Source organism: Agrobacterium sp. NPDC090283, assembly GCF_044769685.1.
Classification (GTDB): domain Bacteria; phylum Pseudomonadota; class Alphaproteobacteria; order Rhizobiales; family Rhizobiaceae; genus Agrobacterium.
The window spans coordinates 1-53,048 of sequence record NZ_JBIVYG010000001.1; the positions used below are offsets into that span (position 1 = coordinate 1).

Here is a 53,048-nt window from a genome sequence, read left to right on the forward strand (position 1 = left end):
ACGCCGGTTCCCCATGGATTGCCGTTATCGCAGTAGATGGCCATCGGCATGCCATAGCGGCGCAGGATTGTCTCCAGCCTGCCGCGCACGGTCTCCAGCTGCTCGTTGGGGCAGGCTTCGATCGCGATGGCGAAGCGGGAATGGTCATCGATGATGGTCAAAGGATAGCACCAGTTGCCGCAGGCCATCTGGGTGCGCCCCTTGAAATCCATCTGCCAGAGCAGATTGGGTGCCTCGCGCTCGAAGCGACCGTTTGCCATGCGGACCTTCGCCTGCGGACCTATCCTGTCATGACGGGTGAGAATGGCATGCACGGTCGAGGCCGAGGGAGGCTCCATGCCCAGGTCCTGCAGCCGCCTTGCAATCTTGCGGGCACCCCAGGCGGGATGTGCGTCGCGGACATCCAGCACCCGACGCTCCACATCACAGGATGTTCGCTGAGGGCTCGAATGCGGACGGCGGGAGCGATCCAGCAAGGCGTCGCCCGCCTGCGCCCGCCGCAGCCAGACATAACCCGTCTGCCGACTGATGCCGAAACGCTTGCACAAAGCCGAAATAATGGCCCCATCCAGCAACGCAAGCATCACAAATTCTCGTCGCTGATCCACGACAGACAACTCCCGCCAAGCCATCCCGACCTCCTCTGCCACAAAGGCAAAGCTGTCACGGATGTCTCCGAACATCTGTCAACTATGTATCAGGGCTGTACACTTGACCCGAGGATCCACACCTTAACGATGGATCCTCGGGTCAAGCCCGAGGGTGACGGAGGAGGTGGTGACAACGCACCGTGTTTCTCTCTACTTCCCCGCAATGGCTTCAGTCTCGTTCAACAGCGGCTGGCCCCCTTCAAAAACATCGGCCTCATCCTTTCCGCACATCCGGCAGCGCGGCGGCAAGCGCCCGCAGCGGCGCCGTCATATGTTTGTCGCGCCGCATCGCCAGCGCGATCCGGCGCTCCAGCGGCGGCTCGAGCGAGCGCCATTCAAGCCCGGATGCCGCTCCTTCATGCTCCATCGCCATGCGCGGCACGATGGCAAGGCCAAGCCCCGCACCCGCGAGCTTCTTGATCGCCTCGACGCTGCCCAGTTCCATGGCGGGTTGCACGGTGCGGCCGCTCATCGAAAACCATTGATCCACCAGCCGGCGCGTATTGCCGCCTTCGTAAAGCAGCAGCGGCCGCGCCGAAAGCATCTCGGCGTTGAGCACCGTTGTGTCGGGGACGGAGCCCTGCGGGAAAACCGCCACCAGCTCATCGAGATGGATATCGCTGATATCGAGGCTGCGGCCGCTGGCGGGCAGGGCCACCACCGCCGCATCGATGGTATTGGCCTCCAGAAGCCGGAGGATATCGTGGGTATTGCCGGTCTGCACGACGATCTCGATGCCGGGCATGGCCTGCCGGATTTTGCCCAGCACCGGCGGCAGCAGATAGATGCAGGCGGTGGCGCCCGTGCCGATGCGCAGGCGTCCCGTCACGCCGTTTCGATGCGGTGCGACGGTATCGATCGCATGCGCCACTTCCTCGGCAATCCGCCTTGCATGGATGAGAAAGTCGCGCCCCGCCGCCGTCGGCTGTGCACGCCTGCCAACCCTTTCGATCAGCCGCACACCGAGCTGTTTTTCAAGCAGCCTTATATGCAGGCTGATGGCCGGCTGCGTCAGCCCCGCCTTGTCGGCGGCGGCGGAAAAGCTGCCGAGATCGGCCACATCCATGAAGCTGCGCACCTGCCGGAGATCGAGGTCCATCATCAAAGAAAACCTTATCGTTTGTATAAGGCAGATAATCTTTATTTTGGCTGCGCCGCAATGCACAATGATGGCGTGAATGATCCGCAGGATAAGAGAATGACCCTTTCCCCCGTTTCCAGCCTTTTGATCCGCCCCTGTAAAGAGGCGGATATTCCAGCCATTACTGAAATCTACCGGGACGCCGTTCTCTACGGCCGCGCGAGCTTCGAGATCGATCCGCCGAGCGCGGAGGCAATGGCCGAGCGCCGCCGCCTGCTGGTGGAGGGCAATTACCCCTATCTCGTCGCCGAATGCGATGGAAAGATAGCCGGATACGCATATGCGGGCGCTTATCGCCCGCGTCCGGCCTATGGCGCGGCGGTGGAGAATTCCGTTTATATCGATCCGGCCATGAAAGGCAGGGGCATCGGCCGCAAGCTGCTCGATGCGCTGATCGGGGAGGCGACCGCACGCGGCTTCCGGCAGATGATCGCCGTCATCGGCGATTCGGCCAACGCCGCCTCGATCGGCGTGCACCGCGCCGCCGGTTTCGAACATGTCGGCACCTTCAAATCCATCGGCTGGAAACATGGCCAATGGCTGGATACGGTGCTGATGCAGCGTGCGCTGGGCGAAGGCGACACCACGCCGCGCTTTTGAACGGTCAGGGCTTGGTGGAGCCGGGGATTTCCACCTTCAGCGTATCGCCGGCCAGCTCGCTGCCCAGTTCCACGGCCTTGGTCTTCTTGTCGTAGACGCAGATATGGCTGACGGTCGCGTCCGCGCCTTTACTCTTCCCGGTGACAATGGCGAGGCCGTAATTCTCGCTGCCGACGGGATCGACGACGGCCTTGGCGTCCTCGATCATGTCGCTCGCGCCGGCAAGGCAGGCCGTCTGCACGTCAGCCACGAATTCCTTCCAGGCATCATCCGACGATGCGGCGGCGGGGAGGGTAAGCGACGAGAAGGCCGCAAAGAGGAGGATGGAGCGGGTCAGCGAGCGGGGGATCGGGCGGGTCATGGAATTTCCTTCCTGCAATCTCGGCAAAAGCGAACCGATAGGGTGGAAAACGGTACGCCAAAGGTGTGAAACAAATGTGGTGGCCACCGCAAGGAGAGGAATTTTCTCCTTTGTCGGAACATTTTGATATTTCGCAGGTTGCCCAAATTGAGGTTCGCTCCTATGGTCCGCTCACACGGTTTCTAGGAGCGGTAACCCGCTGCAAAAAGGAGTAAAAACCATGGCCTTCGAACTTCCCGAACTCCCCTACGACTACGACGCGCTTGCACCCTACATGTCGCGCGAGACGCTCGAGTTCCATCACGACAAGCACCACAAGGCATATGTCGACAACGGCAACAAGCTGGCGGCCGAAGCAGGTCTTTCCGACCTGTCGCTCGAAGAAGTCGTGAAGAAGTCCTTTGGCACCAATGCCGGTCTCTTCAACAATGCGGCCCAGCATTACAACCACGTCCATTTCTGGAAGTGGATGAAGAAGGGCGGCGGCGGCAACAAGCTGCCGGGCAAGCTCGAGCAGGCGATTGCGTCCGATCTCGGCGGTTACGACAAGTTCAAGGCCGATTTCATCGCTGCCGGCACCACGCAGTTCGGCTCCGGCTGGGCATGGCTCTCCGTCAAGAACGGCAAGCTTGAAATCTCCAAGACCCCGAACGGCGAAAACCCGCTGGTTCACGGCGCCGATCCCATCCTCGGCGTCGACGTCTGGGAACACTCCTACTATATCGACTACCGCAACCTGCGTCCGAAGTACCTGGAAGCCTTCGTCGACAACCTCATCAACTGGGACTACGTCCTGGAGCGTTACGAAGCCGCCGCCAAGTAAGGCTTGCGGAAAGCGTGGTTGCTGATTGAGGCAGCCTCCTCCCGCGCGACGTCATCCTCGGCCCTGTGCCGAGGATCTGCTCCGTCTCTCAAAACGCGACGTGGCAGATGTTCGGGACAGGCCCGCGCATGACGACACAGTGGAAATATCCGCACATTTCAGACGCCCGGCTTCAAGCCGGGTGTTTTGCATTTGTGATATGGCGATAGGGCCTGTCGGGTTTTATTGTCACAAGCCTGTCATCCGCCGGGTTTATCGCGGCGCATCATGACTGAAAAAACCTTCCCTCTCTTCTCCTTCGGCATCGTCGCCGATCCCCAATATGCCGATGCCGATCCCCGTCCGGATATGGGCCGTTATTACGCCGAGAGCCCGAAAAAGCTCGCAGACGCGGTCGCCGCCTTCAACCGCGAAGATCTGGCTTTCGTGGTGACGCTGGGCGACATCATCGACCGCGGTTTTGACAATTTCGATGCGATCCTTGCCGTTTATGACGGGCTTCGCCATCGTTCGGTGCTGCTGCCGGGCAATCACGACTTCGCCGTCGCCGCCGAGCATTTGCCTGATATCCATGCCCGCCTCGGCATGTCCGCCCCCTGGCATGATTTCGCCGTCGGCGATGTCCGCTTCGTGGTGCTTGACGGCAACGAGGTCAGCCTTTTCGCCCCGCCGCCCGGCGATCCGCGCCGCGCAATCGCGCAGGACCGGTTGAAGGGTCTCAAGGATGCGGATGCGATCAATGCGCAGGATTGGAACGCCTCACTCAGCGACGAGCAATTCGAATGGTTGCGGACCGTTCTGGAAAAGGCGGATGCGGCGGGCGAAAAAGTGATCGTGCTGTGCCATTATCCCGTCTATCCGGAAAATGCCCACAACATGTGGGACGCGCCGCGCATCCTCGATCTCCTCCGCTCCCATCCGTCGGTTACCGCATGGTTCAACGGCCATAATCACGAGGGCAATTACGGCCTGCTGGGCACCACCCACTTCGTCAATTTCAAGGGCATGGTGGATACGCCCGACCAGAACACCTTCGCCATCGCCGATGTCTTTGCGGACCGGATCGTCATTCGCGGTTTCGGACGCGAGGAGAATAGGGTGCTGGAGTATTTGCGGTAGAAGTGCTGCTGTGCTTCGAGGCCAACACTCTCCACCCTCATTCCTGTGCTTGTCACAGGAATCCAGCCAGCCCAAGTCCTTGGGCTGAAAGGACTTCTTCCCGCCGCGCAGACGCGCGTCGACTGGATTCCTGTGACATCCTCGGGCTTGTTCCGGGGAACAGGAATGAGGGCGGTGGGGGTGACGCCGTCTGAGAGCTGTCAGCCAGCCGCCTCTCAGTCTCGCTCCCGTCCCACCTCTCCACCCAACTGGTTGCTCTGCCAGCCGCTCGTCCACAATTGCCGCAGCTTCTCACCTTCCAGCTTGAAGAAGCTGCCGGTCGTTTCGCAGTCCAGCACCCGGTCCGAACGGAAATTGCGGATCGCCTGCCGCAGCTCGCACCAGGCGACGATATTCACCGTCTCCGAATAATAGATCACCGCAATCGGCCGAACCCGTCGCTGCGTTTCCGCGCCGCTTTCGTCGCGATAGCGCATGTCCAGCCGTTCCTCATCGCGCACCGCCCGCCGGACCGTCGCAAGATCGATGCCGGCGGGGGCAGGCGCGATGCTGCCCCAGGCATGCAGGGCATTGGCGGAAAGTGTCTTCGACAGCGGTTCGGGCAGGGAGGCGGCGATCTTGTCGCTGACCTTTCTTGCGGCCTGCCGCAATCCGGTATCGCCGGTGCGGGCGACCATGGCGAGCGCCAGCACGATCGCCTCCGTCTCCTCGATGGAGAACATCAGCGGCGGCAGGTTGAAGCCGGGGCGCAGGATATAACCGACGCCGCGTTCCCCTTCGATCGGCACGCGCATGGTCTGAAGCGCTGCTATGTCGCGATAGACCGAGCGCGTGGTTACCTCCAGCGCCTCGGCAATGGTCTGCGCGGTGACCGGCCGGCGCGCCACCCGCAGGATCTGGATGATCTCGAACAGTCTCGATGCCTTGCGCATTGCCGTTTTCCCGGTGGATTTGCACATGCAACTGACACAACGCTGTCAGTTGCCCTTTCCTATAAATGAAAAAACACATTGAGAAACATGCGCTTTCCCCGATGTGTCGTGAACCGTTTTGGGAGATACTGACATGAGCTACGCCGAAAATCTCTGGCTTTTCTTTCTCGTCCTGTTCGGCATCATCATCCTGCCGGGCATGGATATGCTGTTCGTGCTGGCAAGCGCGCTGACGGGTGGCAGGAGAACCGGCCTTTCGGCCGCAAGCGGCATGAGCGCCGGCGGCATCGTGCATTCGCTTTATGGCGCGTTGGGCGTCGGCATGCTCGCGGCATGGATGCCGTCGCTGTTCCTGCCGCTTCTTGTCTTTGGCGCCGCCTATATGATCTGGATCGGCATCGGCCTGATGCGCAGCGCGATCGTCGTGAACGGCGACGAGGCCGAGGCAAGCGCTTCGGTCAGAAAAGCCTTCTGGCGGGCGGTGCTGACCTGTCTTTCCAATCCGAAGGCCTATCTCTTCATGATGGCGATCTATCCGCAATTCCTCAAACCGGCCTATGGGCCGATCTGGATGCAGGGGCTGGTGATGGGCGCGATGGTGGCGGTGACGCAGTTCACCGTCTATGGCGCGCTGGCGCTGACGGCGGATAGGAGCCGGGCATGGCTGGTTTCCTCGCCCGCCGCCACGATCTTCATCGGCCGCGCCGCCGGTTTCATGCTGATTGCCGCAGCGTTGCTGACGCTGTGGGAGGCCTTGTCTTAGGCTTCTGTTTTCACGATGGAATTCACCGCAATGTGACTTCTTTTCGCCATCGGGAAAGGGCATCCTCGCGCCGTTCCATCTAGCGCCCGGTGTCCCAGCCGGAATCAAGGAGAGTGCGCATGAAACTGAAAACCATCACGGCGGCCATGCTGTTCGGCTGTCTTTGCGCCGGAGCGGTCTACGCTGCCGGCGAAGTCGAAAAACGTGAAGGCTTGATGAAGCAGATCGGCGGCTCCATGGGTGCGCTCGCCGCCATCTCCAAGGGCGAAAAGCCCTTTGACGCCGATACCGTCAAGGCCGCCGTAACGACCATCAGCACCAATGCCAAGGCTTTCCCCGACCAGTTCCCCGCCGGCACCGAGACCGGCAGCGCGGCTGCTCCCGCCATCTGGGAAAATTTCGCGGACTTCAAGGCCAAGGCCGCCAAGCTCGGCACGGATGCGGACATGGTTCTCGCCAATCTCCCCACCGATCAGGCCGGCGTCGCCACCGCCATGAAGACGCTCGGCGCCGATTGCGGCACCTGCCACCAGACCTATCGTCTGAAGAAGTGATCGAATGATTCTGGAAACGCCGCTTCCCGGCGGCGTTTTCCCGGCGCGAAAGACGCCTGACCGGGTCAGGTGAGAATGGGGAGAGGGGTATGTCTTCCATCTGGACGAAACTCGTGGGCGGGGCCGTGGTCGCGGCCATTGCGGGCTACGGCATATTCGCCTGGGTCACTGCGCCTGAGCGGCAGGCGCCCAGCCACTGGGTGAGCCTTGGCGAGCCGGATCTCGCCAATGGCGAAACGCTGTTCTGGGCGGGCGGCTGCGCAAGCTGTCATGCCGCGCCCGATGCCAAGGGCGAGGGGCTGTTGACGCTTTCGGGCGGGCAGGCGCTGAAAAGCCCCTTCGGGACTTTTCATGTGCCCAATATTTCCTCCGATCCGCAGCATGGCATCGGCGGCTGGACGCTGGCGGAATTTGGCGATGCCATGACGCGCGGGGTGGGCAAGAACGGCGAACATCTCTACCCGTCCTTTCCCTATGCCTCCTATGCCCGCATGACGCAGAAGGACATCAACGATCTCTTCGGTTATCTGAAAGCCCTGCCGGCCAGCCAGAACGATGCGCCGGATCACGAGTTGCCGTTTCCTTTCAACCTGCGCATGGCGCTGGGCGGCTGGAAGTTCCTTTACTTCGATCCCTCGGCGCGGCCGCGCGTCGAGCTTGCCAATGCCAATGCCGAATTGCTGCGTGGCCAATATCTGGTGGAAGGACCCGGCCATTGCGGCGAATGCCACACGCCCCGTGATGCGCTCGGTGGCTTTGTGAAGGATCAGTGGCTGGCTGGCGGTCCCAATCCGGAGGGCGAGGGCCGCATTCCGGACATCACCCCCGGCTCGCAAAGCATCGGAAGCTGGGCCGAAGCCGATATTGCCAGCTATCTGGAAACCGGCTTCACCCCGGAATTCGACAGCGTCGGCGGCTCCATGGTCAAGGTGCAGCAGAACATGGCGCATCTGACGGCCGAAGACCGCGATGCGATTGCCGCCTATCTGAAGGCGATACCGGCGCGGTAGGGCCTGATACCTCTCCTCCGTCATCCTCGGGCTTGACCCGAGGATCCACCACCACGCCAGCCCATGGATCCTCGGGTCAAGCCCGAGGATGACGAACGAGAGGTGGGTAAGCGCCATTGACTCCCGACCCCGCCCATCGGATAACAATCCTGTGATGGTTCCTTCCGGACGTTCCGGAAGGTGAAAAGGGAACACGATAGGGAGCAATCCTCATTCGTGGCTGCCCCCGCAACTGTGAGCGGAGAGCCTGAAACGAAGTGCCACTGGCAGCCCTCTTGCCGGAAACCGCGGTTTCCAGGGCGAGGCTGATGCCGGGAAGGTGTTTCAGGTTTTGACCCGCAAGCCAGGAGACCTGCCATCACGGAAATGTCCATGCCGGCGGGGTGTCCGGAAGAGCGGAATGTCAGGGTGGCAAGATCAATGCTCCCTGTGTCAGTCTCGTATCCCCGTGGTGAAGTGTATCGCATGCGGTCCTGCGGCTTGTGCCGTTCGGTCGCGTCCAAGGGCGCGGGGTCGCGCCGGAGAGGGGTCACCATGTCCATCAACCAGAATACGGCCAATGCCGCCGTATCCGCAAAAACGGGCAGCTTCGCGCAATCGCTGACGGCGATCGTGCTGGGCCTGTTTGTCGTCGGTTTTGTCGGCTTTTCCCATGTGGAAGCCGTGCACAATGCCGCGCACGACACGCGCCATGCCAACGCCTTCCCCTGCCATTGAGGGGAAACGGCATGTCATCTTTTCGCAATATCGTCTTTACCGCCGTTCTCGTCGGTATTCTCGGCGGCTTCGCCGTGTCTGCCATGCAGGCGGTCAGTACCACGCCGCTCATCCTGCAGGCGGAAACCTATGAGAGCGCCGGCGAAGCGCCCCATAGCCATGATGCGCCGGCGCCCGGTGCCGCGGTTCCCGCCCATGAGCATAATGACGAAGCCTGGGCTCCGGCCGATGGTTTCGAGCGCACCGCCTATACCGTCGCCGCCAATGTGCTGACCGCTATCGGTTACGCGCTGGTGCTGACCGGTCTCATCTCGCTGCGCGGCACCAATACCGGCTGGCGTGAAGGCCTTCTCTGGGGCGTCGCCGGCTTTGCGGCCGTCATGCTCGCCCCGATGATCGGCCTGCCGCCGGAACTGCCGGGAAGCCCGGCCGCCGCGCTTGAGGCAAGGCAGATCTGGTGGCTCGCAACCGTTGCCGCAACCGCGGGCGGCATTGCGCTCATCGCCTTCCGCCGCGAACCCTGGGCGGTTCTGCTGGCGCTGGTGTTGATCGTCGCGCCCCATGTGGTGGGTGCGCCCCTGCCGCCGGAAGGCGAACATGCGCTGGCGCCGCTGCCGCTCGAGCGTCAGTTCATCGTCGCCGCCACCATCACCAGCTTCGTCTTCTGGGCCCTGATCGGCACGTTGAGCGCGTTTTTCCTGAAGCGCTTCCAGCAGGCTTGAAACCATGCAGGACGCAGCGCAATGGAGTGAGGAACTCGATGCGCTACGTTTTGCCGTTCCCGGTCACGGCGCTTTCTGCGCCGTGCACCGCCTTGCCTTCAAGGCGCTCCTTGGGGCAACACCGGGTCGCGAGGCGGCTCTCGCCTGTTTTCATGATCACGAGGCTGCCTTTATCGCTGCGGCGCTCAGCAAGATAAAACGTTCAAATTTGCCCGCCGGCCGCAGCCTGCATCTCAACAGCCGCGATATTCGCCGTGCGATCGCGGGTGAGGGCGATGCGTCGGCGGCGCGGGTGTGCCGGGTGCTTGATCGGCGGTAGTCATCGCTGTTCTCACCTCCGTCATCCCGGCCTTGAGCCGGGATCCAGTCAGCCCAAGTCCTTGGGCTGAAAAGACTCTTTTCGCCGCGCAGACGCGCGTCGGCTGGATTCCGGCTCAAGGCCGGAATGACGGAGAGAGCATATTAAAGACGGCAAAGGCCGGTCCGCCTCACCGGTGCTCCGCCGCAAAAACCTGAAGTTCCGCCTCGGCTTCCGGACCAAAGAGGCCGAGGTTTTTCAGAATTTCCACCGCGAAACTGACCGGCGCGCTGCCGGCCGCCGTGATGATGCCGCCATCGCTGACCGCTTTCGGCTGATCGCGATAAAGCGCCTCACCACGATAGGCCGGATAGGCCTTGTGCGATGCCAGCGCATTGCCGGTATGGGCGACATCGTTCAGCACCCCCGTGCCGCCGAGCGCGCTCGCCGCCGCGCAGATGCCGGCAACCAGCCGGTCCCTGTCGCGAAACCGCTTGACCAGCCCGCCAAGATCGACAGCCGTTCCCTTTTCCCAGCTGAGACCGCCGGGAATGACGAGCGCATCGATGTCAACGGGATCGAGCGCGTCATAGGATGTGTCCGGTGTCACCTTCAGCCCGCCCATCGAGGTCACCGGCCTGCCATCAGGCGTGGCGTGCACGATCTCGACGCCGAGATAGCTGCGCGCTGCCGCAGCAAGCAGCGCCGGCTCCCAGTCCGCAAAATCCTGCGCCAGCGCAATGGCGATCCGTGTCATGGCCGTCTCCGTCGGTTTTAATCAGGCGATGGACTGCATGTAGCGCATGCCGGTGACCGGCCGGGGCGCGAAATCCATGTTTTCGTAGAAACGATGCGCCGCCACATTGCCTGTTGTGGCGCTGACGGAAAGATAGTCGCAGCCCAGCCGCTTGGCGATATCGCGGGCGCGGGACACCAGATGCTGGCCCGTGCCATGGCCGCGATGGCCATCGCGCACGAAAAGATGATGCAATTCCATGCCGCGCCGGCCTTCCTGCGCCCTGTAGAGCGGCAGAAGCAGGGCGTAACCGATCAGCGCGCCATCGGCTTCAGCCACCAGCCCATGCACCCAGGGAAGCGGCCCGAACAGGTCGCGTTCCAGCTTGGCCGGCGTGATCGCGGCCGCATCGCCATGGTAGGAGGCAAGCAGCGTGATCATCTCGTTGAGTTCGGGCAGATCGGTCTTGCGCGCGCCGCGAATGATGACGACGGGCGGTCTTTCCAGTGTAAGGGAGCTATCTTCGGTCATTTTTTCGGTCCTTTGGTCTTATCGGTGCCGTCAGGACGTTTGAAAACAACAAAGCCGCCTGACGGCGGCTTGTTGACAATATGATCTGTCGAGCCGCCCTTAAAGGTAGGCCCAAAAGTACGAGCAGGAGATGGGTGCGCGTTCGTTGATCATGGGACATGCAATGCGCCCGAATCCGTAATCTGTCAAGCGGGTCAATTCGCAAATCGCGCGATTGCCGACAGGATGGCATCTTTCATTCCCGCATCGCCCGTTGAATGACCGGCGCCATCAATGGCAATCAATTCGCTATCCGGCCATGCCGCAGCCAGTTCGTAAGCGGTGACGGGCGGGCCCTGCAAATCGCGCATGCCCTGAATGAGTATGCCGGGAACGCCGGCCAGACTGCCGGCATTGCGCAGAAGCGCTCCATCGTCCAGCCAGGCTGCATGGTGGAAATAATGGGTGCAGAGACGGGCGCGGGCGAGAATGTAATCGTCTTCGCGCCATTTTTCCGGAAAGACCGAAAGGCCCCCGGCACTGATCGAGCCTGCCTCCCATAAATGCCACTCAAAGGAGGCCGCAGCGCGTACGGCCGGGTCGGGATCGTTGAGAAGCCCGCGATAGGCGCCGACGGGGTCTTCCCTGGACATGTGATCCGGAATCGCAGCGATGAAGCGCTGCCATTGCTGCGGCAGAAACATTGCCAGCCCCTTGTACAGCCAGTCGATTTCCCGCTGCCGGGTGGTGGTGACACCCGCCAGCACCATGCCGCGCACGCGCTTGGTGTGACGCTGCGCGTAAGCGAGAGCGAGTGTGGCCCCCCATGAACTGCCGTAGACCAGCCACTCGTCCGCCCCGAGCGTGGAGCGAATGACCTCCATGTCATCGATCAGATGATGCGTGGTGTTGTGCGCAAGGCTATGGGCGGCGTTCGGCGTGCTTTTGCCGCAGCCACGCTGGTCGAACTGGATGATGCGGAAAATGGCAGGATCGAAGTAACGCCGCGCCGTCGACGATAGCCCTGAGCCGGGGCCGCCATGCAGCAGGACGGCAGGCCGTCCGGCCGGATTGCCCGCAATCGTCACGTGCAGCCTGTGGCCTTCGGAAACATCAAGGAAAATGGTGTCGAACGGCGTGATTTCGGGAAAGAGTTCGGCCATCCGGCATCCCTTTTTTCAGGCAGGTACGAGGCGCATACAGGGGTCGGATGACAGTTGAATGTCAGCGTCGTTCCCTGTTGACGCTCAATGCTCACCTTCGCACATGCCGTGGTTGGAGAGTGCGCGGATGACGTAACAGTCCTCGATGGAATGGCCGTGGCAATGGGAGACGATGCGCTCCAGCTCGTGCTCCAGCTTCTTCAGGCTGGCGATCTTTTCGCGCACATGGGCAAGATGCTCGGCGGCGATGCGGTCCGCGCCTTCGCAGGGCATCTGCCGGTGCTGGCTGAGCGCGATCAGCTCGCGGATGGCGTCGATATTCAGCCCGAGATCGCGGGCATGGCGGATGAAGGCCAGCCTTTCGAGGTCGGACTTTTCGTAACGGCGCTGGTTGCCGTCCGAGCGGTCGGCCTCGCGGATGAGACCCATCTGCTCGTAATAACGGATCGTCGGCACCTTGACGCCGGTGCGCTTGGACAGTTCACCGATGGACAGCATGACTTTCTCCATATCTCGGGCAACGGCGGCAGAACGGGGTGGTTCCGCCGTTCAGGCTCCGATGCTCTAGTCTCTAGAGATATGGCTTTTCAGCCCGCCATTCAATGGGTTTCAGGCGGCTTCATCCACACCAAGCGCCTGGGCGAGCGCCTTGAGGACATCATTCTCGATGCTGGATGCGGTTTCCGGCTGTGCCGATGCGGCCATGTCGCCCATTCCCAGAGCAGGTGTTGTCGTGGAAGCGCCGCTGTCGAGGTTCCAGAGCGCTGTGGCGAGGCCGGCGGAAAGGCTGGCGGCGGCCGGCGCGACGGCCGTGGCAACGCTTTCGACGCTCGAAATGGTGCGATGCGCGGCGCGCGTCAGCTCCAGTAGGGCTTCGGTGGTGGAGTGGGTTTCCTTGCCCTTTGCCGGCTCAAGGTTCCGGATCGGAGTGGGATAATAGCTGCTGATGCTTGCTGCGATAGTCGTCATGACTGAGTCCCCTAAGTTTCATGGGGTATTTTTAAGGGCCGAAACATTCGCGAGGATTGCGTCGCACGGGGCTTGAACGGAAAATTCACGCAATATACTATACCCCCCTATAGTATATGAGGTCCCCATGTCCCATACGATCCGCAACAAGGAGAAGCTTCTGGCCCGCATCCGCCGCCTGAAAGGGCAGATGGAGGCCGTGGAGCGCGCGCTTGATGATGCCAAGCCCTGCGGCGAGGTGTTGCAATTGCTTGCCTCGGTGCGCGGCGCGCTTTCCGGCCTGACCGGGGAGGTGATGCAGGAGCATCTGCACGAGCATGTGGTGCATGCCGAAAACGAAGACGAGCGGGCGCGGGCGGCGGAAGAGCTGGCCCAGGTGCTGAAGACCTACATCCGGTAAAATCGAACAGGATTAGCGACATGACGACGACATCCGAACACCGTGCAGCAGCCGGTCACGACCATGTTTTCCTTGGCAGGAACCATGAGCGCAATGAAAGACGCGTCTGGATGGTCATTGCGCTGACCGCGGCCATGATGGTGGCCGAGATCGTTGCCGGCCACTGGTATGGCTCCATGGCGCTGACGGCGGATGGCTGGCACATGTCCACCCATGCCGGCGCGATGCTGATTTCAGCGCTCGCCTATCTCTATGCACGCCGCGAGGCGCGCAACCCGCGCTTCACCTTCGGCACCGGCAAATTCGGCGATCTGGCGGGTTTTGCCAGCGCCATCGTACTGGCGGTGGTGGCACTGCTGATTGCGGTGGAAAGCGCGATGCGCCTCATCAATCCCGTTGAAATCGACTTCAACCAGGCGATCCTCGTCGCCATCATCGGCCTTGCCGTCAATCTTCTCAGCGCCGTGCTTTTGAAGGATGATCATCACCACGATCATGGCCACGGCCATGGTCACGCCCACGGCTCGCATGCCCATCACGATCATGGTTCCCACGCCGGTCACCACGCGGAGCATGGGGCAAAGGGCGGCCGGGACAATAATCTGCGCGCGGCCTATCTGCACGTGCTGGCGGATGCGCTGACTTCGGTTCTCGCCATCGTCGCGCTGCTGCTTGGCAAATGGAACGGCTGGTCGTTCCTCGATCCGTTGATGGGCATCGTTGGCGGTCTGGTCATCGCCCGCTGGTCATGGGGCCTGATCCGCTCCACGGCGACGACCCTGCTGGATGCGCTGCCGCAGGCGGAGGATTTGCCGCAGGAAATCCGTGAAAGCGTGGAAACGGAAGAGGACCGCATCACCGACCTGCATGTCTGGCAGGTAGGGCCGGGACATCACGCCGCCATTGTGGCGATCCATTCGCAGGCGCCGAAAGCGCCGGCTTTTTATAAGCAGAAACTTGCCGCCATACATGAACTCTCGCATGTGACGGTGGAAGTCAGCCCGGCAAGGGGCTGATCGGAATCGTTTATTCGGTATATTCCGAATAGGCGCTGCGCACCCATTCCACCTCGGCTTCCGCCTTGTCCTCGGGGGAAGCCGCGGCCGCATCCTGATAAGCGGGCGCGCTGCCATTGCCGACGGCCCACAGCACATTGGCCAGCGACTGCGAAAGAATGGTGCTGGAAACGGTGGGATTGCCGGGGCCGCGTTTCACGGCCTGCTCTTCCGGCGCAGCCTGTGCGCTGCCGGCTTTTTCGATGTCGCGGATGCGACCCTGATAATTATATCCGCCAATATTGCTTTCGATCTGCATGTCGGTGATTCCGCGTTCAAAAGTTAACGAATGGTTAACGGCGGCGACTTGCCTGAAACTTGCGCTTGCTGCGCTGCAGCGACCGCCAAGGGTTGACAGCCGGCGAAGTAGTGCTTCGTTTTTGCATGGGGAACGGGGGCGTGCGAGGATGCAGCAGCCGTTTATATACGAGACGAGGCAGGATCGCATGGGTGCCGAAAGGCCTGCCTCACATTCCACGTCATCCTCGCCCTTGAGGCGAGGATCCATCACCTGCGGTGATTTGGAGAAAGAGTGGATCCTCGCCTCAAGGGCGAGGATGACGGCGGAGAGTTTTAGAACTTCATAGACCGGATCAAGCGGATCACGCCGTTTCCTTCTCCACCGGAGCAACGGGCTCCCGCACCTTCTCCGGTTTATCCGTCGCCTTCACCTCCACCTCTTGCGAGGTGTCCGCCTCCTGCGGCGCGGGCGTCACCATGGCGGCCACCAGCGTGTCGAGGCCGATGCTGCCGACCGGCTTGCCGTCCTCGTCCACCACATGGGCCTGCGTCTCATTGGCTTCCGACATGTCGCGGGCAATGGTTTCCAGCGTCGCGTTCTCAGGCACCGGCATGCCCTCGGGGCGGCTTTCGAGCGGCTCCATGACGGTGGTCGCCTGCAGCACGCGGCCGCGATTGACGTCGCGCACAAAGTCGGTGACGTAACCATCGGCCGGCGAGAGGATGATGCTCTGACCGTCGCCCTGCTGCACCACTTCGCCGTCCTTCAGGATAGCGATATGGTCGCCGAGCCTGAGCGCCTCGTCCAGATCGTGGGTGATGAACACCACGGTCTTTTTCAGCTCCTGCTGCAGATCGAGCAGCATGGTCTGCATGTCGACGCGGATCAGCGGATCGAGCGCCGAATAGGCCTCGTCCATCAGGAGAATATCGGCGTCATTGGCAAGCGCCCGGGCAAGGCCCACACGCTGCTGCATGCCGCCGGAAAGCTGGTTCGGATAATAATCCTCGTAACCGGCAAGGCCGACACGCTCCAGCCAGTAACGGCCCTTTTCTTCGCTTTCCTTGCGCGGCACGCCCTGGATATCGAGGCCGTAGACGCTGTTTTCCAGCACGGTGCGGTGCGGCAGCAGCCCGAATTTCTGGAACACCATCGCCGTCTTGTGGCGGCGGAACTTCCTGAGCGCCGAGGTGCTCATGCCGCAGATATCCTCGCCGTCATACAAAACCTCGCCGGCGGTCGGGTCGATCAGCCGGTTGATGTGGCGGATGAGCGTCGACTTGCCGGAGCCGGAAAGCCCCATGACGACGGTGATCTTGCCGCCCGGCATGGTGATGTTGATGTTGTTGAGGCCAAGCACGTGGTTGTGTTTGTCGTTCAGCTCCACCTTGTCCATGCCGGATCGCACCGCTTCGAGATATTTCTCGGGATGCTTGCCGAAGATCTTGTAAAGGTTGCGGATTTCGATGCTTTTAGCCATGGGAGACCTCGCGGTATTTCTGCAGGCGCTTGCCAAAAGCCTGGCTCGCCCGGTCGAACATGATGGCGATGGCGACCAGAGCGAAACCGTTCAGGAAGCCCACCGTGAAGAACTGGTTGTTGATGGCCTGCAGCACGTTCTTGCCGAGCCCGCCGACACCGACCATGGAGGCGACGACGACCATGGCGAGCGCCATCATGATGGTCTGGTTGATGCCGGTCATGATGGTGGGCAGCGCCAGCGGCAGTTGCACGTTGAACAGCTTCTGGCCATTGGAGGAGCCGAAGGCATCGGCCGCCTCCAGCACTTCGCGATCAACGAGGCGAATGCCGAGACTGGTCAGGCGAATGACGGGCGGAATGGCATAGATCACCACTGCGATCAGGCCCGGAACCTTGCCGATGCCGAAAATCACCACCACGGGGATGAGATAAACGAAGCTGGGCAGGGTCTGCATCACGTCGAGCACGGGATTGATGAGGCGTTGCAGGCGTTCGGAACGACCCATCAGGATGCCGAGCGGCAGGCCGATGACGATGGCGATCAGGGTGGCGATGGCGACGATGGAGAGCGTCGTCATGGCGTCGCGCCAGAGGCCGACGGCGCCGATCATCAGCAGCGACGCCGCCGTGCCCGCCGTGATCCTGATGCTGCGCCCGGCCAGATGCACGATGGCGAGAATGACCAGCATCGTGATGATCCAGGGTGTCTGGATGAACAGCCGTTCCGAGGCGTTGAGGAAGAGCTGCAGCGGATGCACAATGACGTCAATCGCATCGCCGTAATTGCGCACGATGTCGCGAAAACCATCATCGATGGTCTTGCGTGCCACACGCATCGTGGAGTTGTCGATGGCCGGGAACTTGCAGAGCATGTCCGGTAGGTAAGTGCAGAGGGCCATTATTGTTGTTTTCCCTTTGGGTTTTGGGGCGGTGAAGGTCGGTGCGCGGGGCACCCCCCTCTGTCCTGCCGGACATCTCCCCCTCAAGGGGGGAGATCGACAAGCGGCGAGGTATCGCCCATCAAACAGGTTGCGGATTTGTGAGAAGGATGCGCCCTGCCGATCTCCCCCCCTTGAGGGGGAGATGCCCGGCAGGGCAGAGGGGGGTAAGCGGCTTGCGCCGACTCCCCATCAACCAATCACATCGAAGCCTTGATCTTCTCCGCCACCTCGGCCGGAACCCACTTCGTCCAGATGTCCTCGTGGTTCTCGAGGAAATATTCCGCGCCATCCTCGTTGGTGCCCTGGTTCTCATCCATCCAGGCGAGGATTTTGGCGACCATCTTGTTGTCCCAGTTGCGGGCCTTGATGTAGTCCATCGTCACCCCGGCCTTGCCTTCGAAATCCTTGGTGATGACGGTAAAGACATCGGCCACCGGATAGGCGTTGACCTTGGGATCGGCGCAATCGACCTTGGCGGTGCACTCGTCGAAATGGGCGCGGTCGAGTTCGACGCCGTCATCCAGCTTCACCATCTCGTATTTGCCGAGAATGGCGGTGGGCGACCAATAATAACCGAGCCAGCCCTGCTTCTTTTCGAATGCATTGGCGATCGAGCCATCGAGGCCGGCGGCGGAGCCGGTATCGACCAGCGTGAAGCCCTTTTTGTCGCCTTCGCGTGCCTTGTAGAGATTGGTGGTGGTCACCTGGCAGTTCCAGCCGGAGGGGCAATTGTGCACGGCGCCCTTGCTGGCGTCCTCCGGGGCGGGGAAGAGCTCGGGATGTTTCAGCGCATCCTCGACGGTCTTGATATCGGGGTGTTCATCGGCGATGAATTTCGGGATCCACCAGCCTTCGATACCGCCTTCGGAAAGAATTTTCGATGCTTCGATCATGCGGCCGTCCTTGACGGCGGCGTCGAGCGGCTCGCGCACCGCATTCACCCACAATTCGGGCGCCATGTCCGGCTGGCCCTTTTCGTTCATGGAGGCGAAGGTCGGCATGGTATCGCCGCTGACGACATTGACCGTGCAGTCATAGCCGTTTTCCATGATGAACTTGTCGACGTAAGCCGCGACACCGGCGGATGCCCAGTTCATTTCGGCAATCGTGATGCTGCCGCAGCTATCGGCGGCATTGGCGGAAGATGCTGCACCGGCAGCGATGGTAAAGCCCGTTACGAGAATGGTCGAGGCGAGGAGTTTCTTCATGTGTAAGACCCCCAAGTCTGATGCAGTGTTTTCAATTGGCAAAGCGGGAGCACTGCAAAGCCCGGATTGCCAAGGGCGAACTGACATGGCGCGTGGAAAAGCCGAAAAAAGACGGCAGGAAGAATATCCGCAGAACACGCTGCGGCACTGCCGCAGGAAGAGCGGCGAAAAGGCGCATGAATATGTCAACGACCGGCATAATACGGCCAAAAAGTGATATTGCAACGCAAAATGGCGCATCGCAGCCATGCGTTCGATTTTCGGAACATTTTTTCATGTGACGTAATACATGAAATGTATTTGAGATTTACTCTAGTCTATTGTGATTTTTAGTAATGCGAAATAAAAATCCACACATCAGCAAAGTGAAGTTAAAAGAAAATCAAGCGATGCGTTTTTGTGGAAAAAATATTCAGAAAGAGGTTTTTTGAAGGTATTTTCATACTGTTTTGGTTCGGGCGGCGGCTCTGTCGCCGCCCGTTTCGCAATCAGGGTCTCACACGGCATCCCTGCCGGCCACCTTCAGCGCGAAGGCATATTCGAAGGCGATCTCTTCCAGCCGCTGGAAACGGCCGGACTTGCCGCCATGGCCCGCCGCCATGTTGGTTTTCAGCAGGATGGGTGCTTCTCCCGTCGTCTTTTCGCGCAGCTTCGCCACCCATTTGGTCGGTTCCCAATAGGTCACGCGCGGGTCGGTCAGGCCGGATAGCGCCAGAATCGGCGGGTAAGGCTTCGCACCGACATTGTCATAGGGGCTATAGGCGGCGATCCACTGATACTCCTCCGCCGATTCCAGCGGATTGCCCCATTCCGGCCATTCGGGCGGGGTGAGCGGCAAAGTGTCATCGAGCATGGTGGTCAGCACGTCCACGAAGGGAACGGCGGCGATGATGCCGGCGAATTTCTCCGGTGCCATATTGGCAACGGCCCCCATCAACATGCCGCCGGCCGAGCCGCCTTCGGCGATGATGCCCTGATAGGAGGTGAAGCCTTCCTGAACCAGATGATCGGCAGCGGCGATGAAATCCTTGAAGGTGTTCTGCTTGTGCTCCATCTTGCCGGTTTCGTACCATTCGAAACCCTTGTCCTTACCGCCGCGAATATGGGCGACGGCATAGACGAAACCACGGTCGGCGAGCGACAGCGTGGTGGTGGAGAAGGAGGCGGGAATGGTGATGCCGTAAGCGCCATAACCATAAAGCAGGCAGGGGGCGGAACCGTCAAGCGCCACATCCTTGCGGTAAAGCAGCGAGACCGGCACCAGTTCGCCATCATGGGCGGGCGCCATGATGCGGCGCGTGATGTAATCATCAGGATTGTGGCCCGAGGGTACTTCCTGCGTCTTCAGAAGCGTCCGCTCGCGCGTCACCATGTCGTAATCGAACAATTGGCTCGGCGTCGTCATCGAGGAATAGGAGAAGCGGATGACATCGGTGTCATATTCTGCCGCGCCATGCAGCCCGAGCGAATAGGCCTCTTCGGCAAAGGCGATGGAATGTTCCTCGCCGCTGCGGCGGTCGCGTATGACGATGCGCGGCAGGCCGTCACGGCGTTCCAGCCAGATCAGGTGGCGGGCATAGGCATCGACGGAGAGGATGAGACGGCCCGGCTCATGCGGCACGACTTCTTTCCAGTTTTCCTTGCCCGGTGCGGTAACCGGCGCTTCGACAATGCGGAAATCCTTGGCGTCGCCATCATTGGTGAGGATGAAGAAGACGTCGCCGCCTTCGCACATCGAATATTCGATGCCCTCTTCGCGCTCCGCCACCACCTTCGGCTCGGCCGTCAGGTCGCTGGTGGAGAGAATACGATATTCGCTGGTCTCGTGGTCGTGAATGTCGATGAAGATGAAATCGTCGAGCACCGACGCACCGACGCCCATGAAGAAACCGGGGTCCTTTTCCTCATAAACCAGCCGGTCGGCCGATTGCGGCTCGCCGATAATGTGGTGGAAGACTTTCGAGGGGCGGTGGTTCTCGTCCTGCAGCGTGTAGAAAAAGCTCTTGCCGTCCGGCGCCCAGGCCCCGCCGCCGCCGGTATTTTCGACGATATCGGCAAGGTCCTCGCCGGTCTCAAGGTCGCGGATGCGCAGGGTGAAATATTCCGAGCCCTTGTCATCGTAACCCCAGATGCCGTGACTGTGATCGGAAGACTGGTCGAGACCGGACAGGCGGAAATAATCCTTGCCCTCGGCTTCCTTGTCGCCGTTCAGCAGCACCTGTTTTTCGCCGCCATCGCGCGGCGTGCGGAAATAATGCGGCTGCTCCCCGCCGGTCACGAACAATGTGCCATAGGCATAGGGGCCGTCCCTGACCGGAACGGAGGAATCATCCTGCTTGATGCGGCCCTTCATTTCCTCGAACAGCTTTTCCTGAAGCGCCTTGGTGTCGCCCATCGCGGCTTCCATATAGGCGTTTTCCGCCTCCAGATGGGCGCGGATGGCGGGGTCGAGAATGGAGGTGTCCTTGAACATGGCCTGCCAGTTATCGGCCCGGAACCATGCGTAATCGTCGGTGCGGGTAATGCCGTGATGCGTGTCCTGAACGGGCCGTTTTTCGGCGGTCGGGGCAGCGGGGAGATTCTTGAAAATCGGCAAGGGAAACTCGCTTTCCTGTAAAAATTCTTGGGCGGCACCAAGATGTAGAGTGCGGCTTGCAGCCGATCAAGTTTCAAATCTCCACAGGCGGAATGCAGCTCGGGCACAATTTCGTCAGCTTTCGATCACATTTTGGCAATATCCGGCAAATCAGCGATGATGGATGCAGGCCGTTCGGCCCGCCGCCCACCACAAGAACAAACGAAAAAACTGACAGGATCCCATGCGAAAGCTTCTTCCCGCTGCCCTTTCTGCCTTTTTCCTTGGCTTGCAGACCGTCACACCCGCTTTCGCGATCGATGCCAGCGTCATGCGGCAGTTGAACGCGCTTGCCCCCGAGGAGCGGCTGGAACAGCGCTGCGACATCGAGGCGATGGAAAGGATAGCGACCGAGCAGAAGGGCATGCGGCCGGACAAGGTCATCGCCTATACTTTTGGCGATCCCGAGGTGGGCAAGAACTCCATCAAGGCGCCGGGCGCGGTCTTCAGAAGTTCGGGCGAATGGTACAAGCTCAAATACAAGTGCCAGCTGAAGAGCGACAGTCTCAGCATCCAGTCCTTTGATTACCGCGTCGGCGACAGGATTCCCGAAGAGCAGTGGAAGAAGTTGTATCTTTATGACTGAGCACGGAATTTTTCGATTTCAGGCCGGCGTTTAGCCGCCGCTTTGTTGCCGCGTCGTCAACGGCTCTGTAACCCTGACTTCCGATCGAAGTGAGGGACATAAACATGGCGACACGATTCAAGGGACTTTCTGCTTTTCCGATCACGCCGGCCGATGAGACCGGGCGGGTGGATGTTGAGGCTTTTTCCGCCCTGATCGAGCGGCTGGATGCGGCGGCGGTCGATTCCATCGGCATTCTCGGCAGCACCGGCATCTACATGTATCTCACGCGCGAAGAGCGGCGTCGCGCCGTCGAGGCAGCCGCCGCGATCCTCAAGGGCAGGCGCATCCTGATGGCTGGCGTCGGCGCGTTGCGCACCGATGAGGCCGTGGCGCTGGCGAAGGATGCGGAAGCGGCCGGCGCCGATGCGCTGTTGCTCGCGCCCGTCTCTTACACGCCGCTGACCCAGGAAGAGGCCTATCACCATTTCGCCGCCGTGGCGGGCGCAACGGCGCTGCCGCTTGCCATCTACAACAACCCGACGACCACCCGCTTTGCCTTCAGCGACGAGCTTCTGGTGCGGCTCGCCTATATCCCCAATATCCGCGCCATCAAGATGCCGCTGCCGGCCGATTCCGATTATGCGGGTGAGCTTGCACGGCTGCGCCCCAAGCTGTCGGATGATTTCGCCATCGGTTACAGTGGCGACTGGGGCTGCGCCGACGCCACGCTTGCCGGCGGCGACACCTGGTACAGCGTGGTTGCCGGCCTGCTGCCGGTTCCAGCCCTGCGGCTGATGCGGGCGGCTCAGGCCGGCATTGGGGAGGAGGTAAAAAGGCTCGATGCGGCCTTCCAGCCGCTCTGGACGCTGTTTAAGGAATTCGGCAGCATCCGGGTCGTTTATGCCGCCGCCAATATCCTGTCGCTCACCGTCAGCGAACCGCCCCGGCCGATTCTGCCGCTCACCAGTGCGGAACGCCAGCGGGTAGAAGAGGCGCTGGAGGCGCTCTCCGCGCTGGAAACCGCGCCTTAATTCGGGCGCTTTGCAGGCGGATTGCCACGTCCTTACACTTCGGAAAACCAAAAATGCTGCGTCGCCTGTTCATTGCCGCCCTGTTTTTCTCCGCCTCATCCGCCGCCTTTGCGGGAACGGGCCTTGTCGAGCCGTCGCTGAAAATGACGCCGCAGCATGACGGCAAGGTGCGGGTGGCGATGACGCTCGATGCCTGCATGGGCAAGACCGACCACCGCATTCTCGATACGCTGGTGCGTGAACGCATCCCCGCGACAATCTTCGTCACCGCCCGCTGGCTGAAGCACAATGGCGAGGCACTCGCCGTGCTGATGGCCCATCCGGATCTGTTCGAAATCGAAAACCACGGCGAAAACCATGTGCCGGCGGTGGACAAGCCGGTTTCCATCTATGGCATCGCCGCTGCCGGATCCGAAGCGGCGGTCGAGCAGGAGGTGGAAGGCGGCCGTCAGGCGATCGTCGCCGCCACCGGCCTCCAGCCGCAATGGTTCCGTGGTGCGACAGCTAAATACACCAAGTCATCCATGGCTACCATCAACCGGCTCGGCATGCGGGTGGCGGGTTATTCCGTCAATGGCGATGGCGGCTCGCTGCTGGGTGCGGCCGCGACGGCAAAACACATCGCGGCGGCGAAGGATGGCGATGTCATCATCTCCCACATCAACCAGCCCACCCATGAGGCGGGCGAGGGCGTGGTGAAGGGCCTTATGGCGCTGAAGGCGCGCGGCGTAATTTTCGCGCGGCTGGACGACCCTTCCTTCGCGCCGCCGGGGAATTAAAGGGGAAGGTTGCCGCCCGTTTCTTCTCCCCGCCGGGGAGAAGATGCCCCGAAGGGGCAGATGAGGGGGCAAGCTCCCCGCATCTCTCCACCGTCGCCCCTTCATCCGGCGCTGCGCGCCACCTTCTCCCCGGCGGGGAGAAGAAATATGCCGCACCGGCTTGGCCAAACGGCGCGGACGAAACGAGCCGACAAATCCCCCACATCCATGCCCGTTTTTCGGCGGCATGCCGCTCGAAATTGCGCTAGCATCCCCCCATGATGCTGTTCAAACGCCCCGACACCGAAACGCTCTATTCCGCCCTTGTGAACAAGGACCCCGCCTATGAAGGCGTGGCCTATGTCTGTGTGACCTCCACCAAGATTTTTTGCCGCTTCACCTGCACGGCGCGCAAACCGAAGATCGAGAACTGCCGGTTCCGCGAGACCATCGCCGAATGCCTGGAGGCGGGTTTCCGCCCCTGCAAGCGCTGCAAGCCGATGTTGTCCTACGGCACCGCGGATGAAACCGTCACCTCGCTGCTGACGGCGCTGGAAAACGACCCCGCCCGCCGCTGGCGCGAGGAGGATGTCGTGGCGCTCGGCCATGATCCATCCACCGTGCGCCGCACGTTCAAGCGCCGTTTCGGCATGAGCTTTCTGGAAATCGCCAGATTGCGGCGGGTAGGCGGCGCTGCGGAAAGCATCGCTTCCGGCGAAGCGGTGATCGGCGCGCAGATCGATGCCGGCTACGAATCCGGCAGCGGCTTCCGCGCCGCCATCAACCAGTTCTTCGGCGCCTCGCCTGCCGCGATGAAAGGCAAGGGGTTTTTGAAGGGTGACTGGATCGATACGCCGATCGGCCCGATGCTCGCCGTCGCCGACGATCATGCCCTGCACCTCCTCGAATTCGCCGACCGGCCGGCGCTTGCCGCCGAACTGAAACGGCTGAAGACGTGCACCGGCGCGGATATGGTGCTCGGCCGGACGGCGGTGACCGGCCAGATCGAAGCGGAACTCAAGGCCTATTTCGCCGGGCATTCGGCCGCCTTCGAAACCCGGCTTGCCGGTCACGGCACGCCCTTCGAGCGCGATGTCTGGCGCAGCCTGCGGGAAATCCCGACGGGCGAGGTCGTCAGCTATTCCGCGCTCGCAACCACCATGGAAAGATCGTCGGCCGTGCGTGCGGTGGCCCGCGCCAATGGTGCCAACCAGATCGCCATCGTCGTGCCGTGCCACCGTGTGCTGGGTGCGGATGGCAGCCTCACCGGCTATGGTGGAGGCCTGTGGCGGAAGAAATGGCTGATCGAGCACGAGCGCCGCATGGCGAGCGAGCAGGGGAAGGCGCAGGCGCAGGGAATGCCGCTGGCTTCCTGAGCGGCCTGGCTGTTGGTTTTCAGGAGGTTGTTCATTGGTAGTGGGGCGGGGTGCGCGGAGCTTTACCCCCCTCTGCCCTGCCGGGCATCTCCCCCTCAAGGGGGGAGATCAGCAAGCGGCGCTACCGCCGCTTCATTCGCAAAGGTTGAGATGGGCGGGACCTATCCGCGCGTCGATCTCCCCCCTTGAGGGGGAGATGCCCGGCAGGGCAGAGGGGGGTAAACCCCACGCGCCCTCCGCCCACCGTCAACGGACAATCCCCTGAAAGCTCACATCTGGAGCGGTTTCGGCCGGAAAGCCGGCGTTCAATCCGGTAGATTGGGCACCACCCGGCGCGAGGGAAACAGCTCCCGCGTCACCGTCATCGCGATCAGCGAAAGCGGCAGCGCCAGCATGGCGCCCGCAGCGCCCCACATCCACGTCCAGAAGATGATCATCACGAAGACGAGGAAGGGGTTGATCTCCATGTTGCGGCCCACGACAGCCGGAAAGGCGAGGTTTTCCATCAGCAGGTGAATGGTGAAGAAGATCGCCGCCGGCAGAAGCGCCAGAATGATATTGTCATGGGTGATGATACCGGCCACCGTCAGCGAAATCGTCATGGCGGTGATGCCGAGAAACGGCACGAAGCTGGAGAGGAAGGCGAACAGCCCCCAAAGCAGCGGCATGGCGAGCCCGCCGAAATAGGCGATGACCACCATCGTCACGCCAAGCCCGGCATAGATCAGCGCCGCCGTGGCGAAATAGGTGCCGAGCACCTCTTCCACCGAGCCGATGATGCGGATGGTGCGAAGCCGCTGGTGGCGGGCCGGAAAGGCCATGATGATCGCCTTGCGCAGTCTTAAGCGGCTATAGAGAAACATCAGCAGGGCTGCGAGAAAGATCAGGCCCTGAATGACGGCGGGGGTGATGTTGGAGCCGAGCACGGAGATGATTTCGCCGCTGCGGGAAATCAGCGATTCCATCGACATCGACCCCATGCTGAAACTCGCCGCCGAAATATTCAGCCATCGTAGACTTTGCAGATAGGGCAGGAAACGGTCGATGCTGCGCTCCACCAGCGCCGGGCCTTCCGAAGCAAGGAGCGAGAGCGGTTCGGTGAGCGAATTGATGACGAAGAACATCACCGCCGCCACGAGACTCGACAGAATGAGCGCGACGCCAAAACCGGGAATGCCATAGGAGCCGAGTTTTTCGGCGGCGATGCCGAGGATCATGCCGACCACGATGGCCATCACCACCGGAATGAGAATGAGCGACAATTCGTGGATGACCGCCATCAGCATGATGAGGAAGATGCCGATCACCGACCAGGCGACCACCACATCGAGAGCTTCGCGGCCAAGCGGTTGCTGGCTGCGCGCATCGTCGCGGCGCGATGTGGATGGCGGGGCCTCCAGCGGGTCCGCCCTTTTTGCCGGAACGCTTCCGGTCGTGGCCCCGGCGGTGGCGGCCAAACTGCCGGTCTTGTCCGGTCTGGCATTTTCATTCATCGAACGGTCCCCCAATCAGGTGACAAACGTTCGAGAAATGTGGCGGTTCCGGGGCGGCAGAAATTTCTGCCGCCCCTTTTTGCGTTTATGCGGAAAGCTTTAGCCCGATGCCCCATGGATCTTTGAGGACAATGCCGTCAGCCTGCCGTTCGGTGGCGATTTCCAGACGGTCGAGTGCGGCAACCGCCTTGTCGAGCGCCGCAGCCTCGTTGAATGTCAGCGAATAGCCGGAAAGGCCGGTCATATTGTCCTTGCGGGCGGCAGCGCCCCGGCTGTTCCAGATATTGGCGGCGACGTGGTGGTGATAGGCCCCGGAGCCGAAGAAGCTCGCACCCGGATAACGCGCCATGATCTTCAGCCCGAGCACATCCTGATAAAACTCATCCGCCTGCGGAATATTGCCGACCTGCAGGTGGATATGGCCGATGGCCGTCCCTTCCGCCGCACCGGTAAAGGCCGTCTTCGGCGCGCTGTCGTAAAGCGCCTGAAGGTTGAGGCTAAGGGTGGCCATGTCAACCGTGCCATCGGGCTGGTAGGTCCATTCGTCAGGTGAACGGTCGCGATAGACCTCGATGCCGTTGCCTTCCGGGTCGGCGAGATAGATCGCCTCGCTCACCAGATGGTCGGATGCGCCCTGAAACTGGACATTGTTATGGGCGGCATGCGCCAGCCAATGGGCCAGGTCATCGCGGCTCGGCATCAGGAAGGCGGTGTGGAACAGACCTGCCGCGTTGCGCGGCGCACGTTCCGCCGTGCTGGACGTGGAAAGCGTCAGAAGCGGCTGGCCGCCAACCCCCAGCACTTCACCGCTCGGGCTCTTTTCAAGAACGGAAAGACCGATGATCTTCTGGTAGAAATCCGAAAGGCGCGGCAGATCGTGAACGACGAGATGCGCCTGGCCGACATAGGCCGGCCGCGTCAGGGCGAATTGTTTGATTTCACTCATCATGATCTCCATATTGAATCCGAGGCGCCCCGGGGCGGATCGGTCGCCGATGATATCGGCCGACGCCGCTTTGCGGCGTTTGTCGAAGGCGAATATGGGCTGGTTTCGTCGTTCAGCAAAGATCGTCGTCTGGCGATTGACTGTCCACTATTCGTTGACAATGCCCTGTTCCGGCCCGGCTCCGGCTTTGACTTCGATCAAGGTAAAGACCGTGCCGACGGGGAAATATGAGCCTAGCCCGACACGCTAAACGGCGGATCAAGCCAAAGGAGACAGCCATGTACAAGAAGATCATCGTACCGGTAGACCTCAGCGCCACCGACAAGGGGGAAAAGATACTCGAAAAGGCCAAGGCGCTGCTGGATCCCGATGGCGAGATCGTTCTCATCAACGTTGTCGAGGAACTGCCGGGCTATATGGCGATCGACCTGCCTGTCGACCTGATCGAAAACGCCATCAAGGACGCCAAGGCCAAGCTTTCCGACCTGAAGACCAAAGCGGGTTTCAAGGGCGGTCAGGAAATCAGAAGCGGCGCGCCCGCGCGTGAAATCATCGCCGCCGCCGAAGAGCACAAGGCCGACCTCATCATCATCGCGTCGCACACGCCTGACTTCAGCAATTATTTCATCGGCGCCACTGCCGATCGCGTGGTGCGCCACGCCAAATGCTCGGTGCTGGTGGATCGGTAAAAGCCTGAGATTTTAGGGTTGCGGGCGGGTTTTCCGCCCGTACCGGCTGGAGGAAAAGACCCATGAATATCGAAAGTTACGAGAAAACCCTGCGCGACCGCCAGCGCGAGCTTTATCGCCGCCTGCACAAAATCGAGGCCGATTTCGAGGAACCTCGCAATCCCGATGACGAGGATCGCGCCACCGAACGCAGCAATGACGAGGTGCTGGACGAGCTGGGGCAGGTGGGCCAGGACGAGTTGCGCGCCATCGACGCCGCCCTCGACCGCGTCGCGAGCGGCACTTTCGGCACCTGCGTCAAATGCGGCAAGAAGATTTCGGAGGATCGGCTGAAGGCGGTGCCCTATACGCCGTTTTGCCAGGAATGCGCTGCGGCTTTGTGAGCACGGTTGAAGAGAAGCGAGGCTGTCGCCGCATCTTTCTTCTCCCCGCCGGGGAGAAGGTGGCCCGAAGGGCCGGATGAGGGGGCAAGCTCTCCGGATATCTCGACCCTCGCCCCCTCATCCCGCTGCCGCGGACTTCTCCCCGGCGGGGAGAAGAAACAAGCGGCGATCGCTCGCCACACCGGCGCTGGATGGGTCAAGCGAAACGAGACCTCTCCTTTCGCAACAGCCTCGAACGCAATTTGATTGCCGTTAACCGGCTGCTGTCTTGTTCCTGTCTAATATTGTCTCCATGCTTTGTTGAAAGCACGCAGACGGGAATGAACCATGAGCGAGATGTGGCGGTTCGGGCGCCAGTATGATTTTCACGAGATTGTCGCCGATGGCATCGTCCATGGCGTTGGCATCGTGTTTGCGCTTATCGGCGCCACGGCGCTGATTTTCTATGCGATGGTCTGGGGTACGCTCAGCGCGATCGCCGCCGCGTGGATTTACGGTCTCGGTCTCGTCGCCTGTCTCTCCGTGTCCTTCACCTATAATATCTGGCCGCACTCCAGGGTGAAATGGTTCCTGCGCCGGCTGGATCATTCGGCGATCTTCATCCTCATCGCCGCCACCTATACGCCCTTCCTGATGCGCGGCATCCACGATCCGCTGATCGCCGTCATGCTGGGGCTGATCTGGCTTGCGGCGCTGTGCGGCATCCTTCTCAAATGTCTGTTTCCCGGCCGTTACGACCGGGTCGCCATCGGCCTTTATCTCGCCATGGGCTGGAGCGGCGTCATGGTGGTCGGGCCGCTGTCGTCGCACTTAGCACCCGTCACGCTCTGGCTGATCGTCGCCGGCGGCGTCATCTATTCGCTCGGCGTCATCTTCCATGTCTGGGAAAAGCTGCGCTTCCAGAATGCCATATGGCACGGTTTCGTGGTCGCCGCGGCCGCCGTTCATTATTTTGCCGTGGTCACCTCCTTCAGCCTCGTGCCGCTGGCATCGTGAAGAATGCGTCCTAATGGCGCATGGGTACTGGACAGCCATTCGCATCATCGCCTAATCCTCCTGCTGAGGGCGGCCGAAAATACCGCCGCCGCAGGCAGGAAAAAGGGTGAACGACAATGAGCGTGCAACTGCGTGACGCGACCGTGGACGATCTCTCCGGCATCATGGAGATTTACAATGATGCGGTGGTGAACACGACGGCGATCTGGAACGACGTGCTGGTCGATCTGGAAAACCGCAAGGAGTGGTTCGCCGCCCGCAAGTCACGCGATTTTCCGGTCATCGTCGCAATCCTGGACGGCAAGGTCGCGGGCTACGCTTCCTATGGCGACTGGCGCGCTTTCGACGGTTATCGCCACACCCGCGAACATTCGGTCTATGTGCATAAGGATGCGCGGGGCCACGGCATCGGCAAAAAGCTGATGCAGGCGCTGATCGATCATGCTTCCGGCAACGACGTGCATGTGCTGATCGCCGCCATCGAGGCGGAAAACACCGCCTCCATCCGCCTGCATGAAAGCCTCGGTTTCAGGGTCGTCGGCCGGTTTTCGGAAGTCGGCACCAAGTTCGGCCGCTGGCTGGACCTGACCTGCATGGAGCTGAAATTAGGTTAGCAGGCGGGCCCGATTTCCTTCAGACGGGACGCCGGGCGAAGGCAAGCATGATGCCGAAGGCCATCATCATGGAGCCGCTGATCCGGTTGACGCGCTTCAAGGCTCGCGCATTGCGCATGAGACCGGACAGTCGTGAGCCGACGAAGGCATAAACGGCAATCGCCACCACCTCGAGCAGAAGGAAAATCACGCCGAGCGTGGCGAAACTCTGCCAATAGGCGTCCTGCTGGATGAATTGCGGGAAAAAGGCCGTGAAGATCAAAATAGCCTTGGGATTGCCGGAGGCGACGAAAAATTCCTGCCGCAGATAGGTTTTGAGAACATTGCCGTTGGCCGAGGATACATCGGGGGCGGCAACCTCAGCCTTCGAGCGGATGAGCTTGAAGCCGATCCACAGCAGATAAACAACACCGATCCATTTGATCAGTGAGAACATCATCTCGGACGCCATCAAAAGTGCGCCGAGTCCGAGTGCCGCAATCGCGATCATACCCGCGAAAGCGACCAGCCTGCCGCTTGCCGCCATCACCGCCGTCGCCATGCCGTAGCGCGCGCCCACCGTCATCGACAGAAGATTGTTCGGCCCGAAGGCCATGTTCAAGGCAAAGCAGGCGGGAATGAAAATGAGGATGGTTTCGAGCGTCATGGCGATGATCCGAAAGGAGTGAGACCGTGATGATCTCACTCTCCGGTCCGGCTGTCGAGACGGCCTTTTCAGCGATGAAGGCCGGCAGGCGCAGCCGGCGTTTCACCGCATCTTTCATCAAACCGGCTCGAACACCATCGAATGGCCGTTGATGCAATAACGCAGGCCAGTGGGCTTCGGGCCGTCCGGGAAGACGTGGCCGAGATGGCCGCCGCAATTGGCGCAGCGGATTTCCGTGCGCACCATGCCGTAGCTGGCGTCGCGATGTTCCGTCACGGCGCCCGGCTTTACCGGCTCGAAATAGCTCGGCCATCCGCAGCCGGCATCGAATTTCGTATCCGAGAGGAACAGCGGCTCGTCGCAGGCCGCGCAGCGATAGAGGCCTTTCTGGAATGTATCCCAATAGGGGCCGGTGAAGGCGCGCTCGGTGCCGTGTTCACGCAGGATGCGATATTGTTCCGGCGTCAGCTGCTCACGCCATTCGGCATCGCTCTTTTTGATTTTTGGGGATGTCAGATCGCTCATGGAATGATCCTTTCTGTTCCCGCCTCAAATAGTCATCGCCGTCGCCGATTGAAAGGGGCGACGCCTCATAACGCGTTCGTTATGGGCCGGGAGTACCGATTTGGGTTGAGATGGCTTTGTCTATGCCTTAGAGCATTTCCAGGAAAAGTGGAGCCCGGTTTTCCGTTCGGAAATGCGCTCTAACTGAAAAATCGATTTTAAAAGAACGCCATTCATTGGCGCGCAGGGGTGGGGGACATCCCGGGAGATGTGAATGACATCCGATGTCACGCCGCTGACATTCCTGTCGCTGTTTCTGCCGTTTCTGGCAGCGCTTGCCGCACCCGTCCTGGTTAAAAGGTTCGGTCACAATGCGGCGTGGGTCCTGGCGATTGCGCCTGCGCTCGCCTTTGCGCATTTTGCGCTGATGCTGCCGCAGATTGCGGCGGGCGGCGTGGTGACCGGCGGTTATGCCTGGGTGCCGAGTTTCAATCTCAGCTTCTCCTGGTTCATCGACGGCCTGTCGCTGACCTTTGCGCTCTTGATCACCGGCATCGGCCTGCTGATCGTGCTTTATGCGGGCGGTTATATGAAAGGCCACCCGCAGCAGGGGCGGTTCCTGTCCTTCCTGCTTTTGTTCATGGGGGCGATGCTGGGTGTCGTGGTTTCCGACAGCCTGCTGATGCTGTTCGTTTTCTGGGAACTCACCTCCATCACCTCCTTCCTGCTGATCGGATTCGACCATGAGCGCGCCGCCTCGCGCCGCGCCGCGTTGCAGGCGCTGGTGGTGACGGGCGGCGGCGGTCTGCTGCTGCTCGCCGGGCTGATCTTCATCTGGGACATCAGCGGCATGACGCAATTGTCGCTGCTGGTGCGCGGCGGCGATGTCCTGCGCGACAGCCCGTTTTATCTGGCCGCGCTGCTTCTGGTTCTCGGCGGCGCCTTCACCAAATCGGCGCAGTTTCCCTTCCATTTCTGGCTGCCCAACGCCATGGAAGCGCCAACGCCGGTATCCGCCTATCTGCATTCGGCAACCATGGTGAAGGCCGGCGTCTATCTGTTGATGCGGCTCAATCCTGTGCTTGGCGATACCGCCGCCTGGCAGATCCTGCTGCCCTTCTTCGGCGGGCTGACCATGCTCACCGGCGCGCTGCTGGCCGTGCGCCAGACCGATCTCAAGCTGATGCTCGCCTATACCACGGTGTCGTCGCTCGGCCTGCTGGTCATGCTGACGGGTTTCGGCTCCGACCATGCCATCGAGGCGGCGGTGCTTTATCTGGTGGCGCATTCGCTGTTCAAGGGCGCGCTGTTCATGGTCGCCGGCATCATCGACCATGAGACCGGCACCCGCGACGTGACGAAGCTCGGCGGCCTGCGAAAAGCCATGCCGGTCACCTTCGCGGCGGCGCTGGCGGCTGCGATTTCCATGGCCGGCCTGCCCCCTTTCTTCGGTTTTCTCGCCAAGGAAGAGATTTATTACGCGCTGGCGCATGGCAATCCGCGTGCCGTGCTGTTCACCGGCATCGCCATCCTCGGCAACGGGCTGATGTTCGCCGTCGCCTTCGCAGTGGCGCTGAAACCCTTCCTCGGCAAGCCGGTAAAGACCCCGAAACACGCGCATGAAGGCCCGCTGCTGCTCTGGCTCGGCCCGGCGCTTCTGGCGCTGAAGGGGCTGACGATTGCGCTCTTCTCCGGCATCGCGCATGCCTACATCTCCACCCCGATGGCGAGCGCCATTGCCGGCGAGGCGCGCCGGGTGGAAATCTCGCTCATTCCCCATATTGGCGTGCCGCTCGGCCTGTCGCTGCTCACCATCGCGCTCGGCATTGTCCTCTACACGCAGCTTTCCGCCGTCCGTGGACTGATCGACCGCACCTTCAAGGCGCTTGGGGCAGGGCCGGACAGGGGCTTTGACGTCTTCATCGACATGCTGGTGAAAGTCTCGTTCCACATCACCCGGCTCATCCAGCCGGGCAGGCTGGAATTTTACGTCACCGCCACCTTCGCCGTCATCGCCGCCGTGCTGCTGGCGCCGCTGTTCCTTTATGGCGAATTGCCGTCCATGCCGTCCTGGCCGCGCGATATGCCGATCCACGAGCTGACCTTCATCGCCATTGCCGTGGCGGGGCTCATCGCAGTGCTGACGGCGTCGAGCCGGCTCACCGCCATCATCGCGCTCGGCATTCAGGGTTTTGCCGTGGCGGTCATCTTCCTGCTCTTCGGCGCGCCCGATCTGTCCTTCACGCAATTCATGGTCGAAACGCTGTCGGTGGTCATTCTGACGCTGGTGATGACGCGGCTTCGCCTGTCGCCGTCAGACCATCGCGGCCTTGGCCAGAAGCTGCTGGACAGCACCATCGCCATCGCCTGTGGAACCGGCTTCGCCTTGTTCCTGATGCGCGCGACGCAGGCGAGCTTCGACAACCGCCTGACGGATTTCTACAACACCTATTCCAAGGTCATCGCCCACGGCGCCAATGTGGTCAACGTCATCATCGTCGACTTCCGCGGCACGGACACGCTTGGTGAAATCGCTGTCGTGATGATAACGGGTCTTGCCATTCTCGCGCTGATCCGCATCCGCCCGGCCGCCGTCAAGGGGGGCGCCGTCAAGGGACTGGCCAAAACCGCGAAGAAGAAAGGAGCGCGGGCATGAATACGCTCATTCTGCGCACCGTCGCCCCTGTCGTCACCAGCCTCATGGTGCTGTTTTCCATCTTCGTGCTGCTGCGCGGCCATAACGAGCCGGGCGGCGGCTTCATCGGCGGCCTGATCGCGGTCTCGGCGCTGGCGATCTATGGCATCGCTTATGGCGTCAGCGCAGTCAGGCGCGCCATCCTGTTTCATCCCCTTTCGATTGCCGGGGCAGGGCTGCTGCTCTCCATGCTTTCCGGTCTCGTTTCCATCGCCGCCGGCGTACCCTTCATGACCGGGCTCTGGGTCTATCCGAGCCTGTTCGGTGTCGAAATACCGCTCTCCACCGTCATGTCCTTCGATATCGGTGTCTATCTCGTCGTGGTCGGCGCCATCACCTCCATTGCGCTGGCGCTGGAAGAAAGGGAAAGCGACTGATGGAAGCGGTCTTCTCCATTCTCGTCGGCATCTTCTTTTCGGTGGCGATCTATCTCATGCTGTCGCGCCACAGCATCCGCATGCTGCTCGGCATCGCCATTCTCGGAAATGCGGTGAACCTCTTGCTGTTCACGGCAGGCAGGCTGACGCGCGAAGTGCCGCCGATCATTCCGCCCGGCATGGATACGCTGCCCGCCGGCGCCGCCAATCCGCTGCCGCAGGCGCTCATCCTCACGGCGATCGTCATTTCCTTTTCCTTCTTCTGTTTCCTTCTGGTGCTGACCTGGCGTGCGTTTCAGGAACTGCAGACCGACGACACGGATGAAATGCGCACCGCAGAACCCGCAGGCGAGCCCTTGCCGCCGCTCGGTTATTGAGCGGCGAGGCTGAGACACCATGGCATCCTCCACCACCTCCGCAGTCACCGATCTTTCCGCAGCGCTCGTCACGACGCCCGTGCCGCTCGCCGACTGGCTGATCATTCTCCCCATCGCGCTCTGCATTGGCGCAGGCGCGGTGCTGATGATGATGCGTCACGCCATCCGCCACCACGCGGCCGTTGCCATCGCGGCGCTCTTCCTGCTGGTGCTGCTCGATGCCGCGCTTTTGTGGAAGGTCGCCACTCATGGCCCGTTCACCATGGTCATGGGCCGCTGGCTGCCGCCCTTCGGCATTGCCTTTACCGCCGATCTCACGGGCGCACTGCTGTCGCTCGCCGCCGCCATCGTGGCGCTTGCGGGCGCCATCCATGCCGGCGCGGATATCGACGCCAGCGGCAGGCGATACGGTTTTTATCCCTTCCTGATGCTCTTGATGGCCGGTGTCACCGGCGCTTTCCTGACCGGCGACATCTTCAACCTCTATGTCTGGTTCGAGGTGCTGCTGATCTCGTCCTTCGGCCTGATCGTACTCGGCTCGACGCGCGAGCAGATCGATGGCGCGCTGAAATACGCCATTCTGAACCTCATCGGCACGACGCTGTTCCTGATCACGGTGGGTTACCTCTATGCCATCTTCGGCACGCTCAACATGGCCGATATCGCGCAGAAGGCGACCGGGCTGCGCGACACGGCGCCGCTGATGACTCTGGCAAGCCTCTTCGCACTCGCCTTCGCCATGAAGGCGGCGGCCTTCCCGGTCAATTTCTGGCTGCCCGCTTCCTATCATACCCCACGTATCGTCGTTTCCGCCCTGTTCGGCGGCCTGCTCACCAAAGTCGGCATCTATTCGCTGCTGCGCGTCATGGTCATGCTGTTTCCGGTCGAGCGGGAAGAACTCAGTATCGTCATCGCCATTTCGGCGGCGCTGACCATGGTGCTCGGGGCCATGGGCGCGCTCGCCCAGAACGATATCCGCCGCATGCTCGGCTACATCGTCATATCGGGCATCGGTTACATGATGGCCGGCATCGCCATCGGCACGCCCTCCGGTGTCACAGGCGCCATTTTCTACGCGCTGCATTCCATGGTGCTGATGACGGCGCTTTATCTCGCCGCCGGCCATGCGGCCCGCCTCGGCGGCGGTTTCAGCCTCACCTCACTCAGAGGCCTTTACCGGCAGGCTCCGTGGTTTTCGGCGCTGGCGCTGGCGCTGTTTTTCGCCGGTTCCGGCCTGCCGCCCTTTTCCGGCTTCTGGCCGAAGGCGGTTCTGGTCAAGTCGGCGATCGATATCGGCGCCTGGTGGCTCGCCGGCGCCATCCTCGCCTCCGGCTTCATCGCCACCATCGCTTTCGGGCGGATTTTCCTTTTGTGTTTCTGGCGTCCCGTTGCGGCATCCCCCGGTCAGCCCTCCCTGCCGCAGGCGTCGCCCTCGGCAGCGCCGTCTTTCGCGCCGCTGGTGGGGCTGACATTGCTGGTGGTATTCTTCGGCCTGTTTCCGGAAAGCCTGCTCAATCTCAGCCAGCAGGCGGCCGCAGGCCTCGGTGACCCGCAGGCCTATATCCAGTCGGTCTTTTCCGAAGGGGGCAAACCATGAGCCTCTATCTCGTACAGTTGCTTTTCGTTGCCGTATGGCTCGCCGTGACCGGCAGCGTCACGCTCGCGAACATCATTTTCGCCCTTGTCGTTTCGACGCTCGCGCTCGGCATCATCCGCCACCAGCTTCCGGGCGGGCGTAACCACTGGCTCAGGCTTGCCCGTGTGCTGTCGCTGGTGCTGCTGTTCTTCAAGGAGCTGGCGCTCTCCGCCTGGAAGGTCGCCGTGCTGGTGACGCGGCCGAAGCTCGATGTGCAGCCCGGCATTTTCGCCTATCCGCTGACGGTGACGACGGATTTCCAGATCACGCTGCTCGCCAATCTCATCACGCTCACCCCGGGCACGCTCTCGGTCGATGTTTCCGCAGACAGGACAATGCTCTACGTGCACGCGATCGATTGCAGCGATATCGAGGCCACGAAAAACGACATCCGCAACGGCTTTGAAAGAAAAATCATGGAGGCGTTTCAGATATGACGCCGGAACAAATAGTTTCATTTGCAACTATACTTGCATCGGTTGTTCTGTCGGCCGCCTTTTTGCTGACAGTATATCGCGTCGTCGTCGGCCCCACCTTGCCGGACCGCATCGTTGCGCTCGACATGCTGGTCGGCATCGCCATCGGTTTCATCGCGGTCATCGCCATCCGCACCGGCTTCAATCTTTATATCGATATCGCCATCGCGCTCGGGCTGGTCGGTTTTCTGGCAACGGTGGCCTTCGCCCGTTTCGTGCTGTCGCGCGGCGCGGACGGCCGACGCAGGCCGGTGGCGGTTCTCGATGGCGAAAGGGCATCAGAAGCCGTTGAAAAAAAAACGAAAACAGGTGTCGCCAACAGAAAGGGAAAGGGCAGGGGATGATGGCTTGGATCGTGGCTATTCTCGTTGCGGCACTGTTGGTCTCAGGCGCCCTTTTCTCGCTGATCGCGGCAATCGGGCTTAATCGGCTGCCGGATGTCTATACCCGCATGCATGCGGCCTCCAAGGCGGGAACGGTGGGGTCCGGCCTGCTGCTTCTGGCGGTCGGCATCCATTCCATGGAAATATCGACGCTGGCGCGGGCGCTGGCCGGTTTCTTCTTCTTTGTCCTCACCGCGCCGGTCTCGGCACATCTTCTTGCCATGGCGGCACACAAGGCAGGTTATCCGCTGGCCGATAAATCGGTAGTTGATGACCTCAAGAAAATTTGAAGTTGAAAATCCCCCCAATAATTGGGGGTATTCATTTTCAATTACTACTTGGCATAGTATTTTATTACCCGTAATTTTTTGTATTCCGATTAGACTGTTTTGAACTGAAAAATTCACAATAGGAATTTGACTTTTGCTGTTTTGCTGTTATCCAAATTAAGTGTAAAGTTGCTAATCGCGATTTGCATCTAGCCTCTTCATAGTCGGCATAGGCATTTTATTAATGTCTAATCTATGGCCCATCGGACCATTGCTGCCCATGTCGCGGGCCATAAGTTGAATCTCGGACCAATTCGTTTCCGGTTTTCGCTCGAAATCTAGGGGTAGGTTTCACGTTGGTTTCAACAAGGCGAAGGTGGGGCACCGGGTAACTTCACATCGCTCGATGCGGCGTTCGTCCGCGTGAGGGGATCAATAAACAGGAGATACTTAAATGACGGAAACTGCATACGGTAACGCCCAGGATCTGCTGGTCGAACTGACTGCGGATATTGTGGCTGCCTATGTTAGCAACCACGTCGTTCCGGTAACAGACCTTCCCGGCCTTATTTCGGATGTTCACACGGCGCTCAGCGGAACATCGGCACCGGCATCGGTGGCGGTCAATGTCGAAAAGCAGAAGCCTGCCGTCTCTGTCCGCAAGTCGGTTCAGGACGATCACATCGTCTGTTTGGAATGCGGCGGCTCGTTCAAGTCGCTCAAGCGACATCTCACGACGCATCACAGCATGACGCCGGAAGAATATCGCGAAAAATGGGACCTGCCGGTCGACTATCCGATGGTTGCGCCCGCCTATGCCGAAGCCCGTTCGCGGCTCGCCAAGGAAATGGGTCTCGGTCAGCGCCGCAAGGCCAGCCGCTGATTTTAAAGACGGTCCGGCGGGGCCTGTTTCTTCTCCCCGCCGGGGAGAAGGCGGCCCGCAGGGTCGGATGAGGGGGCTAGCTTTCCGCATATTGCTACCCTCGCCCCCTTAACCCGCTGCTGCGACCTTCTCCCCGGCGGGGAGAAGGCGCAAGCGGAAGCCGCTCGGTCCCGCCTTTGGCGATGCGGGAAGTGCCTGTTCCATTCAAATCTATGCCCAGCCGGTCCGTCGACCGGCTTTTTTATTGCCGCGCGGAATCTTTATCGAGGAAAAAAATCCTTAATCGCGCATATCAATTTTGCAAATATAAAGCCGTATCAATCCCATAATTGTCCCATTCAAATTCGGGCTTCCCCATATCGGCTCTCAGGTGTATGAATTAATTCCTATTCGTAGAGGAGTTGCATATGCCGTCGGATACTGTGTTTCTGTCTGCCGCCGCGCGGCCTTGCGTGCAGGTCGGTGATCGTTCTTTTCGTCATTGGCCGTCTGCGGCCGGGCGGGATGAGATTTCCCGACTTTGCCGTCTGGTACGGCAGCTCACCGGCGAGATGGTGCAATTGACGGGGGACCGAACGCTGGTGCGCCGCGACAGCCGGCGCATGGAATGCCATATCCGCCAGATTGCCATGTATGTTTGCCATGTGCAGCTCGGCATTCCCATGTCGGATATCGGCCCCTGCTTCGGCAGGGACAGGACGACGGTGGGCCATGCCTGCCAGGTGGTCGAGGACCGGCGAGATGAACCGGCATTCGATGAGTTCGTCGCCGCACTCGAGCGGCTTACCGGCAGTATTTTCAACGTCATGAAAGGGGCGAGGGATGAGTGAGATGAAACCCGTCCCGGCTGTTTCCCCAAATCCTCACCTCCTGCGGCTGTTGCGTTGCATCGCCGCGGGTGCGGTCGAGATTTCGCATGACGGCAGCGATATTGTCCTGCATCGGGCGCGGGCAGGGTATCCCGCCCTCCGGTTTCCTGCCGTCGCGGTAAGGCTTGCCGTGTCTTCCGGACTGGTCGAGCTGCGGGAAAACAGCCTGTTCGCCGCGCCGCCGCTTGCCGCCTATCTGAAACGCGCAATGGCGAAAGACCGCGACGAGGTTTTTCAGGAACAGCACCGGCATATGCAGACGGTTGTTGTGGATGTCGGCGATGCGAAGCAGCCGGCGCGACGCAACCTCAATACGTCCCCCCTGACCAGCCTTGCACGGCTGAAGGAGCGGGACGGCGCGGCGTTTTTCCCGGCGGATGCTCTGCAGGCGGGCGAGCGGCTCGCCGCCGATTTTCATCGCGGCCACCTCAACCCGAAGGTAACGGCGACATGGGAGCCGAGAATAGCGAACCGCACGAAAGGCGGGGCGGGAGGCGCACTCGATCTCACCGAGGCGGCAATGGCGGCAAGAACACGGTTTTCCCGCGCGGCCGATGCGATGGGGCCTGAACTGTCGGGCGTCGCCATCGATATCTGCTGCTTCGAAAAGGGGCTGGAGACGGTGGAACGGGAAAGGCAATGGCCGGTGCGTTCGGCAAAACTGCTGCTGCGCGCCGCACTGCTGGCGCTTGCCCGCCATTATGCGCCGACTGCGGCCCGTGCCGGCAGGAAAGAACACCATTGGGGCGATGCAGATTATCGCCCGTCAATGATGAAATGAAGGTCAGGCGGCCAGCAGCCGGGCTTCCTCGCGTATGCGCTTGATCATCGAGCGCAGGCCGTTGGCGCGCTGCGACGACAGATGCTCCACCAGTCCGATTTTGTCGAACACTTCGATGGCGTCGAGACCGGCGATTTCGGAGGCTCTCTTGCCGGAATAGACGGCGAGCACGATGGCGACGAGGCCGCGCACGATATGCGCATCCGAATCGCCCTCGAAGGTCAGGCGAGGATCATCGGCGCCGTCGCTATGGCTGACGAGCCAGACCTGGCTTGCGCAGCCATGCACCTTGTTCTCGGGCGTGCGCTTGTTTTCCGGCAGATCGGGAAGCGCCTTGCCGAGTTCGATGACATAACGATAGCGATCCTCCCAGTCGTCGAGGAAGGCGAAGTCGTCAAGGATCGTTTCGAGAGAGGCCATTTGCGCGCCGTATCATCCGTTATTGCAGGTCTTTGTTAGGATATAGGCGAAGTGCGGGCCGTTTTGAACCATGGGCCACGAAAAAGCCCACGGAAAACGGGTTTCCGTGGGCAAGTCAGGCAGGCAGTCGGCAGCCGGATATCTTCGGCTGCAAAAAAGTCTCGGCGCGGTGGCCGGCAAGATCGGGGGCAGCAGGATCAGGGCGCAGGGCGCTTCTGCGGCAGGGGGATGACGGTGCCGGTCTTCAGCATGTCGGCATCCTTCGGAAATTCGACGCTGACGACCGGGGCTTCGGCCAGTTTTTCGGTCTCGGCAGCGAGTTCGGCGGCGGGGGCGGGCTTGTCACCGGAAGCAAGCTGCTTGTCCAGCAGCTCATAGGCGACCTTCGCGCCTTCCTTGGCCCGTTCGCCGAGCGCATGGAAGGTTTCGGCGCCCTTGACGCAGACGTCGGGCTTTTCGATGCAGATGGCGCTGACATAACGATAGGCTTCGCCGGCGGCCGAAACGGCGCTGGGAATATCGAAGGCCGAAGGTTCCTTGGCCGGATCGTTGCTGCTGCCGAAATAGGACAGCGCCACGAGCACCAGCGAAAACCAGAATGTTCCCTTGATCAGAAACCACATTGTCAGACACCCTGCCAGATGATCTTTGTTTTCTAAAGCCCCGCCCGGTTTCGGGTCATCGGCCTTTGTCCCGTTTTTCGGGCTTGTGAAGAAGCTACACGTGACCGGCGAACAGCCGATTGCAAAAAGCGACGCAATTTAATTCAAATTGTATCTATTCTCCTCGTATCGGGACGCCTGCCGAGAATTCATTCGCATTTTAACAGTCCATGTTAAGCATAATTGCGACAGAGGCCGCGCGTTCCGGGGCAAAGCGACCGCCCGCTTTGCCACAAAGGTTAATACGATGGCAAAAATGAAGCGAAATCCGTCGCTTACCCGTCATTAACCATGATTGGCAAAGCTTCGAATAAATGCCCCGTAATGGGACTGCGGCGCATTTGAGAGGCTTTTGGGGCCATTCTTTTTATCCATTCCTTAAGCCGCCGCCTTCTATTGTCGGAGCCGTTGGAACCGCCTCAGGGATTCGGTGTTGGTATTGCGTAATATGAGAGAAAAAGCGGTCGCATTGGTCGACCATGCCGCGGGCAGATGGCTTGCGCGCATGGAAGAGGACGCCGAAAGGCGTGCCGGAACCGTTGCACGCCTGCGCCGGCTGATCGCCTTCAGCGCCGTCGGCCTTTTTGTTGTACCAGCCCTGTTCAGCCTCGTTTTCAGCCCGGCCATCGCGCTGCCCATCGGGGCTGCGCTGGTTGTGGCGCTGTTCCTGTCCGCCGCCGCGCTGCTGATTGCCTTTTCGCGTCCTGCACGCGGTGCGTCCTCCTTTTCCGCCTCGTCTGGCGATAATGACCTGATCGCCGCTTCGCAGGTGCCGGGGCTCGTGCTCATGATCGGTGAAACCGGCATCGTCGAACATGTCTCCGGTCGCGATCTTACGACCTTCCCGGCCGATCTTCAGGCCAGCAAGGGCCATATCCTCGTTGAATATGTCTATGTCTCCGACCGCCTCGAACTGATGCAGGCTTTCGACCTGCTGCGGCAGGGCGAGGACAGGGCATCGGCCGAGCTTCGTTTTGAAACGGGTGCGAAATCGCGCCAGGCGCAATTCATGCACGCCCGTATCGAAATGACCGCGATCCGCAGCGCCGGCGGCCGTCTGCGCCGCATCGCCGCGCAGCTCTCCGATGTCACCGAGATGGAACGCCTGCGCCGCGATGTCGCCCGCAAGGCGGCAGAGGCGGAATCGGCCAATGATGCCAAGTCGCGTTTTCTTGCCGCCGTCAGCCACGAACTGCGCACGCCGCTCAACGCCGTTCTCGGTTTTTCCGATATTCTCGCCGGTGAATATTTCGGCCGGCTGGAAAACGATCGCCAGCGGGAATATGTCGGCCTTATCCGCCAGTCGGGCGCCCATCTTCTGTCCGTCGTCAACACCATGCTGGACATGAGCAAGCTGGAAGCCGGCCGCTACGAGCTGATGATGGAAAGCTTCCCGATTGCCGAGACGATCTCGTCCTGCGAAGCCATGCTCGGCCTGCAGGCGAAGGAAAAGGGTCTGACCCTGACCAGCCGCATCCAGCGCGGTATCGGCGAAATCTCGGCCGATCAGCGCGCCATCCGGCAGGTTCTCATCAATCTCGCCGGCAATGCCATAAAATTCACCGATGCCGGTGGTGTGGTGTCGATCGACGCCGCGCGCGAGGGTGCAATGCTGAAGCTGACGGTGAGCGATACCGGCATCGGCATCGCGTCCGACAAGATCGAACTCCTGGGCCAGCCTTTCATGCAGGTTCAGAATGAATATACCCGTCGCTATGAGGGCACGGGTCTGGGATTGTCCCTGGTCAAGGGGCTTGTGACATTGCATGGCGGCACGTTCGCCATTGCCAGCGAGCCCGGCGAGGGAACGGTCGTAACGATCACCTTGCCTGCCGACGGTTCCGGCATGGCGGGTGAGGGCCAAAGCGCCGAAGCCGAAAGCACGGTGGAGTTTCCGCCGCGCATCCGGCAGCTCGGCGACATGGCTGCAATGATGAAAAAGGATGGTGACGATGGCCCCGCGAAAGCGAAAATCGCCTAAGAAAACAACGGCCCAGATCGGCGCCGGGCTTGTTTCCTTGGTGGTTTCGGCCATCGGGCGCGAAATCCTGCGCCATCCGAAACTGGTCGGCAGCTGCGGCGCCTTCGCGGTCGTCTTCGGTTTTGTCGCCGCCAATGCGCTCTGGTACCAGCCGGGCGTGCACCCATCGCCGTTCCTGCGCACGCGCGATGCGGAAAACCCGAACGGCATTGCCGGTTATCGCCCGGCCGAGCCGCTCGGCACGCAGGGCAATGTCACCACGTTCCGCATTGAACGACCGGCCGAGACGCAAAACGCGCAGCAGCCTGCGGCCGAAACCCCGGCGCAACCCGTTGCCGAAGCCCAGAAGCCGCAGCAGATCGTTGCCGATATTCAGGCCGAGTTGAAGAAACGCGGGCTTTACGAAGGCGAGGCGGATGGCCGCATGGGGCCGAAGACTGCCGCCGCCATCATGTTCTTCGAAGAAACGCTGGGCATGGAACAGACCGGCGAGCCGACGACCCGCGTGCTGGCGGCGCTCAGGATCGATGGCGCGACGGTTGCGGCGATCCCCCGTGACCGGCCCGCCGATAGCAGCGGCGGCGTCGAGATCGACCCGGTCGCGGCTGCCATCCGCAAGGCGGAAGCACCACGCCCGAAGGCTGAGCCGGCTTCCCTCAACAGTGCCGTCAAACCGGCAAGCCGCGATCTCATCGCCAAGATCCAGCAGGGGCTGATCAATATCGCCTATGCCGACGTGAAGGTGGACGGCGTGGCCGGCCAGCAGACCCGCAACGCCATCCGCGCGTTTGAAAAACACTATCGCCTGCCGGAAACCGGCGAGCCGAGCGAGGCCGTGCTGAAGAAGCTGAAGTCGATCGGGGCGCTTTGAGGTTTGATTGACAGTGGACCGAAGGTGCTTGGGGCTTTACCCCCCTCTGCCCTGCCGGGCATCTCCCCCTCAAGGGGGGAGATCGATATGCGGCGAGGTCGCGCCCATCTCAACGTCAGCGAATGAAGTGGTGGTAGTGCCGCTTGCCGATCTCCCCCCTTGAGGGGGAGATGCCCGGCAGGGCAGAGGGGGGTAAAGCCCCAAGCACCTTCGGCAGCGTAAAATTGAAAGCACACCCATGCGCCTAAAATCCGAAATGTTCGTCTCCGCCCTCATCCGCCGCGTCTTCGCCGCTGGCGGATTTGCCGCTGTCGAAAAGAAGGGTGCGGAGGAGGCCGGGGCGATTTTCATCCGCCAGCGGCTGCGTGATGGCCGCGAAAACCTCTATGGACCCGCGCCGCAAAGTTTCGCCGATGACGAGGAAATCCGCGCCGAGCGCCGTTTCGAAACGCGTCTTGCCGGTGCTGAAGGCGAGGAAAGTACCGCTCTTCTGGAAAGGGAGCGGCGTTTCGACAGCGACCTGTGGGTCGTGGAAATCGAAACCGACGAGATCGGAACATTGCTGACGCTGGTGGATCAGCCCAAAGCCTGGAACCAGGAAAAGTGAACCCTGGTTTTTCGTCCGCGAATGGCCCGTATCGCTGAAGAGGCAAGGCCAGCCGCGCTTACCCTTACGTCCCGGTTCTCTGCGCAGCAGCCGGTGTGCCGTGGCCCGGCCGTTCGCGGCCATGCGTATAGCTGTCGGCCCGTCGCCAGCTTTCCAGCCGCTCTTCGCATTCCACGATGTCGAGACGGTCGAGCAGGGCTTCGGCACGGCTCATGTCGCCTTCGGCGGCGGAAAGATGCGGATAGAAGCATTGCAGTACGAAGGCCGCCTCGGAAAATTCCATGCCAAGGCCCGTCAGCGTTGTCGCAAGCTGCGCGCCTGATATATCGAGCATGATGCGCTCCGACAGCCAGTAGCTCGACGACAGCGAATCCGCCAGCGCCACCGCGAATTGCCGGGCATTGCGCTCGCGGGCGAAACGCACCAGCAGCGCTTCCTGCACGTCGCTCAGGCGGCGAAGGCCGAGAACGTCGCTTTCCGGGCGGTTGAGGTGATGCGCCATCTGCTTGATCCGCTGGCGCATTTCCTCTTCGAGTGCCGAAGCGGCGGCGATGTTGTCCGTCTTTTCTTCGGCTTTCGGCTCTTCGGCGCTGACCGCCACCTCCGGTTCGGCAGCCGCCGTCTCTTCATCCGGCCGTTTCAGATCTTCCGCATGACGCAGCCCGACAAGCGCATCGATGACGGTGGGGGAGAGGTCCTCGCGGCGCACGATGGCGCGGGCATGCGCCGCGCCTTGCGTGCGGGCAATGGTGATCAGCGTGTCGTCATCGAGGCATTTCGACGAAATGAGAAAGGGCGCCGCAAGCGAAATCGGCTGGCAGGCGATGAAGAAGGCGACGGCCGAAGGCACGCTCGGATGCTGGGAGAGAGCGGCGATCGCCTCCCGCTTGGCTTCGTCGGTGGAGGCGTTGAAAAGCGGCATGAAAAGTTCGGCGAACTGCCGAAGGTCCGTTTTTGACGGATGGGAGACATTCTCGAAATTCGTCACCGTGGCCATCAGCACCACATCTTTCTTCCTAATGGCTCTTGGCCTCTCAAGTTCTCGAAACCGGTCGGTCAACGCACTACCCAACAAACGCAAACACAATATCGGCTCAAATTAGAGCAAATGCGTTGACGTCCTGTTAACTATGGGGGGTGGCAAGAGGGAAACTGCGTCTATCAACAAGGAAATTTTAAAACCTTGATGACGGACGAAATGCCGTGGAACTTTACCGCAGGGCCTTGGTTTTCAAGGGGTGCGGCTCCGGCAGGAATAAGTTGAGCCCCGGCAATTAAGGTTAACGGATCATTAACCTCTGTCTGTTTGTAATTTCATGGGCAGTATTAGGATTCCATGTTATTCTTATCGACGGAATAAATGCAAAAATGGCATGCGAAGCCTGAATCTGCGCACGATCGCCTTATAAGAATCGCTTTGGATTTTTGGATCGTGCGAAAACCAGTCTGTGGACTGGCCTATGCGCAATGTGATGGTGATGACATTCCCGACGCAAGACGAGGCTTGCGCGGTTCCCATGGGCAACATTGACAATCATGTCCCGAAGAGGAGATGAGCATGGCAGAGATTATTCCAATCGGCGACGCCCGACGAAGCCTGCGCCCGGCTGGCGCGGTCGGACATGTTATCGGCCCGGCGAAAGTCGTGCTGTTTACCGGCGTGCGCTATGAAAAACGCGATACCGAGCCTTCAGGCAAAGTCGCGCGCAAGGGCAAATCCGCAGCGGAAACCGCCCTCAAATCCTGATTGCAGAGAATACCGACGTTATTTCCATGGCGTCGGCTGGCATTTCGCCTCGTTCAGGAACCGTTCCGCCTCTTCGCCGAAACTCGGCTGCGGCACCATGGTTCGCAACACCACATATCCTTCCGTCTGATCCGATTCCGCCAGAATGGCCTGTGAAAGCGCGGGCGGCTGCGCCTTGCGGATGGCGGCGATCTGCACCGCATCCGCCACCAGAATATCCATCACCCCGCCGGCGGATGTGCGGTCATTCATGCTGAACACCTCATTCGAGGCCTTGTCGTAAACCGCGACCGACCAGAAGGGCACGGCCCCGATGGCGGTCAGCCTCACCGGCTTGTCCTCGATATCGAAGGTGCAGACCGCGACCCGCATGAAGGGATCGCCGCTGCCAAGCGTCTTTTTCTCCGTGGTCTCTTCGAGCAGATGAAACAGATGCGGCTTTCCTTCCGCAACCGCGCGCGTATAGGCGTCGCGATTGCTGAAATGCGGTATCGCCAGAAGAATGATGACGTGAAGCACGGCTGCGCCGACGAGACCGGTGAGGATGGCGAGCAGGACCCTAAGCATTGCCACACCCCAGCTTGCGGATTTGCGGCATGGAGATATCGATCAGGCCGGAACTGCCGGCAACCGGCGTGTCGAGCAGGGTCATGACCAGCTTGAAGGTCTGGCCCTGCGGCACTGACAGCCAGTTATAGGTCTGGGCGTCCGCGGCGATGGTGATGTCGATGCCGCCATCGGCGCTGCGCAGAAGCGTGCGGGAATTCAGCGCGAAGGGCCGCCCGGCATCTTCGGCCAGCACATTGCCCTGCTGATCGGCGGTGTAGATCGTCCAGAAACGGGCGGGCGGCACGGCGCCCGCCAGCCGGTATCGGCACTCGCCGCTCAGGCGCTGGCCGTCGCTGTCGACGGAGGCGGTAAAAGCCAGCCCCTCGGCGGTTCCGTAAAGCAACTTGCCGGCGTCGGCGCGGTGCGATTTGGCGTAAGGATCGGCCTCGATCGTCTGCGCTTCGGGAAACGCATCCCAGGAGCCGATGCGGATCGATCCAAAGCCGGATGTCGCCTCAAGGGCTGCCAGCGTCGCGGCAATACCGCCGCCAAAGGCGATCAGAAGGGCGATGCCGACAAGGAATGGAACTCGGAACACGCTGTTTTCCCGTTTATGAACAGGTCGAGGACTATCACTGATTCCCTGTTTCGAAAATGGCGTGGCTTGTTTAGTCTTGGTGAAAATGATCACAACCGGGGATATTCCATCATGTCGCGACAATCCGCAATCGACCGTGCCGCCGCCTGTTTCGACGATGGCAGCTTCGAGCGGGATCTATCGCGCCGCGTTTTACGGCGGACCGAAAGCCAGAATGAGGAGCAGGGCGCGGAACTGACGCTTTATCTGGAACAGGAAATGGTGCCCGCTTTCGCCGCCATGGGGTTTTCCTGCACCATCCTGCGTGACCCGACGGCGGATTTGCCGTTTCTGCTCGCCGAGCGTTTCGAAGGCGACACGCTGCCGACCGTGCTGGGTTATGGCCACGGCGATGTGGTGCGCGGTCAGGACGAGGGCTGGGCCGAGGGTCTTTCGCCGTTTGTGATGTCCGAGCGCAATGGCAGGTGGTATGGGCGCGGCACCGCCGACAATAAGGGCCAGCATTCGGTCAATATGGCGGCGCTGAAAGCCGTGCTCGAGACACGCGGCAGGCTCGGTTTCAACGCCAAATATCTGATCGAGATGGGCGAGGAGAGGGGCTCCCCCGGCCTGAGGGAGATTTGCCGGAACCATGGCGAGCGGCTGAAAGCCGATCTTCTGATCGCCTCCGATGGCCCGCGGCTGAATGCGGCGCGGCCGACGGTCTTTCTCGGCGCACGCGGCGGCATCACCTTCGATCTGGTGATCGAGGCGCGTGCGGGCGGCCATCATTCCGGCAATTGGGGCGGGGCGCTCTCCAATCCCGGCGTGCAACTGGCCCATGCCGTTGCAAGCCTCGTCGGCCCGACCGGCCAGATCCGCGTGCCGGAACTGGTGCCAGATGAATTGCCGCAGGCGGTGCGCGAGGCCCTGGCCGATTGCGAGATCGATGGCGGGCCGGACGGCCCGACGATCGACCCCGGCTGGGGTGAACCCGGCCTTTCCACCGCCGAGCGGGTTTTCGGCTGGTGTGCGCTGGAAGTGCTGGCTTTCGAGACCGGCAATCCGCGCGCGCCGGTCAACGCCATTCCGCCACGGGCATGGGCGCGGCTGCAATTGCGTTTCGTCGTCGGCATCGATCCGGACGCGGTTCTGCCCGCCGTGCGGCGTCACCTCGACCGGCAGGGTTTCGGCATGGTGGAGATTGCGCCTGCCGGCGACGAGATTTTCCGCGCCACCCGGCTCGATCCGCAGGATCCGTGGGTGGATTTCACGCTGCGCTCCATTGCCCGCACGACGGGCAGGAAACCGGCGCTTCTGCCCAATCTCGGTGGTTCGCTGCCCAACGATATCTTTGCCGATATCCTCAAACTGCGCACCATCTGGGTGCCGCATTCCTATCCCGGCTGCTCGCAGCATGCGCCGAACGAACATCTGCCGAAGGAGATCGCCCGCGAGGCGCTTGCCCTTATGGCCGGACTTTATTGGGATATCGGAGAGGGGGATAGGCCGCCGCTTTAGGCACCCATGACGAGCTTGAGGGCGATGGCCCACATGGTGACGGCGATGACGCCTTCAAGAATGCGCCAGGCGGAGGGTTTCTCGAAGATCGGCCGCAGCCAGCGCGCGCCGTAACCCAGCGAAAAGAAGAATACCAGCGAGCCGGTGGCCGCCCCCGCCGCGAAAGTCTTTTCGAAGCCGGGAAACTGCGTGGAAATGGTGCCGAGCAGCACGACGGTATCGAGATAGACGTGCGGATTGAGGAAGGTCAGTGCGAGACAGATGGCGAGCGTCTGCCACAGGCTAGCCTCCTGCCGCTCGGCGACCGAAAGCGCCTCCGATGAACGCAATGCTGAATGCAGGCTTTTTGCCCCATACCAGATCAGGAAGGCGGCACCCGCATAACGCATGATGGGATCGAGCGCCGGCATGATGGCGCTGATCCGTTGAAAACCGAAAACGCCGACGGTGATCAGCAGCGCATCGGCAATGGCGCAGGTGGCGCAGACGGCAAACACATGCGAGCGCGCCAGACCCTGCTTCAGAACGAATGCATTCTGCGCGCCGATGGCGACGATGAGGCTGAGGCCCATCGTCAGGCCGGTGAAGAATATCTGGATGTCCATGCGCGTCGCGGCCTCTGCCTCTGTCCATGTGGAGTGGCCGAAGGCGTTGCTTTCGGACCGAGTGCTTGGATATTTGGGCGGAATGGTTTAATCCAGTTAAATAAACTCAATCCAGATAAGTATTGCTAATGTCCTGTCATGTCATTTCGCAGACTGCTTTTCTGAGGCGCTGCCTCCCCTCAACCCTCATTCCTGTGCTTGTCACAGGAATCCAGCCAGCCCAAGTCCTTGGGCTGAAAAGACTCTTCCGCCGCGCAGACGCGCGTCGACTGGATTCCCGTGACAAGCACAGGAATGAGGGCAGAGAGGGCCGCCGCCAATGGTCCGGGTCCTTGCATGTGCTGTGTCAAAACCAGCCTTCAGAGCGGGTATCATAATGCTCGACTACCCCTCCATGCGGGCCGTGGCGCTCGTTGCCCAGACCGGCAGCTTCGAAAAGGCGGCGCAGGTGCTGTGCGTCACGCCTTCGGCCGTCTCCCAGCGCATCAAGCAACTGGAGGAGCGGCTGGGCGTGGTGCTGATCGTGCGCGGCACCCCCTGCGTGGCGACGGAAAAGGGCGAATGGCTCTGCCGGCATATGGACCATGTCGGCATGCTGGAAAGCGAATTGTTCCGCCAGCTTCCGGCATTGGCGCAAGCGGGATCGGCGCAGGAGCGTGTGACGCTCAACATCGCCACCAATGCCGACAGCCTCGGCACCTGGTTTCTGGATGCGGTGTCGAAATTCACCGGCGGCAGCGATTATCTCGTCAATATCGCTGTCGACGATCAGGATCACACCGTGGAATGGCTGCGCGGCGGCAGGGTGCTTGCCGCCGTCACCGCCCATGCCAAGCCCGTGCAGGGTTGCCGGGTCACAGCGCTCGGTGTGCTGCGTTATCACGCCACCGCCAGCCCGGATTTCATGGCCCGCCATTTCGCCGGCGGTGTGACACCCGCCGCCCTTGCCCGCGCGCCGGGGCTCACCTTCAACCAGAAGGACAGGCTGCAGGCGAACTGGATCAGGCAGGCGCTGGGCGAGGAGGTCTCCTATCCCACCCACTGGCTGCCTTCGACGGACGGCTTTGTGAAGGCGAGCCTTTCCGGCATGGGCTGGGGGCTCAATCCGGTGCAGCTTGTGGGGGAACATTTGAGGGAAGGGCGGCTGGTGGAGGTCGTTCCCGGCACGCCGCTCGATATTCCGCTTTACTGGCAGGTGAACCGGCTTGCGGCGGAGCGGCTTGGCGGGCTTACGGCGGATGTGGTGGCGACGGCGAGGGCGGTGTTGTTGCGCTAGGTTGTGGTTTGGAGAAGCGGTGGCGATGGAGTGCGGGGCTTTACCCCCCTCTGCCCTGCCGGGCATCTCCCCCTCAAGGGGGGAGATCAGCAGGAGGCCCTACCGCCACTTCATTCTCTGACCCTGAGATGGGCGAAACTTCGCCGCAGATCGATCTCCCCCCTTGAGGGGGAGATGCCAGGCAGGGCAGAGGGGGGTGAGCCCCGAACTCCGAAAGCACCCTCTACACGCCCCAACCTCACCGCCGCGCCGCATCCTCCGCGCCTTCCCGCAACGATGCATCCGCCACCTTCTGCGTCGTCACGCTAAGCGCCGAAGCATCCTTCATCTTCCTGGCGATGGAGCGGATCACACGCGTGGCTTCCGCCGAGAGCGAGCGCGGACGGGTGAGCGCCGGCATGGCGGGTGCGTTGGCGGAGGCTGCCGCCACTTGCGCCGAGGGCTGCGGGCGCGCGCCCGTCGGCAGCGGGTTCTGGATGCCGGGAATGGGGCGCAGCTCCATGCCCTGATGGGCATAATCCATCAGCCGCTTGAAGGCCATGGCCGGAAGCGCGCCGCCGGTCATGTTGTTCATCGGCGTGAAATCGTCGTTCCCGAACCAGACGGCCGTGGTGTAGTTGCCGGTGAAACCCACATACCAGGCATCGCGATAGGCCTGCGAGGTGCCGGTCTTGCCGCCGGAAACGATGCCGTTTTCCAGCGCGCCGCGCCGGGCCGTGCCCATGACCGGGATGGTCACCAGCATCTGGTTCATCTTCGAATTGGCGTCTTCGGAAAGCACCCGTTTGGCGGGCGGCTCGTTGTGGCTGAAATCGTAGAGAACATTGCCCTCGTAATCCAGCACCTGCTCAATGCCGTGGCGGCGCGACTGCATGCCGTCGGCCGGGAAAACGGCATAGGCGGTCGCCTGATCGAGAACCGTCACTTCTGATGTGCCGAGCGGAATGGTCTTGTCGCTGCGCAGCGGCGTGGCGACACCCATGGCCTTGGCGGTATCGACGATGACCTGCGTGCCGAGCACGTCCTTGGCGAGCCGGACCGGCACAGTGTTGTAGGACTTGGCGAGCGCCATCTGCAGGGTCACCTTGCCGGCATAGGAGCGGCCGTAATTCTGCGGCGACCAGCCGCGCCAGGTCACCGGCGCATCTGATATCAGCGTCTCCGGCTTCATGCCCTTTTCCATGGCGGCCGAGTAGGTGTAAACCTTGAAGGAGGAGCCCGGCTGGCGCAGCGCCGCCGTGGCGCGGTTGAACTGGCTTTCGCCATAATCGCGCCCGCCGACCATGGCGCGCACGCCGCCGCCATTCTCGATCATCACCATCGCGCCCTGCTTGACGCGGTAACCTTCGCCGAATTCGCGCAGGCCCATTTCCATCGCCTGTTCGGCCGCCTGCTGCAGGCCGGTATCGATGGTGGTGCGCACGACGACGGTGTGATCCCTAAACTTGCCTTGCGCCGCCAGCCGCTGCACTTCGTCGAAAGCCCAGTCGAGGAAATAATCCGGCGCCTTCACATCGGCGCGGTCGATGACGGTGGCCGGGTTGCGCCTCGCGCCGATCACCTGCCCCTCGGTCATCAACCCGCTCTGCACCAGGTTGGAAAGCACGGTGTTGGCGCGCGCACGCGCGGCGGGCAGGTTGACATGCGGCGCATATTTGGCCGGCGCCTTGAACAGGCCAGCCAGAATGGCGGATTCGGAGAGCGTCACGTCGGTCAGGTTCTTGCCGAAATAAAATTGCGCCGCCGCAGCAGCACCAAAGGTGCCGCCGCCCATATAGGCGCGGTCGAGATAAAGGCTGAGAATTTCCTTCTTCGACATGTTGGTCTCGAGCCACAGCGCGAGGAAAGCTTCCTTGATCTTGCGCTCCAGCGAGCGCTCATTGGTCAGGAACAGGTTCTTGGCGAGCTGCTGCGTCAGCGTCGAGCCGCCCTGCACCACGCCGCCGGCACGGGCGTTTTCACTCATGGCGCGGGCAAGGCCAATGAAATCGATGCCGAAATGGTCGAAGAAACGCCGGTCCTCGGTCGCCAGAACCGCCTTGATGAAATGGTCAGGCATCTGGTCGATCGGCACGCTGTCCTCATGGATGATGCCGCGATGACCGATGGTATTGCCGTAGCGGTCGAGGAAGGTGACGGCGAAATCGCCGCGATAACGCCAGTCCTTCTTGGTTTCCTCGAAGGCGGGCATGGCGAGCGCGAGAAGCACGACGGACCCCGCCGTTCCGAAGGTCAGCGCGTCGCAGGTGAGGTTGACGAGAAGCTTCTTCCAGCCGCGCACATGCAGCTTGCGGGAGGCGATGGTGACGTCTTCCCAGAAATCCACCAGCCGCGCCGCAGCCGTCCACAGGCCGGAGTCGATGAAGCTATCGATCCGGAGCAGGATATGCCGTTTCTTGCGGCCTTTTTTATCGTCTTTTTCTTCCTGCACCTGGCGATGTTTTCCTGTTCA

62 protein-coding genes and 1 riboswitch are annotated in these 53,048 nt (G+C 61.3%); of the genes, 37 read left to right on the forward strand and 25 right to left on the reverse strand.

The window, feature by feature from the left end; translation table 11 throughout:
* Window positions 1-584, reverse strand: a 584-nt coding sequence (locus ACIQUH_RS00005) for a helix-turn-helix domain-containing protein (RefSeq protein ID WP_400811501.1), incomplete at its 3' end; no start/stop codon positions are given.
* A gap of 280 nt (window positions 585-864) precedes the next feature.
* A complete protein-coding gene (locus ACIQUH_RS00010; protein ID WP_400811504.1) occupies window positions 865-1,752 on the reverse strand; it encodes a LysR family transcriptional regulator in 888 nt (295 codons plus the stop codon).
* A gap of 96 nt (window positions 1,753-1,848) precedes the next feature.
* Between ACIQUH_RS00010 and ACIQUH_RS00015 the strand changes: the two genes are divergently transcribed.
* Window positions 1,849-2,391 carry a GNAT family N-acetyltransferase gene (locus ACIQUH_RS00015; protein WP_400811507.1) on the forward strand — a complete coding sequence of 181 codons (543 nt, stop codon included), beginning with the start codon at window positions 1,849-1,851 and terminating at the stop codon, window positions 2,389-2,391.
* A 4-nt stretch (window positions 2,392-2,395) separates the two neighbouring features.
* On the opposite strand, the gene ACIQUH_RS00020 is transcribed toward ACIQUH_RS00015, so the two are convergent.
* Complete coding sequence (locus ACIQUH_RS00020) at window positions 2,396-2,752, reverse strand: hypothetical protein (protein ID WP_400811510.1); 357 nt, start codon at window positions 2,750-2,752, stop codon at window positions 2,396-2,398.
* A gap of 220 nt (window positions 2,753-2,972) precedes the next feature.
* Here ACIQUH_RS00020 and ACIQUH_RS00025 point away from each other — a divergent pair, with 220 nt between their 5' ends.
* Window positions 2,973-3,575, forward strand: coding sequence for a superoxide dismutase (locus ACIQUH_RS00025; RefSeq protein ID WP_046798591.1), 603 nt, complete (start codon window positions 2,973-2,975; stop codon window positions 3,573-3,575).
* 267 nt (window positions 3,576-3,842) lie between these two features.
* Window positions 3,843-4,694, forward strand: coding sequence for a metallophosphoesterase (locus ACIQUH_RS00030; protein WP_400811515.1), 852 nt, complete (start codon window positions 3,843-3,845; stop codon window positions 4,692-4,694).
* Window positions 4,695-4,909: 215 nt separating this feature from the next.
* Here the strand turns inward: ACIQUH_RS00030 and ACIQUH_RS00035 are convergent, their stop codons facing one another.
* Window positions 4,910-5,626 carry a helix-turn-helix transcriptional regulator gene (locus ACIQUH_RS00035; protein ID WP_400811518.1) on the reverse strand — a complete coding sequence of 239 codons (717 nt, stop codon included), beginning with the start codon at window positions 5,624-5,626 and terminating at the stop codon, window positions 4,910-4,912.
* A gap of 133 nt (window positions 5,627-5,759) precedes the next feature.
* Here ACIQUH_RS00035 and ACIQUH_RS00040 point away from each other — a divergent pair, with 133 nt between their 5' ends.
* From ACIQUH_RS00040 to ACIQUH_RS00065, 6 genes are all read left to right on the forward strand, one after another.
* Window positions 5,760-6,389, forward strand: coding sequence for a LysE family translocator (locus ACIQUH_RS00040; RefSeq protein WP_400811521.1), 630 nt, complete (start codon window positions 5,760-5,762; stop codon window positions 6,387-6,389).
* A 119-nt stretch (window positions 6,390-6,508) separates the two neighbouring features.
* A complete protein-coding gene (locus ACIQUH_RS00045; protein ID WP_400811524.1) occupies window positions 6,509-6,943 on the forward strand; it encodes a c-type cytochrome in 435 nt (144 codons plus the stop codon).
* A gap of 89 nt (window positions 6,944-7,032) precedes the next feature.
* Entirely contained in the window at window positions 7,033-7,953 is a 921-nt protein-coding gene (locus tag ACIQUH_RS00050) for a c-type cytochrome (protein ID WP_400811527.1), read from the forward strand.
* A 138-nt stretch (window positions 7,954-8,091) separates the two neighbouring features.
* A riboswitch (cobalamin riboswitch) is annotated at window positions 8,092-8,328 on the forward strand.
* A gap of 159 nt (window positions 8,329-8,487) precedes the next feature.
* Window positions 8,488-8,670, forward strand: a complete 183-nt coding sequence (locus ACIQUH_RS00055; protein ID WP_003494386.1) for a CbtB domain-containing protein — start codon at window positions 8,488-8,490, stop codon at window positions 8,668-8,670.
* A gap of 11 nt (window positions 8,671-8,681) precedes the next feature.
* Window positions 8,682-9,392, forward strand: a complete 711-nt coding sequence (locus ACIQUH_RS00060) for a CbtA family protein (RefSeq protein ID WP_400811533.1) — start codon at window positions 8,682-8,684, stop codon at window positions 9,390-9,392.
* A 4-nt stretch (window positions 9,393-9,396) separates the two neighbouring features.
* A complete protein-coding gene (locus ACIQUH_RS00065; RefSeq protein ID WP_400811536.1) occupies window positions 9,397-9,711 on the forward strand; it encodes a hypothetical protein in 315 nt (104 codons plus the stop codon).
* Window positions 9,712-9,880: 169 nt separating this feature from the next.
* Here the strand turns inward: ACIQUH_RS00065 and ACIQUH_RS00070 are convergent, their stop codons facing one another.
* The 5 genes from ACIQUH_RS00070 to ACIQUH_RS00090 all read right to left on the reverse strand — a co-directional run bounded on the left by ACIQUH_RS00070 (window position 9,881) and on the right by ACIQUH_RS00090 (window position 13,068).
* Window positions 9,881-10,447, reverse strand: a complete 567-nt coding sequence (locus ACIQUH_RS00070) for a type 1 glutamine amidotransferase family protein (protein ID WP_400811539.1) — start codon at window positions 10,445-10,447, stop codon at window positions 9,881-9,883.
* Between the two features lie 21 nt (window positions 10,448-10,468).
* The gene (locus ACIQUH_RS00075; RefSeq protein WP_400811542.1) at window positions 10,469-10,957 is read right to left on the reverse strand and encodes a GNAT family N-acetyltransferase; all 489 of its coding nucleotides are present in this window, start codon (window positions 10,955-10,957) and stop codon (window positions 10,469-10,471) included.
* A gap of 194 nt (window positions 10,958-11,151) precedes the next feature.
* Window positions 11,152-12,099, reverse strand: coding sequence for a prolyl aminopeptidase (gene pip / locus ACIQUH_RS00080; RefSeq protein ID WP_400811545.1), 948 nt, complete (start codon window positions 12,097-12,099; stop codon window positions 11,152-11,154).
* Between the two features lie 84 nt (window positions 12,100-12,183).
* A complete protein-coding gene (locus tag ACIQUH_RS00085) occupies window positions 12,184-12,597 on the reverse strand; it encodes a helix-turn-helix domain-containing protein (RefSeq protein WP_400811547.1) in 414 nt (137 codons plus the stop codon).
* A gap of 111 nt (window positions 12,598-12,708) precedes the next feature.
* A complete protein-coding gene (locus ACIQUH_RS00090) occupies window positions 12,709-13,068 on the reverse strand; it encodes a hypothetical protein (RefSeq protein ID WP_400811551.1) in 360 nt (119 codons plus the stop codon).
* Window positions 13,069-13,195: 127 nt separating this feature from the next.
* Between ACIQUH_RS00090 and dmeR the strand changes: the two genes are divergently transcribed.
* Together dmeR and dmeF are read left to right on the forward strand one after the other, a co-directional pair.
* On the forward strand, window positions 13,196-13,468 hold the full coding sequence (dmeR, locus tag ACIQUH_RS00095; RefSeq protein ID WP_003509296.1) for a Ni(II)/Co(II)-sensing transcriptional repressor DmeR: 273 nt from the start codon (window positions 13,196-13,198) through the stop codon (window positions 13,466-13,468).
* A 20-nt stretch (window positions 13,469-13,488) separates the two neighbouring features.
* Complete coding sequence (gene dmeF, locus ACIQUH_RS00100) at window positions 13,489-14,484, forward strand: CDF family Co(II)/Ni(II) efflux transporter DmeF (RefSeq protein ID WP_400811560.1); 996 nt, start codon at window positions 13,489-13,491, stop codon at window positions 14,482-14,484.
* 10 nt (window positions 14,485-14,494) lie between these two features.
* Here the strand turns inward: dmeF and ACIQUH_RS00105 are convergent, their stop codons facing one another.
* From ACIQUH_RS00105 to ACIQUH_RS00120, 4 genes are all read right to left on the reverse strand, one after another.
* Window positions 14,495-14,782 carry a hypothetical protein gene (locus ACIQUH_RS00105; RefSeq protein WP_400811562.1) on the reverse strand — a complete coding sequence of 96 codons (288 nt, stop codon included), beginning with the start codon at window positions 14,780-14,782 and terminating at the stop codon, window positions 14,495-14,497.
* A gap of 343 nt (window positions 14,783-15,125) precedes the next feature.
* Window positions 15,126-16,244, reverse strand: a complete 1,119-nt coding sequence (locus ACIQUH_RS00110; protein ID WP_400811565.1) for a glycine betaine/L-proline ABC transporter ATP-binding protein — start codon at window positions 16,242-16,244, stop codon at window positions 15,126-15,128.
* Window positions 16,237-17,145, reverse strand: coding sequence for an ABC transporter permease (locus ACIQUH_RS00115; protein ID WP_400811568.1), 909 nt, complete (start codon window positions 17,143-17,145; stop codon window positions 16,237-16,239). The genes ACIQUH_RS00110 and ACIQUH_RS00115 overlap by 8 nt, the downstream gene beginning before the upstream one ends.
* A 239-nt stretch (window positions 17,146-17,384) precedes the next feature.
* The gene (locus ACIQUH_RS00120; RefSeq protein WP_400811571.1) at window positions 17,385-18,395 is read right to left on the reverse strand and encodes an ABC transporter substrate-binding protein; all 1,011 of its coding nucleotides are present in this window, start codon (window positions 18,393-18,395) and stop codon (window positions 17,385-17,387) included.
* Between the two features lie 85 nt (window positions 18,396-18,480).
* On the opposite strand from ACIQUH_RS00120, the gene ACIQUH_RS00125 reads away from it, so the two are divergent.
* Window positions 18,481-18,612 (forward strand): hypothetical protein, encoded by a 132-nt coding sequence (locus ACIQUH_RS00125; protein ID WP_400811573.1) that lies wholly within the window; start codon window positions 18,481-18,483, stop codon window positions 18,610-18,612.
* 279 nt (window positions 18,613-18,891) lie between these two features.
* On the opposite strand, the gene ACIQUH_RS00130 is transcribed toward ACIQUH_RS00125, so the two are convergent.
* Window positions 18,892-20,991, reverse strand: coding sequence for a S9 family peptidase (locus ACIQUH_RS00130; RefSeq protein WP_400811576.1), 2,100 nt, complete (start codon window positions 20,989-20,991; stop codon window positions 18,892-18,894).
* Between the two features lie 223 nt (window positions 20,992-21,214).
* Here ACIQUH_RS00130 and ACIQUH_RS00135 point away from each other — a divergent pair, with 223 nt between their 5' ends.
* From ACIQUH_RS00135 to ACIQUH_RS00150, 4 genes are all read left to right on the forward strand, one after another.
* Window positions 21,215-21,616 (forward strand): DUF930 domain-containing protein, encoded by a 402-nt coding sequence (locus ACIQUH_RS00135; protein ID WP_400811578.1) that lies wholly within the window; start codon window positions 21,215-21,217, stop codon window positions 21,614-21,616.
* Window positions 21,617-21,720: 104 nt separating this feature from the next.
* On the forward strand, window positions 21,721-22,629 hold the full coding sequence (locus tag ACIQUH_RS00140) for a dihydrodipicolinate synthase family protein (protein WP_400811581.1): 909 nt from the start codon (window positions 21,721-21,723) through the stop codon (window positions 22,627-22,629).
* 53 nt (window positions 22,630-22,682) lie between these two features.
* Window positions 22,683-23,408: a polysaccharide deacetylase family protein gene (locus ACIQUH_RS00145; RefSeq protein ID WP_400811583.1), complete on the forward strand. Its 726-nt coding sequence runs from the start codon at window positions 22,683-22,685 to the stop codon at window positions 23,406-23,408.
* A gap of 257 nt (window positions 23,409-23,665) precedes the next feature.
* The gene (locus ACIQUH_RS00150; RefSeq protein ID WP_400811586.1) at window positions 23,666-24,763 is read left to right on the forward strand and encodes a bifunctional transcriptional activator/DNA repair enzyme AdaA; all 1,098 of its coding nucleotides are present in this window, start codon (window positions 23,666-23,668) and stop codon (window positions 24,761-24,763) included.
* A 305-nt stretch (window positions 24,764-25,068) separates the two neighbouring features.
* On the opposite strand, the gene ACIQUH_RS00155 is transcribed toward ACIQUH_RS00150, so the two are convergent.
* Window positions 25,069-26,256, reverse strand: a complete 1,188-nt coding sequence (locus ACIQUH_RS00155; RefSeq protein ID WP_400811589.1) for an AI-2E family transporter — start codon at window positions 26,254-26,256, stop codon at window positions 25,069-25,071.
* A gap of 85 nt (window positions 26,257-26,341) precedes the next feature.
* Entirely contained in the window at window positions 26,342-27,202 is an 861-nt protein-coding gene (locus ACIQUH_RS00160) for a VOC family protein (protein WP_400811592.1), read from the reverse strand.
* Here ACIQUH_RS00160 and ACIQUH_RS00165 point away from each other — a divergent pair.
* The 5 genes from ACIQUH_RS00165 to ACIQUH_RS00185 all read left to right on the forward strand — a co-directional run bounded on the left by ACIQUH_RS00165 (window position 27,185) and on the right by ACIQUH_RS00185 (window position 29,884).
* Window positions 27,185-27,433 carry a hypothetical protein gene (locus ACIQUH_RS00165; protein ID WP_400811595.1) on the forward strand — a complete coding sequence of 83 codons (249 nt, stop codon included), beginning with the start codon at window positions 27,185-27,187 and terminating at the stop codon, window positions 27,431-27,433. The two genes, ACIQUH_RS00160 and ACIQUH_RS00165, sit on opposite strands and share 18 nt — an antisense overlap.
* Before the next feature lie 47 nt (window positions 27,434-27,480).
* The gene (locus ACIQUH_RS00170; RefSeq protein ID WP_400811598.1) at window positions 27,481-27,891 is read left to right on the forward strand and encodes a universal stress protein; all 411 of its coding nucleotides are present in this window, start codon (window positions 27,481-27,483) and stop codon (window positions 27,889-27,891) included.
* 62 nt (window positions 27,892-27,953) lie between these two features.
* Window positions 27,954-28,274 carry a TraR/DksA family transcriptional regulator gene (locus ACIQUH_RS00175; protein ID WP_400811600.1) on the forward strand — a complete coding sequence of 107 codons (321 nt, stop codon included), beginning with the start codon at window positions 27,954-27,956 and terminating at the stop codon, window positions 28,272-28,274.
* Window positions 28,275-28,601: 327 nt separating this feature from the next.
* Window positions 28,602-29,270, forward strand: coding sequence for a hemolysin III family protein (locus tag ACIQUH_RS00180; RefSeq protein ID WP_400811603.1), 669 nt, complete (start codon window positions 28,602-28,604; stop codon window positions 29,268-29,270).
* A 116-nt stretch (window positions 29,271-29,386) separates the two neighbouring features.
* Window positions 29,387-29,884: a GNAT family N-acetyltransferase gene (locus ACIQUH_RS00185; protein WP_400811606.1), complete on the forward strand. Its 498-nt coding sequence runs from the start codon at window positions 29,387-29,389 to the stop codon at window positions 29,882-29,884.
* 19 nt (window positions 29,885-29,903) lie between these two features.
* On the opposite strand, the gene ACIQUH_RS00190 is transcribed toward ACIQUH_RS00185, so the two are convergent.
* A complete protein-coding gene (locus ACIQUH_RS00190) occupies window positions 29,904-30,530 on the reverse strand; it encodes a LysE family translocator (protein ID WP_400811608.1) in 627 nt (208 codons plus the stop codon).
* A 117-nt stretch (window positions 30,531-30,647) separates the two neighbouring features.
* Window positions 30,648-31,055: a peptide-methionine (R)-S-oxide reductase MsrB gene (gene msrB, locus ACIQUH_RS00195; RefSeq protein WP_003522288.1), complete on the reverse strand. Its 408-nt coding sequence runs from the start codon at window positions 31,053-31,055 to the stop codon at window positions 30,648-30,650.
* Window positions 31,056-31,308: 253 nt separating this feature from the next.
* Between msrB and ACIQUH_RS00200 the strand changes: the two genes are divergently transcribed.
* The 10 genes from ACIQUH_RS00200 (at window position 31,309) to ACIQUH_RS00245 (ending at window position 39,780) form a co-directional block, all read left to right on the forward strand.
* Window positions 31,309-33,690, forward strand: coding sequence for a putative monovalent cation/H+ antiporter subunit A (locus ACIQUH_RS00200; protein ID WP_400811611.1), 2,382 nt, complete (start codon window positions 31,309-31,311; stop codon window positions 33,688-33,690).
* Entirely contained in the window at window positions 33,687-34,106 is a 420-nt protein-coding gene (locus tag ACIQUH_RS00205) for a Na(+)/H(+) antiporter subunit B (RefSeq protein ID WP_400811614.1), read from the forward strand. Before ACIQUH_RS00200 ends, ACIQUH_RS00205 begins: the two co-directional genes overlap by 4 nt.
* Window positions 34,106-34,483, forward strand: a complete 378-nt coding sequence (locus ACIQUH_RS00210) for a Na+/H+ antiporter subunit C (protein WP_003509263.1) — start codon at window positions 34,106-34,108, stop codon at window positions 34,481-34,483. Before ACIQUH_RS00205 ends, ACIQUH_RS00210 begins: the two co-directional genes overlap by 1 nt.
* A 19-nt stretch (window positions 34,484-34,502) precedes the next feature.
* Window positions 34,503-36,080 carry a Na+/H+ antiporter subunit D gene (locus tag ACIQUH_RS00215; RefSeq protein ID WP_400811618.1) on the forward strand — a complete coding sequence of 526 codons (1,578 nt, stop codon included), beginning with the start codon at window positions 34,503-34,505 and terminating at the stop codon, window positions 36,078-36,080.
* Window positions 36,077-36,556 (forward strand): Na+/H+ antiporter subunit E, encoded by a 480-nt coding sequence (locus ACIQUH_RS00220; protein WP_400811620.1) that lies wholly within the window; start codon window positions 36,077-36,079, stop codon window positions 36,554-36,556. Before ACIQUH_RS00215 ends, ACIQUH_RS00220 begins: the two co-directional genes overlap by 4 nt.
* Window positions 36,553-36,939: a cation:proton antiporter gene (locus tag ACIQUH_RS00225; RefSeq protein WP_400811621.1), complete on the forward strand. Its 387-nt coding sequence runs from the start codon at window positions 36,553-36,555 to the stop codon at window positions 36,937-36,939. The genes ACIQUH_RS00220 and ACIQUH_RS00225 overlap by 4 nt, the downstream gene beginning before the upstream one ends.
* Complete coding sequence (gene mnhG, locus ACIQUH_RS00230; protein WP_400811624.1) at window positions 36,936-37,268, forward strand: monovalent cation/H(+) antiporter subunit G; 333 nt, start codon at window positions 36,936-36,938, stop codon at window positions 37,266-37,268. Before ACIQUH_RS00225 ends, mnhG begins: the two co-directional genes overlap by 4 nt.
* A gap of 433 nt (window positions 37,269-37,701) precedes the next feature.
* Window positions 37,702-38,130 carry a MucR family transcriptional regulator Ros gene (gene ros, locus ACIQUH_RS00235; RefSeq protein ID WP_003497181.1) on the forward strand — a complete coding sequence of 143 codons (429 nt, stop codon included), beginning with the start codon at window positions 37,702-37,704 and terminating at the stop codon, window positions 38,128-38,130.
* 407 nt (window positions 38,131-38,537) lie between these two features.
* Window positions 38,538-38,960: a helix-turn-helix domain-containing protein gene (locus ACIQUH_RS00240; protein ID WP_400811628.1), complete on the forward strand. Its 423-nt coding sequence runs from the start codon at window positions 38,538-38,540 to the stop codon at window positions 38,958-38,960.
* Window positions 38,953-39,780 carry a DUF6456 domain-containing protein gene (locus ACIQUH_RS00245; protein ID WP_400811631.1) on the forward strand — a complete coding sequence of 276 codons (828 nt, stop codon included), beginning with the start codon at window positions 38,953-38,955 and terminating at the stop codon, window positions 39,778-39,780. The genes ACIQUH_RS00240 and ACIQUH_RS00245 overlap by 8 nt, the downstream gene beginning before the upstream one ends.
* Window positions 39,781-39,783: 3 nt before the next feature.
* Here the strand turns inward: ACIQUH_RS00245 and ACIQUH_RS00250 are convergent, their stop codons facing one another.
* Both ACIQUH_RS00250 and ACIQUH_RS00255 read right to left on the reverse strand, forming a co-directional pair.
* A complete protein-coding gene (locus ACIQUH_RS00250) occupies window positions 39,784-40,200 on the reverse strand; it encodes a SufE family protein (protein WP_400811634.1) in 417 nt (138 codons plus the stop codon).
* A 197-nt stretch (window positions 40,201-40,397) separates the two neighbouring features.
* Window positions 40,398-40,823 (reverse strand): DUF5330 domain-containing protein, encoded by a 426-nt coding sequence (locus tag ACIQUH_RS00255; protein WP_003522299.1) that lies wholly within the window; start codon window positions 40,821-40,823, stop codon window positions 40,398-40,400.
* 487 nt (window positions 40,824-41,310) lie between these two features.
* Here ACIQUH_RS00255 and ACIQUH_RS00260 point away from each other — a divergent pair, with 487 nt between their 5' ends.
* The 3 genes from ACIQUH_RS00260 (at window position 41,311) to ACIQUH_RS00270 (ending at window position 44,321) form a co-directional block, all read left to right on the forward strand.
* Window positions 41,311-42,843 carry a sensor histidine kinase gene (locus ACIQUH_RS00260; protein WP_400812471.1) on the forward strand — a complete coding sequence of 511 codons (1,533 nt, stop codon included), beginning with the start codon at window positions 41,311-41,313 and terminating at the stop codon, window positions 42,841-42,843.
* Window positions 42,815-43,714 (forward strand): peptidoglycan-binding protein, encoded by a 900-nt coding sequence (locus ACIQUH_RS00265; RefSeq protein WP_400811636.1) that lies wholly within the window; start codon window positions 42,815-42,817, stop codon window positions 43,712-43,714. The genes ACIQUH_RS00260 and ACIQUH_RS00265 overlap by 29 nt, the downstream gene beginning before the upstream one ends.
* 238 nt (window positions 43,715-43,952) lie before the next feature.
* Window positions 43,953-44,321, forward strand: a complete 369-nt coding sequence (locus ACIQUH_RS00270; protein WP_400811638.1) for a DUF1491 family protein — start codon at window positions 43,953-43,955, stop codon at window positions 44,319-44,321.
* 64 nt (window positions 44,322-44,385) lie between these two features.
* Here the strand turns inward: ACIQUH_RS00270 and ACIQUH_RS00275 are convergent, their stop codons facing one another.
* On the reverse strand, window positions 44,386-45,318 hold the full coding sequence (locus tag ACIQUH_RS00275; RefSeq protein ID WP_400812472.1) for a DUF2336 domain-containing protein: 933 nt from the start codon (window positions 45,316-45,318) through the stop codon (window positions 44,386-44,388).
* Between the two features lie 561 nt (window positions 45,319-45,879).
* Here ACIQUH_RS00275 and ACIQUH_RS00280 point away from each other — a divergent pair.
* The gene (locus tag ACIQUH_RS00280; protein ID WP_400811640.1) at window positions 45,880-46,068 is read left to right on the forward strand and encodes a hypothetical protein; all 189 of its coding nucleotides are present in this window, start codon (window positions 45,880-45,882) and stop codon (window positions 46,066-46,068) included.
* 18 nt (window positions 46,069-46,086) lie between these two features.
* On the opposite strand, the gene ACIQUH_RS00285 is transcribed toward ACIQUH_RS00280, so the two are convergent.
* Window positions 46,087-46,635, reverse strand: coding sequence for a DUF1254 domain-containing protein (locus ACIQUH_RS00285; RefSeq protein WP_400811643.1), 549 nt, complete (start codon window positions 46,633-46,635; stop codon window positions 46,087-46,089).
* On the reverse strand, window positions 46,628-47,215 hold the full coding sequence (locus tag ACIQUH_RS00290; protein WP_400811646.1) for a DUF1214 domain-containing protein: 588 nt from the start codon (window positions 47,213-47,215) through the stop codon (window positions 46,628-46,630). The genes ACIQUH_RS00285 and ACIQUH_RS00290 overlap by 8 nt, the downstream gene beginning before the upstream one ends.
* Window positions 47,216-47,326: 111 nt before the next feature.
* Here ACIQUH_RS00290 and ACIQUH_RS00295 point away from each other — a divergent pair, with 111 nt between their 5' ends.
* Window positions 47,327-48,715, forward strand: a complete 1,389-nt coding sequence (locus ACIQUH_RS00295) for a M20 family metallopeptidase (RefSeq protein WP_400811648.1) — start codon at window positions 47,327-47,329, stop codon at window positions 48,713-48,715.
* Here the strand turns inward: ACIQUH_RS00295 and ACIQUH_RS00300 are convergent.
* Window positions 48,712-49,320 (reverse strand): LysE/ArgO family amino acid transporter, encoded by a 609-nt coding sequence (locus tag ACIQUH_RS00300; protein ID WP_220318847.1) that lies wholly within the window; start codon window positions 49,318-49,320, stop codon window positions 48,712-48,714. The two genes, ACIQUH_RS00295 and ACIQUH_RS00300, sit on opposite strands and share 4 nt — an antisense overlap.
* 376 nt (window positions 49,321-49,696) lie before the next feature.
* On the opposite strand from ACIQUH_RS00300, the gene ACIQUH_RS00305 reads away from it, so the two are divergent.
* Complete coding sequence (locus tag ACIQUH_RS00305) at window positions 49,697-50,596, forward strand: LysR family transcriptional regulator ArgP (protein ID WP_400811651.1); 900 nt, start codon at window positions 49,697-49,699, stop codon at window positions 50,594-50,596.
* Window positions 50,597-50,834: 238 nt separating this feature from the next.
* On the opposite strand, the gene ACIQUH_RS00310 is transcribed toward ACIQUH_RS00305, so the two are convergent.
* The gene (locus tag ACIQUH_RS00310; RefSeq protein ID WP_400811654.1) at window positions 50,835-53,027 is read right to left on the reverse strand and encodes a transglycosylase domain-containing protein; all 2,193 of its coding nucleotides are present in this window, start codon (window positions 53,025-53,027) and stop codon (window positions 50,835-50,837) included.
* Between the last annotated feature and the right edge of the window lie 21 nt (window positions 53,028-53,048).

Bases quoted from the DNA above. Each gene is read 5' to 3' on its own strand.
- ACIQUH_RS00245 (WP_400811631.1), top strand. From the start codon at position 38,953: ATGAGTGAGATGAAACCCGTCCCGGCTGTTTCCCCAAATCCTCACCTC.
- ACIQUH_RS00260 (WP_400812471.1), top strand. From the start codon at position 41,311: ATGAGAGAAAAAGCGGTCGCATTGGTCGACCATGCCGCGGGCAGATGG.
- ACIQUH_RS00015 (WP_400811507.1), top strand. From the start codon at position 1,849: ATGACCCTTTCCCCCGTTTCCAGCCTTTTGATCCGCCCCTGTAAAGAG.
- ACIQUH_RS00280 (WP_400811640.1), top strand. From the start codon at position 45,880: ATGGCAGAGATTATTCCAATCGGCGACGCCCGACGAAGCCTGCGCCCG.
- ACIQUH_RS00075 (WP_400811542.1), bottom strand. From the start codon at position 10,957: ATGACCGAAGATAGCTCCCTTACACTGGAAAGACCGCCCGTCGTCATC.
- ACIQUH_RS00200 (WP_400811611.1), top strand. From the start codon at position 31,309: ATGACATCCGATGTCACGCCGCTGACATTCCTGTCGCTGTTTCTGCCG.
- ACIQUH_RS00040 (WP_400811521.1), top strand. From the start codon at position 5,760: ATGAGCTACGCCGAAAATCTCTGGCTTTTCTTTCTCGTCCTGTTCGGC.
- ACIQUH_RS00090 (WP_400811551.1), bottom strand. From the start codon at position 13,068: ATGACGACTATCGCAGCAAGCATCAGCAGCTATTATCCCACTCCGATC.
- ACIQUH_RS00155 (WP_400811589.1), bottom strand. From the start codon at position 26,256: ATGAATGAAAATGCCAGACCGGACAAGACCGGCAGTTTGGCCGCCACC.
- dmeF (WP_400811560.1), top strand. From the start codon at position 13,489: ATGACGACGACATCCGAACACCGTGCAGCAGCCGGTCACGACCATGTT.
- ACIQUH_RS00135 (WP_400811578.1), top strand. From the start codon at position 21,215: ATGCGAAAGCTTCTTCCCGCTGCCCTTTCTGCCTTTTTCCTTGGCTTG.
- ACIQUH_RS00110 (WP_400811565.1), bottom strand. From the start codon at position 16,244: ATGGCTAAAAGCATCGAAATCCGCAACCTTTACAAGATCTTCGGCAAG.
- ros (WP_003497181.1), top strand. From the start codon at position 37,702: ATGACGGAAACTGCATACGGTAACGCCCAGGATCTGCTGGTCGAACTG.
- ACIQUH_RS00120 (WP_400811571.1), bottom strand. From the start codon at position 18,395: ATGAAGAAACTCCTCGCCTCGACCATTCTCGTAACGGGCTTTACCATC.
- ACIQUH_RS00150 (WP_400811586.1), top strand. From the start codon at position 23,666: ATGATGCTGTTCAAACGCCCCGACACCGAAACGCTCTATTCCGCCCTT.
- ACIQUH_RS00180 (WP_400811603.1), top strand. From the start codon at position 28,602: ATGAGCGAGATGTGGCGGTTCGGGCGCCAGTATGATTTTCACGAGATT.
- msrB (WP_003522288.1), bottom strand. From the start codon at position 31,055: ATGAGCGATCTGACATCCCCAAAAATCAAAAAGAGCGATGCCGAATGG.
- ACIQUH_RS00045 (WP_400811524.1), top strand. From the start codon at position 6,509: ATGAAACTGAAAACCATCACGGCGGCCATGCTGTTCGGCTGTCTTTGC.
- ACIQUH_RS00305 (WP_400811651.1), top strand. From the start codon at position 49,697: ATGCTCGACTACCCCTCCATGCGGGCCGTGGCGCTCGTTGCCCAGACC.
- ACIQUH_RS00170 (WP_400811598.1), top strand. From the start codon at position 27,481: ATGTACAAGAAGATCATCGTACCGGTAGACCTCAGCGCCACCGACAAG.
- ACIQUH_RS00265 (WP_400811636.1), top strand. From the start codon at position 42,815: ATGGCCCCGCGAAAGCGAAAATCGCCTAAGAAAACAACGGCCCAGATC.
- ACIQUH_RS00285 (WP_400811643.1), bottom strand. From the start codon at position 46,635: ATGCTTAGGGTCCTGCTCGCCATCCTCACCGGTCTCGTCGGCGCAGCC.
- mnhG (WP_400811624.1), top strand. From the start codon at position 36,936: ATGATGGCTTGGATCGTGGCTATTCTCGTTGCGGCACTGTTGGTCTCA.
- ACIQUH_RS00175 (WP_400811600.1), top strand. From the start codon at position 27,954: ATGAATATCGAAAGTTACGAGAAAACCCTGCGCGACCGCCAGCGCGAG.
- dmeR (WP_003509296.1), top strand. From the start codon at position 13,196: ATGTCCCATACGATCCGCAACAAGGAGAAGCTTCTGGCCCGCATCCGC.
- ACIQUH_RS00275 (WP_400812472.1), bottom strand. From the start codon at position 45,318: ATGGCCACGGTGACGAATTTCGAGAATGTCTCCCATCCGTCAAAAACG.
- ACIQUH_RS00085 (WP_400811547.1), bottom strand. From the start codon at position 12,597: ATGCTGTCCATCGGTGAACTGTCCAAGCGCACCGGCGTCAAGGTGCCG.
- ACIQUH_RS00050 (WP_400811527.1), top strand. From the start codon at position 7,033: ATGTCTTCCATCTGGACGAAACTCGTGGGCGGGGCCGTGGTCGCGGCC.
- ACIQUH_RS00035 (WP_400811518.1), bottom strand. From the start codon at position 5,626: ATGCGCAAGGCATCGAGACTGTTCGAGATCATCCAGATCCTGCGGGTG.
- ACIQUH_RS00270 (WP_400811638.1), top strand. From the start codon at position 43,953: ATGCGCCTAAAATCCGAAATGTTCGTCTCCGCCCTCATCCGCCGCGTC.
- ACIQUH_RS00145 (WP_400811583.1), top strand. From the start codon at position 22,683: ATGCTGCGTCGCCTGTTCATTGCCGCCCTGTTTTTCTCCGCCTCATCC.
- ACIQUH_RS00115 (WP_400811568.1), bottom strand. From the start codon at position 17,145: ATGGCCCTCTGCACTTACCTACCGGACATGCTCTGCAAGTTCCCGGCC.
- ACIQUH_RS00300 (WP_220318847.1), bottom strand. From the start codon at position 49,320: ATGGACATCCAGATATTCTTCACCGGCCTGACGATGGGCCTCAGCCTC.
- ACIQUH_RS00020 (WP_400811510.1), bottom strand. From the start codon at position 2,752: ATGACCCGCCCGATCCCCCGCTCGCTGACCCGCTCCATCCTCCTCTTT.
- ACIQUH_RS00220 (WP_400811620.1), top strand. From the start codon at position 36,077: ATGAGCCTCTATCTCGTACAGTTGCTTTTCGTTGCCGTATGGCTCGCC.
- ACIQUH_RS00250 (WP_400811634.1), bottom strand. From the start codon at position 40,200: ATGGCCTCTCTCGAAACGATCCTTGACGACTTCGCCTTCCTCGACGAC.
- ACIQUH_RS00210 (WP_003509263.1), top strand. From the start codon at position 34,106: ATGGAAGCGGTCTTCTCCATTCTCGTCGGCATCTTCTTTTCGGTGGCG.
- ACIQUH_RS00140 (WP_400811581.1), top strand. From the start codon at position 21,721: ATGGCGACACGATTCAAGGGACTTTCTGCTTTTCCGATCACGCCGGCC.
- ACIQUH_RS00025 (WP_046798591.1), top strand. From the start codon at position 2,973: ATGGCCTTCGAACTTCCCGAACTCCCCTACGACTACGACGCGCTTGCA.
- ACIQUH_RS00255 (WP_003522299.1), bottom strand. From the start codon at position 40,823: ATGTGGTTTCTGATCAAGGGAACATTCTGGTTTTCGCTGGTGCTCGTG.
- ACIQUH_RS00190 (WP_400811608.1), bottom strand. From the start codon at position 30,530: ATGACGCTCGAAACCATCCTCATTTTCATTCCCGCCTGCTTTGCCTTG.
- ACIQUH_RS00215 (WP_400811618.1), top strand. From the start codon at position 34,503: ATGGCATCCTCCACCACCTCCGCAGTCACCGATCTTTCCGCAGCGCTC.
- ACIQUH_RS00070 (WP_400811539.1), bottom strand. From the start codon at position 10,447: ATGACACGGATCGCCATTGCGCTGGCGCAGGATTTTGCGGACTGGGAG.
- ACIQUH_RS00105 (WP_400811562.1), bottom strand. From the start codon at position 14,782: ATGCAGATCGAAAGCAATATTGGCGGATATAATTATCAGGGTCGCATC.
- ACIQUH_RS00295 (WP_400811648.1), top strand. From the start codon at position 47,327: ATGTCGCGACAATCCGCAATCGACCGTGCCGCCGCCTGTTTCGACGAT.
- ACIQUH_RS00240 (WP_400811628.1), top strand. From the start codon at position 38,538: ATGCCGTCGGATACTGTGTTTCTGTCTGCCGCCGCGCGGCCTTGCGTG.
- ACIQUH_RS00225 (WP_400811621.1), top strand. From the start codon at position 36,553: ATGACGCCGGAACAAATAGTTTCATTTGCAACTATACTTGCATCGGTT.
- ACIQUH_RS00010 (WP_400811504.1), bottom strand. From the start codon at position 1,752: ATGATGGACCTCGATCTCCGGCAGGTGCGCAGCTTCATGGATGTGGCC.
- pip (WP_400811545.1), bottom strand. From the start codon at position 12,099: ATGGCCGAACTCTTTCCCGAAATCACGCCGTTCGACACCATTTTCCTT.
- ACIQUH_RS00060 (WP_400811533.1), top strand. From the start codon at position 8,682: ATGTCATCTTTTCGCAATATCGTCTTTACCGCCGTTCTCGTCGGTATT.
- ACIQUH_RS00160 (WP_400811592.1), bottom strand. From the start codon at position 27,202: ATGAGTGAAATCAAACAATTCGCCCTGACGCGGCCGGCCTATGTCGGC.
- ACIQUH_RS00205 (WP_400811614.1), top strand. From the start codon at position 33,687: ATGAATACGCTCATTCTGCGCACCGTCGCCCCTGTCGTCACCAGCCTC.
- ACIQUH_RS00125 (WP_400811573.1), top strand. From the start codon at position 18,481: ATGGCGCGTGGAAAAGCCGAAAAAAGACGGCAGGAAGAATATCCGCAG.
- ACIQUH_RS00065 (WP_400811536.1), top strand. From the start codon at position 9,397: ATGCAGGACGCAGCGCAATGGAGTGAGGAACTCGATGCGCTACGTTTT.
- ACIQUH_RS00055 (WP_003494386.1), top strand. From the start codon at position 8,488: ATGTCCATCAACCAGAATACGGCCAATGCCGCCGTATCCGCAAAAACG.
- ACIQUH_RS00185 (WP_400811606.1), top strand. From the start codon at position 29,387: ATGAGCGTGCAACTGCGTGACGCGACCGTGGACGATCTCTCCGGCATC.
- ACIQUH_RS00030 (WP_400811515.1), top strand. From the start codon at position 3,843: ATGACTGAAAAAACCTTCCCTCTCTTCTCCTTCGGCATCGTCGCCGAT.